Raw genomic sequence first — 56548 nt, 5'->3', positions numbered from 1 at the left:
CTGGCCGCTGTCCTGCCCAACCCACATGAATGGCGCGTCGATCCGCCCGGCAACTATGTCAGCGGCCGCGCAGGCACGCTGCAGTCACGCCTGCGCGTGGTTGCCAATGACGGTCTGGCGAACTGCGTTCTCTAGGGCGCCTAGCAGCTGTCTGCCGCGCTGGAGGCCAGCGACCCGGCCATCGCAGCAGCGCCCTGCAGGAATGGGCTGTCATTCTCCACCACCACATCCTTGATGACGCCGTCGGCGTCCGGGCACCATTTCTCGCGCACCGGCACATCCAGATCGGCCCATTCCTTCGGCCCAATCTGCGGCGTCTCGGCAAAACCCGGACGCGCGGCCACTTCGATCACATCACCGTCTGCGGTCTCGTCACACCATGCAGGCCTCTCCCGTCCCAGCCGCGCGCAGGCAAGCGCCTGCAGTGCGGTTTCGGCACGGGCGGCTGGCGGCGCGAAAACCGGAAGGTCCACTTCAGGCGCATCGCTCGCCCCTGTCCCTGTCATGGCATCTGCTTCCACCGCCTCACCGGCCCGCGCGATGACCGGGGACTGGACCGCGGTGCGCGGCGCAGCCTGCGGCAAGGGCGCAGCGCTCGGGGCAGGCGGCACCGGGTCTACGGCTTCAACCGCCGCCGGGGCGTCTGGAAGGGGTTTGGGCTCAGCTTCAACCAGCTCAGGCGGCAGCTCGACCAGCTCAACCGGAATGAAGTCTGGCGCACCATCATTGCCTTGAAATGTCCCGGTCGGAAAACTGAACAGCACGGCTATCAGCGCCGCATTGACGCCCACCGATGCCAGCACTGGCCAGCTGCGCCTTACCAGGTCTGACGGCAAGGCCCCCACGCCGTCACCTAACCTTCAGCGGAGAGGCGTCTGGCTTCGCGGATATCGCCCCGCAGGACCAGCGTGTTGATATTCTCCCTGTCCAGCAAAAGGGCGCGATTGATGTCGGCCTCCGCCGCATCATGATCGCCATTCTCTAGGAAAAGCTGCGCGCGCATCTGCAGCGCATCGACAGAGTTCGGCACCAGCGCCAGCGCCGCGTCCAGATCGGCCTGCGCCAGCTCATACTGGTCAGTGCCAAGATAGGCGGCTGCCCTGTCGGTCAGGACGCCGGGATCCTCAGGTTCGATCTTCAGCGAATTGGTCAGCGCCACAATGGCGGCGTCCGGATAGCCGGCGACCAGCCAGGCATTGCCCGACTGCGCAAGATACACCGCGCGATCACCCAGCCCGCCCGCGTCCGGCGCGTTGGCCAGCTCTTCAAGTCGGACTGCCGCATCGCGGTACTCGCCAAGGCCGAGCAGCGCCATGGCGTTGCAATAACGCGCCGCCGGGCGCGCGCCTTCGCCGATCCAGGCAAGGCTTTCTTCCAGCGCGAGCTCGGCGTCTTCATCGACGAGGTCCAGGCACTCATTCAGGCGTTCGCGTTCCGCGCGAACAATATCTGCGGTCGATGATTGCGCCACAGGAAGTGCGGCGATGAGAAGGGCAATGAAGGCTGACAATTGGAATATGGTCCCCGAACTCTAATCTGAGGCTCTTGAGTAATGGGCAGGAAGACAGGCCGCAAATGACAGTTGTTTCACGCAAGCTTTTCCTGATCGGGCCGGGCTATTCAGCGCGCGAACTCGCCGCAATCTGCAAGGCGAAGGGCGGCTGGACGGTCCTCGGCACGGCCCGCAGCGCCGACAAGGCCGATGCCCTGCGAGAAGAGGGCATAGAGCCGGTCATGACCGATGACGCCGATGCCATAGAGGCGGCCGCGCAGGGTGCGCACCTCCTCATTTCCACCCCGCCCGGCGATGAAGGCTGCCCCGGCTTTGATCTGGCAGGTGCGTATGCCCCAAGTGCCGCCTCCGTCACCTACCTCTCCACCACCGGCATCTATGGCGACCTTGATGGAGGATGGGCCTTTGAATGGCTGCCTGCCAATCCGGGCTCAAAGCGCGGTGAGCGAAGAGAACTCGCAGAACACCAGTGGCTCAGCGTGCGCTCTGACGCCCGCCTCATCCGCCTGCCGGGCATCTATGGGCCGGGCCGATCACCGATAGACCGCCTGCGCTCCGGCAAGCACGAACAGATGGTCAAACCCGGCCAGGTCTTCTCGCGCATCCATGTCGAGGACCTTGCAAGCGGCCTCTTGGCTCTCATCGAACGCCCGCACCTCACTGGCGTGTTCAACCTTTGCGATGACGAACCCGCTCCGCCTGAAACCGTCATGGATTATGCCGCAGATCTGATCGGCGTGGAGAGGCCAGAACACGTCACGCTGGATGAGGCCGATGCCAGCGCCATGGCCCGCAGCTTCTATTCCGAATGCAAGCGCGTGCCGAACGCAAAGCTGAAGGCGGCGACCGGCTGGCGCCCGCAATACCCGACGTATCGCGAAGGCCTGGCCGCCATTCTCAACGCTGAGAAAAGCTGAACAGTCCGATTACAATCGCGTGTTCAGATTGAATGCGCCTTGGCGCTCCTTACCTCCCTATGCGACAAGTTCGCGCAAAGCGAGGAAGGAAAAGCCAATGAGCGACAACACCTACACCCCCCCGAAAGTCTGGACCTGGGACAAGGAAAGCGGTGGGCGCTTCGCCAAGATCAACCGCCCGATTGCTGGCCCGACGCATGACAAGGATCTGCCTGTCGGCAAGCATCCGATCCAGCTCTACTCGCTTGGCACGCCGAATGGCGTCAAAGTCACCATCATGCTGGAAGAGCTTCTGGCCGCCGGTCACAAGGGCGCCGAATATGATGCCTGGCTGATCAATATCGGTGAGGGCGACCAGTTCAGCTCGGGCTATGTCGACCTCAATCCGAACTCCAAGATCCCGGTCATGGCGGACCATACGACAGACCCGGTCACTCGCGTCTTCGAAAGCGGCTCGATCCTGCTTTACCTCGCCAACAAGTTCGGCGCCTTCCTGCCGGAAGATCACCATAAGCGCACAGAGGCCATGAACTGGCTGTTCTGGCAGATGGGCTCAGCGCCTTATCTCGGCGGCGGCTTTGGCCACTTCTACGCCTATGCCCCGTTCAAGATCGAATACGCCATTGACCGTTTCGCCATGGAGGCAAAGCGCCAGATGGACGTGCTCGACCGCAACCTCGCGGACCGCGAATTCATGGCCGGCGACGAATACTCCATCGCCGATATGGCGATCTGGCCTTGGTATGGCGCGCTCGCCAAGGGCATCATCTATGAGGCTGGCGAATTCCTGCAGGTCCACGAATACAAGAACGTCATCCGCTGGACTGATCAGCTCGCTGAACGCGAAGCCGTCAAACGCGGCCGCATGGTCAACCGCACCTTCGGCGACCCAAGCTCACAACTGCGCGAACGCCACGACGCCAGCGACTTCGACACGAAGACGCAGGACAAGCTGGAAGGGTAGCGCAAGCCCCACCCTGACCCTCCCCGCACGCGGGGAGGGGACATGTCCCACATCATCCGCTCTGATCCACCCCATCCGACCTCATCCTTCGACAGGCTCAGGATGAGGTCATTGCCCATAGCCAGCGTCACGCGCCCCCTCCCCGCGTGCGGGGAGGGTCGGGGTGGGGCAAGGAGAGCCCCATCGCCAACGGCGCATCACCCAAGGCGATTGCGCACCGCGCAAACCTACCAGAACTTCCAGCGCGGTTTTCTGGTCGTCTCCGACGCGGTCGCACCACGGCCAGACTCTGAGCCCGCTGTCGGCTCCGCCATGGGCTGATCTTCAAGCAGGTCGGTATAGCCATAGCGGGAGGCCGTCTCTCCCATTTCCGACCAGACCCATTCTGCCTCTTCGCGACTAAGAACGTCGCGCCAGCCATCCAGAAGCAGGCCCGGATTGCGGCTTGGGTTCATGTCCTTGCTGACCGCCATCGGCATCTCTCGGACGACCTCCGGGGCGGGCCGATCGATGAGCTCACTGACGGGGTGGATCAGAAGACCGGGGTCATTGATCACATCCTCATAGCGCACCGTGACATTCGGCATGCCAGAGGCTTCCCAGCCATCATGCCAGTCATCATAGCGGCCACCGACATAAGCCCCATCGAGCACGAAGCGCAGCTCTTTCTCCGGCCAGAGTTTGCGGTAGGAGGCGGCCGCGCGCACCGGGTGGCGGGTCATGCAGACATAGGCTTCGCCCTCGATCGGGTCCTCGGGCGGAAGTTCGTGTGTTTTCACAAAGAAGATTTCACTGAGCGCGGCGCAGTCTCGGCGAAGCTGTGGATTGTCATTCAGTCGCGCCAGCGCGTTGTTCTGAAGGCCGATATAGGGCGGGCAACCATCCTGCTGATATCTGATGAAGTCGCCAAAATACTCTGGTCGCAGCTTCTCGGGCCTCTTCGCGTCTGCTTCATAGCCATTGGCGATCAGCAGGCGGAAATTGGTGAACAGCAGGCTGCGCGTAAGGGCGTTTCCGCACCTCGGCCAAGTGGCGACATAGACAAGCATTTCAGTTCCTTTGAAGGGAGTGTTTTCCTAGAACACCACGCGCGATGCGCCAACATCCGTAATGGAAACAACAGGTCGGGATCGTGATCGCTTTGGCATGGCGGCGCGCCTCGGAAGCTGCGGATAAATTCATTTCATCCGCCCCGTCTGGTCCAGCGCTAGGCTTGCACCATGATCAGCCGCGAGCAGATACGCCTCACGCACGCCCATGTGCCGCCAGTCTTCTGGCCGGTGCTATGGGTCTACATCTTGCGGCTCTGGCTAACGCTGGTTGAGGCCGCGCTCGAAGGGCGTGAGAGCGTGCTCTACACGGTCGGACGCACCGGCATCATCTATGTCAGGCATATGGCCGACAGCGAGGCAGAACGCCGCGCGCGTTGCCCGCTCGGAGAGGATTTCGACCGCACGCCGTGGACGCGGCTCCTCCCGATCGATCTTGGCGAGCTTGCAGAGCTCTTCCGGCCGCAGTTTCGCGAAACACCGCCGCTGCACCCTCCATGCACCGCCAGTACACCGTCACTGCACCATCTGGCTGCACCGCCCTAGGGCAGGGTGTTTCCCAAATCTGGATCACCGAACCGCTGAGCAACCGCTTCAGCGGCCGCACGCGCTGCCCCATCCATTCACCAGCACCGTCCAACCACCAACCTCAACCTGAGCCTGTCGAAGGATGCAGCATCAAGCGCCAGATCCTGTGGTTCGACTTCGCTCACCATGCGGGTTTTACGCTGACGGTAGAAAAGCCCGCAGGTGAGCGAAGTCGAACCACGCGGGCGATCGGTGAAGTTTTCTAAGGCTCTAAGCCGCCTCGTCCGTACTCACTGCGAAAGGATCGTAATTCAGGATCGGGGCCAGCCACCGTTCGGCAGTCCGCGTGTCCCAGCCCTTGCGGCGCGCATAGTCCTCGACCTGGTCTTTCTCAATTCGGCCAACGGCGAAATAGGCACTTTCCGGATGCGCGAAGTAGAGGCCCGAGACCGACGGCGCCGGGCTCATCGCAAAGCTGGTCGTCAGCGAAACGCCGATCCGCTGCTCAGCTTCCAGAAGCTTGAAGATCAGTTCTTTCTCGGTGTGGTCGGGCTGGGCCGGATAGCCAGGGGCAGGGCGGATGCCACGATACTTTTCCTTGATTAGCTCTTCATTCTCGAGCTTCTCATCGGCGGCATAGCCCCAGAGCTCCTTGCGGACCTTTTCGTGCATGTATTCGGCCATGGCTTCAGCGAAGCGGTCGGCCAGCGCCTGGACCATGATGGCGGAATAGTCGTCGCCCTTGTCCTTGAAATCCTTCGCCATTTTGTCAGCCTCCGGCCCGGAGGTGACGCAGAAGGCCCCGATATGGTCACCGTCGGGAGACAGGAAGTCAGACAGGGCGAGGTTCGGCCGGTCATTGGTCTTCTTCATTTGCTGGCGGAGGGTGTGAAGCCGCTCACCCGAAGCAAGCTCGATATCGTCGCCGACACGCTTTGCTTCCCAGAAGCCAATCGTGGCCTTGGGTTTGAACCAGCCCTCTCCCAGAAGGCGCTGGAGCATGACTTGCGTATCGCGCCAGAGGTCGGAGGCAGCTTCGCCGACTTTCTCGTCCTCAAGGATCTGCGGGAAATTGCCCGCCAGATCCCAGCTCATGAAATAGGGGGTCCAGTCGATATAGGCGGCGAGCTCAGAGAGGTCGACATCTTCAAAAGTCCGCACGCCCGTAAAGGTCGGAGCCGGAGCAGAGGCTTCGGTGGCGTTAAACGCCAGCTCGCGGGCCTCTCCGATCGGCAGGCGCGGGGTTGGCGGGCCGCCAGCACGGCTCTCGCGGATGCGGTCGTACCGCGCTTTGGTGGTGCCCCACATCGTCTCGCGCTCTTCAGCGTTCATCATGGCGCTGACAACACCAACCGCGCGGCTCGCATCGCTGACATGGATAACCGGCGCAGACGGGAAGGCCGGGTCGATCTTCACGGCCGTATGGGCCGGAGACGTCGTCGCGCCACCGATCAGCAGCGGCAGATGAATGCCCTGACGTTCCATCTCTGCAGCGACGAAGACCATCTCGTCGAGCGACGGCGTGATCAGGCCGGAAAGCCCGATCATGTCAGCCTTTTCCTCGATGGCCGTCTCAAGGATTTTCTCGGCCGGGACCATCACGCCAAGGTCGACAATGTCATAGCCGTTACAGCCCAGAACGACGCCGACGATGTTCTTGCCGATATCATGGACATCGCCCTTCACCGTCGCGAGGACGACCTTGCCGTTGGAGACCTTGTCGAGGCCGAGCTCTTTCTGCTCGGCTTCGATGAAGGGGGTCAGATGGGCCACGGCGGCTTTCATGACGCGGGCCGATTTCACCACTTGTGGCAGGAACATCTTGCCCGCACCAAACAGGTCGCCGACAACATTCATGCCGTCCATCAGCGGTCCTTCAATGACGTGAAGCGGGCGCTCTGCCTTCTGGCGGGCCTCTTCGGTGTCCTCGACGACGAATTCGGTAATCCCCTGGACGAGCGCATGTTCGAGACGTTTCTCGACTGGCTGCTCGCGCCAGCTCATATCCTTCTTCTGGACCTCGCCTTTCTGGCCGCGATACTTTTCGGCAAGCTCCAGAAGGCGTTCAGTGGCGTCATCGCGGCGATTGAGGATCACATCCTCAACGGCGTCGCGAAGCTCCGGGTCGATATTGTCGTAGATGTCGAGCTGACCGGCATTGACAATCGCCATGTCGAGGCCGGCTGGAATAGCATGATAGAGGAAGACCGAGTGCATCGCCCGGCGGACAATCTCATTGCCGCGGAACGAGAACGACACGTTCGAGAGCCCGCCAGAGATATGGCAGTGCGGCAGGGTCGAGCGGATCGCTTTGCACGCCTCGATGAAATCGACGGCGTAATTATTGTGCTCTTCGATGCCGGTTGCCACGGCAAAGATATTCGGGTCGAAGATGATGTCTTCTGGCGGAAAGCCGACTTCCTCGGTGAGGAGCTTATAGGCGCGGGTACAGATCTCGATCTTGCGCGCGGCCGTATCTGCCTGGCCTTCCTCGTCGAAAGCCATGACGACGGTTGCGGCGCCATAGGCGCGGATCTTGCGGGCATGCTCGAAGAACTGGGCCTCGCCTTCCTTGAGGGAGATGGAGTTCACCACAGCCTTGCCCTGAACGCATTTTAGGCCCGCCTCGATCACTTCCCATTTGGAGCTGTCGATCATCACCGGCACGCGCGCGATATCAGGCTCGGCAGCGATGAGGTTGAGGAAGGTCGTCATTGCCTCGACGCCGTCCAGCATCCCTTCATCCATGTTCACATCGATGATCTGTGCCCCATTCTCGACCTGCTGGCGCGCGACATCGACGGCGGCGTCATAGTCGCCCGCCTTGATAAGGTTGCGGAATTTTGCCGAGCCGGTGACGTTCGTGCGTTCACCAATATTGATGAAGGTTTGGGAGGCGGATGAATTTGTCATGATTGATCCTTCGAGGACCCTCTTCTCGTCGTCGTCTTGTCTGTTGGAAAACCGTCAGGCGGTTCGGGCTGTGCTCTTGCGGCCTGCCGACCAGAAGCCTGACCTTACCATGGGCCGGCCAGCGACTGGACGGTTGTAGACATAGGCCCAGGCCTTGGCGCAGGGGCGGCCAAAATCATCCACGATCGAGACCTTTTCGCGCCGGTAGAGCGCTTTCGAGGGTGCGTCGGTACGCACGCCTTCAAAGGCATCGAGTTTGCGGGCAATGCGCGGATGGTCGAGCCTGTAAAGCATGCCGTGGCAGATGCCTTTCTGGCGCACGACGCCCGGATAGGCGCCCATATCGAACATTGCACCAGTGAAGCGGCAAGGGCCCAGAAACTGGCCGTGACGTTCAAGGTCCACGCCTTTGGGGCCGCCCTGCATGCCTTGCTTGAGCAGGCCGTAGAAAACGAAGTGATCTCCGGCGGAAACGGGCGGTGCGATCATTGTGCCTTCTCCGCTTTGCGGGTCATGCCGGGCAGGCCGTCAATGCTGGTCGCATTCTTGGCGAGACGGCTCTCATGCCATTCCTCAACCGGCTTGTTCTCGATGTAGCGCTGGAGCTGATCACGCTGGCCCTTGAATTCATAGAAGGGGACGCCCCAGCCGCAGCTGTCGGAAACGCTGCTTATATCCACATAGATAATGTTGCGCGCGCGCTCATGGCCCGGCGGGAAGCGGCCAATCTCTGCCTCGAAATCCGGATGGTTGAACTGCAGGGTCCGGCCCTTGCCATAGATGCGGACGATATTGGCCGGGCCTTCAAAGGCGCAGAACATGATGGTGATGCGCGCATTCTCATTGACGTGGGCCAGCGTTTCAATGCCCGAACCGCCAAGGTCGGCATAGGCGACGGTGTTTTCATCGATGACGATGAAGCTGTCATAGCCCTTGGGCGAGACATTCACATGGCCGTCGCCGGACAGCGGAGCCGTCGCGACGAAGAACATCTTCTGCGCCTTGATGAAGGCGATCAGCTTGTCATCAAGTTTTTCGTACGTTTTGCCCATGGCTTTCCCCGTCAGCTTGCCAGCTGGAAGGGTTCTAGCCCGGAGAGGCGCATGGCGCGAGGTGGCTCCGGGATAATTCGGGGCGCTTTGCCTTCAACTGCCTTGGAAATGGCCGCAATATGCGGCGGAGTTGTGCCGCAGCAGCCACCGAGCACGTTGACGAGGCCAGATTTCGCCCATTCCTCAAGCTGCGAGGCGGTCTGTTCGGGCAGTTCGTCATACTCGCCGAACTCATTCGGCAGGCCGGCATTCGGATAGGCAATGACTTTCGTATCAGCGACCTTGGAAATGGCGGCGATGTGCGGGCGCATCATCTTGGCGCCGAGCGCGCAGTTGAGGCCGATGGCCCAGGGCTGGGCGTGACGGACCGAATGCCAGAAGGCTTCGGCTGTCTGACCCGACAGGGTGCGCCCGGATGCATCCGTGATCGTACCGGAAATGATGACAGGCGTGTCGTTACCGCTCTCGGCGCGGTAGTCCATGACGGCCTTTATCGCCGCTTTTGCGTTCAGCGTGTCGAACACCGTCTCGATCAGGAAGAAGTCGATATAGGGCGCCATGGCGCGGGCCTGTTCGAGATAGGCGTCGCGGACATCGTCAAAGGTGACTTCCCGGTAGCCCGGATTGTTCACATCAGGTGAGAGGGAAAGTGTCTTGTTCGTCGGGCCGATGGCGCCGAGCACACCGACCGGCTTGCCAGCCGCATCGGCTGCTTCACGGGCAAGGCGTGCACCGGCGGCGGCGATATCGGCCGCGATGTCCTGCATGTGATAGTCGCCCTGCGCGATCGTGGTCGCGCTGAACGTATTGGTTTCGATGAGGTCTGCGCCAGCTTCGATGAATTTGGTGTGGATGGCGCGAACCGCGTCCGGCTGGGTGAGGTTCAAGAGGTCGTTATTGCCCTGAACCGGGCTATTCCAGTCGGCGAACCGGTCCCCACGGAATTGCTCCTCGGAGAAGGAGTACTTCTGGAGCATGGTGCCCATTGCCCCATCAAGGATGAGAATGGCGCCCTGCGCCTTCTTTTCGAGATCTGCGATCAATGCTTCGCTTCTCATCAGGCTGCCTCCGCCGTTGCAGGTTTAAGGCCGAGCAGGTGGCAGGTGGAAAGTGCAAGGTTTGCCCTGTTCAGCGTGTAGAAGTGGAATTGCGTCACGCCGCCATCGGCCAGCTTGTGACAAAGCTCGGCAGCGATATTTGCGGTGATGAGATCGCGCGTGTCGGCGTCATCATCGAGACCTTCGTAAAGCTTGTGCAGCCAGTCAGGCACGCTCGCCCCGCAAAGGCCTGCAATACGCTTCAGGCCGTTGAAGTTCGGCTGGAGCATGATGCCCGGCACGATTGGCATGGTGATGCCTGCATTGCGGGCCCGGTCCAGAAACTCGAAATAGACGTCCGGTTCGAAGAAGAATTGCGTGATGGCCCGGTCTGCGCCCGCATCCTGCTTGGCCTTGAGGTGAGCAAGGTCAAACTCCCAGCCGCGCGTGTCGGGGTGGGGTTCGGGATAGCAGGCGACGGAAACTTCAAACACTTTGCCGAGGTCCGGGCGGTGCGCGCGAAGGCTCTCAATCAGCTCGATCACATTCTGGAAGCCGCCGGGCGCCTGCTTCCATTCGGCGCCCATGCCGTCCGGGGAGTCGCCGCGCAGGGCCACGATGTGGCGCACGCCGGCTTCCCAGTAATCCTCTGCGGTCTGCAACACGTCTTCCTTTGTCGCGCTGACGCAGGTGAGGTGGGCGGCAGGGATCAGCGAGGTCTCGCTGGCGATGCGCGCAACCGTGTCGTGGGTGCGCTCACGCGTGGAGCCGCCTGCGCCATAGGTCACAGAGACGAAGTCAGGCTGCATCGGCTCAAGCCGACGCACGCACTCCCACAGGCGCTCATCCATGGTTTCGTTCTTCGGCGGGAAGAATTCGAAGGAGACACGCGGCCTCTCCTCGGCCTGACGGGTGGCAACAGACAGATGGCTCATGCTGCGACGTCCTTTTTCTCTTCAGATTTACGTGCCGACCAGATGAGGACCGCAATCCCCTGGTCGAGATCTTTTGGCGGCTCGAACCGCATTACATCGTCGAGCTTGAGGCCCGACTGGCTGGTCCAGAAGCTCATCGCATCCTCGCGGATACCGAGACGGCGATGGCCGAAGGCCTCACGCATGAATTCATGATTGTGCGAGGCAAAGTCCACGATGATCAGCTTGCCGCCCGGTTTCAGGATGCGGCCAGCTTCGCGCACGACTTTCTCCGGCTCTTCAAGATAGTGAAGGACCTGATGCACGATGACGATGTCAGCGCTGGCCGTATCGAATGGCGTCGCGGTGACGTCGCCCTGGCGCACGCGGGCTTGTGTGATGCCGGCTTCAGACAGCTGAGAGCGGGCGAGGGTTAGCATCTGGTGCGAGAGATCAAGCCCTTCGGCCTCCCTCGCGCGGTCGCTCAGAAGCGCGAGCATGCGGCCTGTACCGGTGCCGAGGTCAACGATGCGCTGATAGGGGCCGGGGCCGACTGTGCGGAGGATGGCCGCCTCAATCAGTTCCTCGGGATAGTGCATGGCACGGATGCGGTCCCAGTCCGGCGCAATCGAGCTGAAATAAGTGTCGGCCGAGGCCTGCCGCGTGCGGCGCACCGCTTCGAGCCGGGCCCGGTCGTTCGGAAAGTCGCCGCTCGCCTCGTCGACCAGTTCGAACAGGCGATCCAGAAGGGCACGTGCCCAGTCTGTGCCAGGCAGGCGGTAGAAGACCCATGCGCCTTCGGGCAGGCGTTCAGTCAGGCCGGCAGAGGTGAGCGCCTTGAGGTGGTGGGAGAGACGCGGCTGGCTCTGGCCGAGAACGGTGACGAGTTCGCCAACCGACAGCTCGCCGTGCTGGAGCAGCGCAAGAATACGCAGGCGCGTCGGCTCGCCTGCCGCGCGCAAGGCTTCTACGATGGAGGACGCTGCCTGTTTCATATCAGCATATAAACATGTCTTTATATGTCTGACAATATGGGTGCGCGGCGTGCTCTTGGTGCAACGCTCCTGCAGCTCATGATTCAACTTACCCTAAGGCGGCGTTGAAAGCAGGCACCTTCCAACTCATATGCTGCGGCCATAACACGGAATAAATTCATGAAGACTGCAGCCCTCGCCTCCCTCGCGCTCCTCACCATGACCGCCTGCGCGTCGACCCAAACGGGGGCCGATGCGGCATCCGGGGTGAATGATCCGTTCGAGGGTGTGAACCGCAGTATTTACGGGTTCAACGAAGCGGTGGACAAGGCCGCCATTGAGCCTGTCGCGCGCGGCTACCGCGCTGCCGTGCCCCAGCCGGCGCGCAGCGGTGTACACAATGTGCTGACCAATCTTCGCCAGCCCATCGTTTTCACCAACTCGGTTCTACAGGGCAATGCGAATGCGTCGGGCGAGACGCTGAGCCGCTTCCTGATCAATTCGACTGTTGGCGTGGCAGGTATCTTTGATGTGGCCAGCACACTGGGCATTGAAGAGCATGATGAGGATTTCGGTCAGACGCTTGGTGTCTGGGGTGCAGAGCCCGGCCCATTCATTGTCCTGCCACTGATGGGGCCGAGCAATGTTCGCGACACGATCGGCATCGTGACGGACCGTGTGTTCGACCCGCTGACCTGGCTTGAGTTTGAAGATGCTGATCTTGACGATGACATCGCGGTGACCCGCACCGTTATCGGCATAATCGATACAAGATCGAGACTTATCGAGGTCGTTGAGACGCTTCGCTCCCAGCCTGAACCATATGTGGCACTGCGCCGGAACTATATGGCCCAGCGCCAGGCCGCGATCAGAAATGGGCAAACTGAGGCGGACCCGTACAAAGATTTGCCTGATTTCGATGTATACGATGATGATGGCGCCCAGGGGACGGGTGTCGAGGACGAACAGGACTAAACAAATGAAGTTTGCCAGACACGCAGTGGCTGCGCTGGTTATGGCGGCAGTCGCCAGCCCCGTATTTGCCGATGCAAAAACGGAAGCCTTCGTGGAAGAGAATGCCAATGAGGTGCTCGAAGCGCTCAATGATCCGTCGCTGAGCCGCGAGGAGAGAACCGAGCTCTTCAGCGAGTATATGGAAGAATTTGCTGACTTTGACGCGGTCAGCCGTTTCGTCATCGGTCGCTATGCGAACCGTTTCACGCCGCAGGAGCTTTCCCGCTTCCAGAGCGCGTTCAGGAACTATGCGCTGGCCGTCTATGAGAACGAGCTCGATGCGTATCGCGGGGAGCAGGTCGTGGTCGACCGCTCGATCGACCGCACGGCGAACGATTCGATCGTCGATACGCGTATTCCGCGCGCTGATGGTCAGGAAATGAACGTCCGCTGGCGCGTCCTGAAGCGGAATGGTGAGTACCAGGTCGTTGATGTTGCGCTGAATGTGAATGGCAATCTGATCTGGCTGGCTATTGAGCAGCAGGCGCAGTTCCTGTCCCTGCTCGACCGCACAAACGGGTCTGCTGATGCGCTGATCCGCAAGATCGAGCAGATGACCCGCGAAGTGAGAGCTGGCCGGCGCTAGGTCTTAACTCGTTTGCACGAATACAAAAAAGCCCTGCCAGTGATGGCAGGGCTTTTTCTTTGTGGGGTGTTTGACGATTAGCCGTTGTCGTTCATCGTGCCGTAGTCGTCTTCATCCGACGCGTCGTCCCACTCAGTGGAGCTTTCGCGTTCGGTGTTCATGTCCATATCATCCTGCTCATAGCGGAAGACAGGCATCATCTCGAGATCTTCGGAAGAGGCATTGATCATGATGGTGTCATTATTGTCGGCATCCTGCTCTACCATGATCATGTCAAAGCCAATCTGGCGGTCTTCGCCAAGGATCGGGTCACCGATGATCGCGTAGAGCGCTTCGCCGTCTTCAGACACGATCACATCATTGATGCGGGCCGAGTCGTCGGAATTGGTGAAGTCTGCCGTCGTGCCGATCATCTCGGAGACGAGACGGTAATCATTGAGGCCTTCCTGATCGAACTCGGCAACATTCTGGATGTCTTCTTCAGTCATCGAGATCGTGAAGGCAGGGTCGCCGTCCTCAACCATCGTCATGTCGAGATCGGAATATGGCAGCGAGCCCTTCATGCCGGCGAGGTCAATAAAGTCGCCGCTGCGGAAAATGACGGTCTCAACCTGGCCGTTTTCGCCGATCAGGAGGTCGTCGACGGTCGCGATGTCTTCGCCGTCCGCGCCAATGACCTTTGCCCCGACGATCTCTCCAGCGCTGAGATTGCCAGAGACCAGATAAACCGTCTCATAATCCGGCGCTTCAGTGTCCGCCTCGGCGTACTGGCCGTCGGTTTCTTCGGTTTGCGCCATTTCGGCGGTGTCTGTGTCATAAGCCGCCTCATTCATTTCTGTTTCATTCGAGCATGCGGCTGCCCCGAACATGAGGGCTGACGCTGCAGCAGTAATCATGAGCTTCTTCATGATAAAAGTCTCCTTCTGAACTAGTGGATGTAAAACGACAGGTGCACTCTCCTTGTTCCAAGGCGGCTATATTTCGATGTGTGGAGTCGAAGGGAAAATTCTGGGAAAGCCGACTTGTGCCAGACGACCTGTCTCGCCATTGTGCGCGCCAGTTCAAAGGAGTGCCCCATCATGAAAACCCGCGCTGCCGTCGCCTTCGAAGCCAAGAAGCCCCTCGAAATCGTGGAAGTCGACCTGGAAGGGCCGAAGGATGGCGAAGTCCTCGTCGAGATCATGGCCACGGGCATCTGCCACACGGACGCCTACACGCTGGATGGGCTTGATAGCGAAGGCCTTTTCCCGAGCATTCTCGGCCATGAGGGCGCAGGTGTCGTGCGCGAAGTCGGCAAGGGCGTCACCAGTGTGAAGCCGGGCGACCACGTCATTCCGCTCTACACGCCGGAATGCCGCCAGTGCAAAAGCTGCCTGTCTGGCAAGACCAATCTCTGCACCGCGATCCGCGCGACGCAGGGCAAAGGGGTGATGCCGGACGGCACTAGCCGTTTCTCCTACAAGGGCCAAAAGCTGCACCACTATATGGGCTGCTCGACCTTTTCGAACTTCACGGTTCTGCCTGAGATCGCGGTCGCGAAAATCGACCCGGAAGCTCCGTTCGACAAGACCTGCTATATCGGTTGCGGTGTGACGACGGGCGTCGGCGCAGTGACCAATACGGCCAAAGTGACGCCGGGCTCGAACGTCGTTGTTTTCGGCCTTGGTGGTATTGGCCTCAACGTCATTCAGGGCGCCAAGATGGTTGGTGCTGACATGATTGTCGGTGTCGACATCAATCCGGCGAAAGAGGAATGGGGCCGCCGCTTCGGGATGACCCATTTCGTCAACCCGAAAGACGTGAAGGACATTGTCGCCCACCTTGTTGAGCTCACCGGCGGCGGCGCCGACTATTCCTTTGACTGCACCGGCAATACTGACGTGATGCGCCAGGCGCTTGAGTGCTGCCATCGCGGCTGGGGTGAGAGCATCATTATCGGCGTCGCTGAAGCCGGTAAGGAAATCGCGACCCGTCCATTCCAGCTGGTCACCGGCCGCGTCTGGAAAGGCTCTGCCTTCGGCGGTGCGCGTGGCCGCACTGATGTGCCGAAGATTGTCGAATGGTACATGAAGGGCAAGATCGAGATCGACCCGATGATCACGCACGTCCTGAAACTGGAAGACATCAATAAGGGCTTCGACCTGATGCATTCCGGCGAGAGCATCCGGAGCGTGGTGGTCTTCTAGAACAGGGCGGATCTTACCGAACAGGTTTTCCAAAGGGAGGAAAAAGGGAAATATGTACAGTCACATGATGGTCGGATCGAATGATCTCGACAAAGCCAAGACGTTCTATGATGCGACCTTTCAGGCCATTGGCGGCAAGCCGGGCGTGATGGACCCGAAAGGGCGGCTTGTTTACCTGCACAATGGTGCGGTGTTCCTCGTCACCAAGCCAATCGACGGCGAACCAGCGACGCAGGGTAACGGCATGACGATTGGGTTTGCCATGAAGTCGACCGATGAGGCCGATGCCTGGCACAAGGCGGGTGCAGCAGCGGGCGGCAAGGAAATCGAGGACCCGCCAGGCTGGCGCGAAGGCGGCGGCCAGAAGCTGTACCTCGCCTATCTGCGTGACCCGGATGGCAATAAGCTCTGCGCGCTCTGCCGCGGCTAAAGGCTTTCTGACTGAGTAATTGAGCGCCGCTCTACCCAGCCTGGGTAGGGCGGCGTTTTTCTTTGCGGCGGGCTGACCCGTCTAATCAGGCCAGCACGACCTGGCAGTTCTCTCGCTTCAGGCGGCCAGGCAGCCGGAATGTTTTCAGGTCTCCGCCGCCGATGCGCGCAAGCAGCGTATCCGCCCGGGCGCGGTCCTCCGGGCTCATGGCATCGTAGACATCGAGTGCCGCCTGAAGACGCCAGAGCGGAAAGCTGCGTGCCTTGGCGGGGCCGCTGTGGCTTTCGATCTCAATGTCGATATCACCGAGCGCACGTGGGACGCGGTCGCCGCTGGCGGCGTCTGCTGACCAGCCGCTGAACAGGGCGGAGGTGGCCTTGATGGCAGGGAGTTGTTCTCGCATCTGCCGGCGCAGGATTGGCTCCAGCGTTTCAGGGAGTGCGTCGTCGCCTAGCAGTTCTCCGCTGCCACGCTCGCCGCCCGCCTTCATGCGCTCAACCCAGTCGGCCACTTTTGGCGCGAGCCGCCGCATGATCTCACCTGAGGCGGGGTCACGGTAGAGGTGGGCGTAAAGCGGCCCATAGAACGCAAAGTCAGCCAGTGAGGGCCGAGTGCCAAGAATGTAGGGGTGCTGATCCAGGTGCGCCGAGAATTCGGAGAGGAAGGCCTCATAGCTTTTCTCGATTCCGGGGACGGTATCCGCACTGATGCCGAGAATTGGAAGCGCGCCCTTGAACCTCGCACCATTCTTACGTCCGATTTCGTGCTGCTCCTCTGGCGTGAGGTCTGGGGCTGAGAGGGCGCCAAATTCGCCATAGGCCCAGTCTTCATTGTAATTCCAGCGATAGTGCATGGCTGGCAACATCAGCCATTCATCACCGTATAGTTGCAAAAGTTCGCTCACGAATCGCTGAAGTGGAGAGGCCGGCCAGGCGGGTGGATGGGCGTTTTCGCGTGCCTCAACCGCCTGCATGATATCCGCGGTGTCCTGAATGACAGTGCCATCCGGCATGGTCGCAACGGGTATGACCGGCCAACCAACATTGGGCATGATGACGTCGCGGTAGACGGCCTGGGTGGCCGGTTTTTCGATATAATCAGCGCCACGCCAGTCGAGATAAGCGCGCGCTTTCCCTGTGAAGTAGCTGACTTCGGCGCCGTATAATGTGTAGCTTGTCATATGATTTATGAATTCCCGTGCCTATCGTGAGCCTGAGGGACTGATAGGAAGGCGATCTGATGTCGGAGTTCAAGCATTTCTGCCTGGTGGCAGGGGGCGAGACCATGGAAGGTCACGCCATTCCCGACGGACGGGTCGGCCCGTCTGTCATGTCGCTGAAGGTCTGGGCCGCGTCTGTCGAAGAGGCCGTTGAGGTCATCATCTCCATCGGCAATGAGATCGGCTTCAAGATCGAGCAGAATGTCGAAGTCATCCGCTCAAAGGCGACGCAGATGGCGCGCGATGAGGCCTTCGCCTACGCCGTGCGGATCACCCCATGCGCGCATGACGAGCTGGCATTATGTGTGGCCGAAGAGGCTGAGCGTATCCAGAACGAATAGGCTGGCGGCGGGAACCGCATCTATCCACAGCCCGTTTCCTTTCTGTCCGCGCCCGGTGTTGAACGGCCGGTGCGCCTACCAGAACGGAAGGAAACGCACGATGAAAAACGTAACGATGATCGCAGGCGTGCTCGGCGCGCTTAGCATGGCGGCATGCGCCGCAAACCCACCACCAGGACCAGGTTCCGGCGGCCCAGGTTATTATGGCAATGCTGGCTATGACGATGGGTATCGCGGGCCGCCGCGCGCGGATCGCGGCTATGGCGACCCCCGCTACTCAGACCGCTACGGCAATGACCGGTATGACCGCTACGACCCTTATGACGCACGCTACCACGGCCAGCGTTATTATGATGATCGCGCCCGCCGCTATTACTATATCGACGCGCGTACCGGCGCGACGATCTGGGTCAATGGCGACCTCAGGGCCCGCTAGGTCGGTAAACCCGGGAAGAAAAATGAGGGCGTACCCTTTGGGGTGCGCCCTTTGTCTTGGCTGGCGTCCGGTAGGAAGTGCGCGCATCTGTGCTACATAAGGTAGGTAAGCAAACACAGGAGACACTCAGGTTTTGGAAACAGTATCAGACTGGACGAGTTTTGGCGGCGATCTCAGCGTTCATGACCATGAGAGCGAGACGCTTGGCTGCACGATGCGGTTTGCCGTATTTGAGCCGCCGCAGACCGATGAGGAGCCTGTCCCCGTTCTCTGGTACCTTTCGGGCCTGACCTGCAACTGGTCGAACGTGATGGAGAAGGGCGGCCTGCAGCGCAAAGCCGCCGAGCTTGGCGTGATGATCGTCGCGCCTGATACCAGCCCGCGCGGTAAGGACGTTGCCGATGACGAGGCCTATGACCTCGGGCAGGGCGCAGGCTTTTACCTGACGGCCACGCAGGACCCTTGGTCCAAGCACTACAAGATGGACCAGTACATCATGGAAGAGCTTCCTTCCGTGATCCGGTCAAACTTTGCAGCCGATATGCGCCGCCAGTCCATTTTCGGTCATTCCATGGGCGGGCATGGCGCGCTGGTTCTGGCGCTCCGCAATCCCGGTCACTTCCGCAGCGTGTCGGCATTCTCGCCGATCGTTGCACCGACGCAGGTGCCTTGGGGGGAGAAAGCCTTCTCGGCTTATCTCGGCGATGACAAGGAAGCCTGGAAGGAATGGGACGCATGTGAGCTGGTCAAGAAGACGCAGCTTGATACGACCATCCTGATCGATCAGGGCGAGGACGATCAGTTTCTGGAGGAGCAGCTGAAGCCGGGCCTGTTCGAGCAGGCGTGCCGCGAGGCCGGTCAGCCGCTCGCGATCCGTCTGCGGCCGGGCTATGATCATTCCTACTATTTCATTTCGACCTTCATGGACGATCACATCATGCACCATGCCAAGGCGCTCTACGGCTAGCGCGCTGGCATTCGGGAAATGAAAAGCCCGCCTGGAGAGATCCGGGCGGGCTTTTCGCCTATGAGTGGTCGCCTGCATCCTCCAAGGGACTTTGTCTGATCTCCTTGCGGGTGGCTGGACGAGACAGAATGAGCCCTATGAAGAATGGAACTGCAATTCCAGGAAAACCCTCGTAGATTCCGCCATGCCAGCCCAGAATGTAGCGCCATATCAACGTGATGAGTACGCCAAGGAACATCAATTCCACTGCCTGAACTTCAGTAATCCGACGCCCCATGACGTAGAGCAATAGTAATGGGGCGAAGGCGGCCGCTAGCGCGGACCAAGCCAGAATTACGAGTTCAAACACATTCTGATTATCATAAAGGGCCAAGCCTAGTGCAGCAAAAGTGACGGCCGCCGTTGCTGCCTTTAGCAACCACGGGTGCTCAAGTCGTTGCGGGACCAAGTCGTGCGTGATCGCTGCAGAACAAGAGAGTACAACAGAGTCGGCTGTCGACATGGTCGCTGCGAATATCCCAGCCAAAATCAGCCCAACCAGAATATCAGGCAACAGTTCAGTAGCCATTGTTGGAAGGGCGAGCTCTTCGTTTGCAATGCCATTCTCCCCCAGATAAATGCGAGACAGAAGACCTAGTCCCGCAGCCAGAATGTAGAAAAGTACAAAGAATGAGTAGTACCAAGCTCGGGTGCGCTGCATGTTCTTCTCGTCATCCAACGCCATAAAGCGGACCATGACATGCGGCTGGCCAACGACTGAAAAGCCTGCAAATAGCCACCCCAAAATAAACGCACCGACTGCGAGTCCGCCGGTGCCAACCGTTTCGTCGGGCTCAGGCATCAGGTTTAAGTATCTGCCGTCATCCAGTTGCTGCATCGCCTCAATCGCTCCGCCGAGTCCTCCTTGATCCGCAAAGGCGACAAAGAAAAGAATTGTAAGGGCAACCAACATCGACAGTGACTGCACAGCGTCAGTCCAAATTGAGGCGCGAATGCCCCCTGCTATCGAATAGGCGACAATCATCACTGCGACTGCGACAGCTCCAATTCGAGCGTCCAGTCCGAGCACCCCTTCTAGTGCGGTTCCTCCAGCTTTGATTTGAGCTGCAGCATAAACGCCAAGAAACAACACCATTATGATGGCGGCTCGGCGCTTCCAAAAGTCAAAAGAATCGTCAAACCAATTTGAAAGTACGGAGGCAAAGGAAGCCTCATTCGTCGCTTCCGTTGCGCTCCGTAATTTCCGGTGGATCAGCAGAGATCCGAAGTAATCGCCGATTATCCAGCCAAACATCAACCAAATGGCAGACAGCCCGGTTAGGTAAGTATACCCGATGACACCGATGAAGAGATAGCCGGAATTGTTGGTTGCGACCGCTGAGAGACCCGCCAGCCAGGGGGAAACCGTCTGACCGGCAATGTAATAGTCTTTTCGTTCGCCCGTCGCTTGCCGGGCAGAGGCAAGCCCCACGCCAAGGAAGATGATCAGGATAACGATGAAGCTCGCAAGTATCATTCTGGGTCTGTCTCTTGTGATGCCATCCAGGCGAGAAACAGATCGAACTGTTCATTCGTCGCTTCGCCACGTGGGTCGATTTCAGAAATCGCAAGGCTGGTTGCCTGCGTTGCGTTGAAGGGTTCCTTCTCTTCGCCGGTGACTTCGGGCGTACGCACCATCCGTGTGAACATAAGCGCCGCCATGATTGCAAGGGCGAGGGCAGAGAAAGCAAAGAGGCCGCCTGGCCCGATTGCCGACATGGACACGCCTGCGATCAGTGGCCCGATGATGGATCCGATGCCCCAGATGATCAGGATGCCCGCCATCATGGAGGTGGCCTGTTCGGGCTTGGCGCGGTCGGCTGCATGCGCAACGGCGACGGCATAGTAGGATAGTGCCCCCATGCCGAACAGGAAGGCGAGGGCGAGGATGATGGCTTCGGCTGCGAATGTGCTGAATGCAGTTAGCGCGACAGCTGCGACCGCGCCAATTATGCCTGCTGCGGCGATGACGAGGCGTCTGTCGATCCGGTCAGAAATGTAACCGGCTGGCCAGAGGCCGAGCATGGCGCCGGCAAGAAGCGCCCCGTTGAAGCGCGCAGAAAAGGCCGCTGCACTTTCGGGTGAAACGGCCTGTGCGAAGATCGGATAAAGCTGGGCAACGGAATTGTTGACGGCCCCTGCGCAGAACGCGGCAAAGGCCGCCGCGGGGGCGAATTTCAGGATCTTGCGCGGCCCGAACGGGGACCCGGTATGTATTTCTGGCTGTATCTGCCGTGTTGCCGTGATTGGCATGATGGTGACGGCGAACAGGGCCGCGACCATGAGGAAGCCCATGATGCCATTGGCGCCCGCCATGACGGCGAAGGGGCCACCGATTGCGCCAAGCTTGGCGACGACATGGTAAAAGCCGAGAATGGCGCCGCGTTTTTCAGGCGGGGAGGCGTCGGCAATCCAGCTCTCGCCCGCCGTGAACAGAGCGGCCGTGCTCGCCCCGATCACCGCCTGGACGATGGCCCAGAAGAAAACGCTCGGCCCGAGGGTCAGGCTGAGCGAAGCTATGATGGCGATGGCTGCGAAGAAGGAGAAAGAGCGGATGTGCCCTATCCGGGCGATCTGGATAGGCGACAGAATCGCGCCTGTCAGGAACCCGCCAGCGTAGAACGCCGCAACCAGACCAAGGGCAGCATTCGATGTGCCGGCGGCCTGAAGGCCCAGAGCGATCATCACGGATAGGGCAGCCGCTGCACCCTGCAAGAGGGTGAGGGAGAGCACGATGGCGAGAACGTTGCGGTACTGACCGAACGCGTCTCGCCATCCTGCTTTTTGCGATTCAGGCGAAGCTGAATAGGGCATCAGGCGGCGGTGCGGATTTCCGCTGGATCGCCATCGCGATGCGCCGACTCGTCCTCGACGAGCGCCTTGTGCAGGACGCGCACCGCTTCGTCATAGTCCTCTTTAGCCACGAAGAGCTGGAGGTCCGTGCTGCGTGTCAGCTTCTGAAGGCCGAGCATGTTGATGCCAGCGTCGAAGAGCGCGGAGGTGGCCTTGGCAGTCATGCCTGGCACGTCGAGGTTTGCGCCGATCACCGACACGATTGCGAGCTCGCGCGTCGTGACCTCTGCATTTTCATACAGGGCTTCAAGGTCAGCTGCCGCGCGGTTCAGCGACTCGCGCGTGCAGTCGACATAGTGTGTGATCGTGTTGGCGTTTGAGCTTTTCGACACGATCCAGACCTTGTGACGGGTGAGCGCTTTCAGCGCCTCGGCGTCATAACCTTTTACGCCGACCATGTCCTGTTCGAACAGTTCGAACGCGTAGAGGTTCTTGATGCCTGTCACGATCTCGGCGCGCGCTTCCTCAGGGTGGAAGTCATCGGTGATGATCGTGCCCGCATCGCTCGGGTCGAACGTGTTCTTCACGCGAAGCGGCACGCCAGCCTGGCGGAGGCCTTTCGCGGCCTTTGGGTGCACCGCTTCCATGCCCATGTTCGAGAGCTGGTCGGCGACATCGTAATTGGTCTTGCCAATCTTCAGCACCTTGTCGTTGCCGACCAGTTTCGGGTCAGCGCTGGAAAGGTGGAATTCCTTATGGATGATGGCTTCGGACGCATTGGTTAGCGCACCGATACGCGAGAAGGTAACTTCCGTGTAGCCGCGGTCATAAAGCTTCACCATGCCCTCGACGCAACCGGCATAACCGGTGCAGATCGGCAGTTCCTTGGAGAAGTCGATGCCCTTAAGCGCGGTGCGAATACGCTCATCGAGGGAGAGCTTTTCGTCATCGCGCCAGCCGGTCAGGTCGACAAAGACTGAGTTGATATCGCGCTGGCGAAGCAGCAGCGTCGTATTGTGAGCAGAGTGCGCCTCACCAAGTGCAGCGAGCATTTCGCGCACAGTCATCAGGTGTTCGTCGAGGCGGAACTGGCCGTAGGAACACAGGCGGTGCAGGTCGATCAGGCAGTTTCGTACGCCTTCGACGCGCTCAAGCACGAAGTTGTCAGCAACCTTGCGATCTGGGTGATCGCCGAAGATTTCCTGGTTCTTCTCGCGCATGGCTTCAGAAAGCTCGGTCAGTGCCTCGCTCCATTGCCACTTGTTCTCGGCTTTGGCGAAGAGCGCGTAGACGCCCGGCTTGCCGGACTTCTTGTGTTCCAGAAGGAGGTTGGTCATGCCAGCATAGGCCGAAACGACGAATATGCGGTTGTAGAGGTCGGCGCCTTCGCGGCCGTTAATCAGGACATTGTCCAGGATAACGGGTGTGTTCGCGATGGATGTGCCACCAATTTTTTCAACAGTATGGGTCATGGGATTTTGCCCCGGAGTTTTTGGTCTGGTCTGGTTTGTTGGCTGACAGCCCGGCTATGAACCGGGCTGTCAACTGATATTCGGAACAGGCGCTTAGCCTGCGTCTTCGAGATCTTCCGCGGCGGCGTAGGAGCCGTCTGGAAGGTGCACTTCCTTGCCCGTCACCGGTGGATTGAAGCAGCATGCCATGTGCAGCTCTTCTTCGGCGCGCAGGGTGTGCTTGTCATGAAGGTTCAGGCCGTACATCACGCCCGGCTTGATTTCATGGGTCTCACCGGTCGCGTGATCGGTGATCGAACCCTTGCCCTTCATGCAGTACACGCTCTCGAAGTGGTTCTTGTAGTGAAAGGTGTGCTCCGAGCCTGCTTCCAGCACGGTGATGTGGAAGCTGAAGCCCATCTTGTCGTCGGCAAGAAGCATCCGGTAGGACGTCCATTGCGCGTCGGACACGGCACGGTCAGTGCCTTTCATCTCATTCATATCGCGTACGATCATTGTATTTTACTCCGCTGCGATCTTGTGGCTGGCGACGGTTTCTTCCGCTGCCTCGAACAGGATATCGAGACCCTTCTGGAGCATCTCTTCGGAGATGGTCAGGGCTGCGAGAACCTTCACGACTTCGTCGTCGGCGCCGGACGTTTCGATGATGAGACCCTTCTCGAATGCGCGGCTGCACATGTCAGATGCAATGTCACCGGAGGTAACGTCGACACCTTTCATCATGCCGCGGCCTTTCAGCTTCGCGCCCGGGATGAGGTCAGCAATCTTCTGCAGACCGGCCTCAAGGATGTCAGCTTTCTTGCGGACGTCCTTCATGAAGGCGTCGTCCTTCCAGAATTTGTCGAGGGCGACTTTCGCCGTGACAAATGCGTGGTTGTTGCCGCGGAAGGTACCGTTGTGTTCGGCTGGCTTCCAGATGTCGTGTTCCTTCTTGAGAAGGACACAGGCAAACGGAAGGCCCATACCCGAAAGCGACTTTGCCTGGGTAATGATGTCTGGCTTGATGCCCGCAATCTCGAAGCCGAAATAGTCACCCGAACGGCCACAACCGGCCTGGATGTCATCGACGATGAGGAGGGCGCCGGTCTTCTTGGCGAGATCGGCAATGCCTTTCATCCACTTCGCGGACGCGGCATTAAGGCCACCTTCGCCCTGAATTGGCTCAAAGATGAAAGCTGCGGGTGCGTCGACACCGGACGAGCTGTTCTCGATCATCATTTCGATCTGCTCGAGCGTATCAACGTCCTCACCAAACGCATTGGCGTAAGGAAGGTGGGTCGTGCCGCAGATGCCATTGCAGCCTGCGCCAGCACCGGCGCGCTTGCCAGCATTACCCGTCAGCGCGAGTGCGCCAAGCGTCATGCCATGGAAGCCATTGGTGAATGCAATCACATTGCTGCGGCCAGTGACCTTGCGGGCAAGTTTGACAGCGGCTTCAACGGCGTTGGTGCCAGTTGGGCCGGTCATCATGATCTTGTAGTCGCCCATGCCGCGCGGCTCGAGGATGTTGTCCTCGAACGCTTTCAGCCATTCGGCCTTTGCGTCGGTGTACATGTCGAGGCCGTGGGCGATGCCATCGCGTTCGATATGTTTGATGAGAGCTTTCTTCATGTCCGGATCATTGTGCCCGTAATTGAGCGTCGAGCACCCGGCGAGAAAGTCGATATATGTCTTGCCATTGGCGTCGGTCATTTCCGAGCCCTTGGCGCTTACGAAGAGCGTATCGAAGTTGCGGCAATAGCTGCGCACAACTGACTCGCGTCTTTCGAAAATGTCTTCTTGAATGTCTGTGAACGGCATGCGTCCTGCTCCTGTTTTGGTCTGGTTTGAGCGTCTAGGCGCGAGAGGGGCGGCTCAGCTTGCGGCCGGCCGACCGAAAGGCCCGATTGTCACGAGAATCTCGCTGTCGTGACGGCCCTTGAAGTGTTTGTCTTCGTCGAAGAAGGGGCTTTCCTGCAGCGGGGCATCGAGCCAGCGCGCAAGACTTTTGAAGAGGCCCCAGGACGCCTCATTATCAGGCGTGATCGTCGTCTTCAGATAGCGCACATCCTTGCAGGACGGGCGCGAGAAGATGTCGGCGACGAGACGCTTGGGAATGCGCTTCCCGCGTGCCTTTTCACCGATCGCGACCTGCCAGAGGAAGAATACCTCCGGCTCTTCGGGTGGAATATGACCGCTGACCCAACCGATGACTTCGCCGTCCTCGCGCGCGAGTGCGCACGTATTAGCAAAATGCGTCGTCTGGATCAGGTTCATGTAAAGCGAGTTGGTATCCAGAGGCGGACACGCGGCAATGAGATCGTGAACGGCGGCGCCGTCCTCGCTCTTTGGTGCTTCGATTGTCACTGCGTCTGTCGTCATGTCTCCAAGCCCGCTTCCGTTTTTATAATGGCTAACTGCGCAACGGGTTCCGTTGATATGCTTGCCAAATAAATATTGTTTGACTATCTATATATGTGTGACGGAGATGGGGTCAACCCATGCAGGCATAACTTTGAGAATAGGAGATAAAACAATTTTTGGGAGCTAATTCCGGGAAACTTATCCCCTAAATTCGTTTGATATAATAATAATTTTGCAAACAAAGGATATTTGATAATATGGCGCAACTTTCTGAAGGATTTGAGTCGGTGCGTCTGTCTGCGGCGCATGCCGATACCTGGAGCGAAGACATGCAGGATCAGGCTGAAACAGCGCTTGTTGCGCTCCGGCGCGTATTGAAGGCGACCGCCAGCAACGTCAAAGCGGTGGCCACAAAGACGGGGCTGACGGCCTCGCAGCTTCTGGTGCTGCAAGTGCTGCGCACCCAGGGCGAAACGCTGACGGGTGACCTCGCCCGCGCGGTCGACCTGAAGCAGGCAACGATTTCCATTCTGATAGACAAGCTGCAGGAGCAGGAACTTGTCGTGCGCCGACGCGGAGAGACTGACCGCCGCCGCGTATGGGTGAAGCTGACCGAGAAAGGCCTCGCCGCTCTCGATGGCGCTCCGGACCTCCTGCAGGACACATTCCGCACGCGCTTTGGTCAGCTGGCTGAGTGGGAGCAGGCGAGCATCACCGCTGCGCTTCTGCGCGTTGTTTCGCTTCTCGACGCTGAGAAGATCGAAGCTTCACCTATTCTCGATGTTGCCGGCGTGAACGATCCGCTGGTCGGAAACGGACAATAGCTGACGATCCCGGACAATAGGCGGATTTCTTTTCGGTTTGCGTCTCATTTTCTTTTGCAAGCCGTGAGCGCTGGCCTAGTGTTAGGCGGTGATAACTGACCAGGTTGATGGGAGAGACACCATGACACTACGCACAAGCATGATTGCCATTCTTCTTGCGGCGGGCCTCAGCGCCTGCGGCGGAAGTGAAGAGCCAGCCGCTCCGGACGCATCTACGCCGCCGGCTGAAATGGATGCGGATACCGCAGAAACGCCTGCCGAGACCGCGCCGGAAGAGGTTGAGACCGCTTCGGGCCCAGCCGAAGAAGGTACTCAGTTTGCTGGCTTTCCTGAGCCATACGCATCCGCAGATTACGCTACGGGCAAGCGCCTTTTCATGCAGTGTTCGTCCTGCCACTCGCTGACCGAAGGTGGCCCGACGCTGCTTGGTCCAAACCTCTATGGCATGTTTGACCGCAAGGTCGGTGAGCATGAAGGCTTCGATTACTCAAAAGCTCTGCAGGACGCCGATTTCGAATGGACGCCTGAGCAGCTCGACCAGTGGCTTGCCAGCCCGCGCAACTTCCTGCCGGGCAACCGCATGAGTTTTGCGGGTGTGCCGCGCGAGGACCAGCGCGCCGCCATCATCGCCTATGTGATGAGCGAGACGGGCTACACCCCGGAATAAGGACGCAGCCATTTGAGGCTTTAAAGGCGCGGCAGGCTGGTCAGGATGATGTCCTCCAGCTCGCCGCGCTTTTTTTCTGGCGCGTTCGGGAGGCGCCGCAGGAGCGCGGCGCTCGTGACGAAAGGTTTGATCAGCGAACTGTCCTGATCGGGCGCCGGATCGACGCTCAAACCGCCATCAACGGTGAAAGCCGCGAAGGCGCGCATATAGTGCTCCCGTGGTCCGTTAGCTTCTAGGTCGCAGGCAAGGCTCGCCTTGATGAGGCTGTGGCGTTGGCCGGTGATCAGCGGCTTCAGGAAAAGCTGCGCGCAGACCAGTGCAGAAGCCGGGTTACCAGGCAGGCCGAGCACGCGGGTGTCGCCGCGCGTTGAAAACCAGGTCGGCTTGCCGGGGCGCACCGCTATCTTCTCGAAAACAGGCGTGAAGTCAGCCGCGGCAAAGGCAGGGCGCATAAGGTCATGATCGCCGACGGAAGCGCCGCCGACGGGTAGGAAGATGTCGATGTCGCCCGCGCTTTCGATCCGCTCAGAGATCGCGTCCAGCGTGTCTTCTGCGATGCCGAGATCTACGGGGTCTCCGCCCCAGGATCGGACAAGTTCTGCGAGCGCGACGGGGTTTGAATTCACGATCTCACCGCGCTTCAGTTCGCTACCCGGGGGCTTCAGCTCATTGCCGTTCGCAAGGATGCCGACGCGAAGGCGGCGGCGCACTTTCACTTCGGCTATGTTGCCAGCTGCGAGCAGCCCGAGTTCGCCTGCGCCGAGTATGGCGCCGTCTTCCAGAAGCGTGTCGCCTTCGTGAAAATCGCGGCCGGCCTTCCGGATGAATTGGGGCGCGTCGTAGGCCTCATGACAGGTGATCTCATCGCCTGATCGGGAGGTGTCCTCTTGGATGACGATGTGATCAGCGCCTACAGGGATTTCGCCGCCCGTGAAGATTCGGACAGCCTGCCCCTTTCCGAGCGTTTGCACAAACGGGGCGCCCGCTGGCGCTTCGCCGATAACACTCAGGCGAGCCCCGGCCTTGCGGACATCCTCAAGGCGAACGGCATAGCCGTCCATGGCGGACATATCGGCAGGTGGGCGGCTGACGCGCGCCGTGACGGCTTCGGCCAGCTGGCGGCCATGCGCCTGCTCAATGGCGACAGTCTCAGCGCACATGGGCAGGGCATTCTGCGCGAGTGCATCCAGCGCGTCAGCAACACTGATAAGGCCGCTCATGTGCCTGCTTTCCGGTAGTCGCCAGACTTGCCGCCTGTCTTTTCCAGAAGTTCGACCGCGTCGATCCGCATCGCCTTGTCGACTGCTTTCAGCATGTCATAGAGGGTGAGGCAGGCAGCTGAAACAGCTGTCAGCGCCTCCATCTCGACGCCGGTGCGCCCGCTGGTCTTCACCTTCGCCGTGACGAGGAGTGCGTTCGCCTCTGTGTCCGGTTCGATCTCTACCTTTACCGAGGAGAGGGGCAACGGATGGCACAGCGGGATCAGGTCTGAAGTACGTTTGGCCGCCATGATGCCGGCAAGTTCAGCGATGGCGATCGGGTCGCCTTTCTTGGTGTCGCGGCCAATGGCGAGTTCTAGCGTTTCGGGCTGCATGTGAACGCGGCCATGGGCGAGGGCGACGCGTTCGGTGACGTCCTTGTCGCCGACATCGACCATGCGGGCGCGCCCGTCAGGCCCGATATGTGTGAGGCCGCTCAATGTGAATGCCCCATATGCTCCATCAGGCGGGGCATCAGTTCAACGAGGTTGCAAGGCTTGTGACGGCTGTCGAGCTGGTGCGAGATAACCTTGTCCCAGCCATCCTTCACCGCACCGTTCGAGCCCGGCAGGCAGAACACGAAGGTGCCGCTAGCGAGGCCCGCAATCGCGCGCGACTGCAGCGTCGAGAGGCCAACACTCTGATAGCTCACCTGATGGAAGATGACCGAGAAGCCATCGATGATCTTGTCGAAGAGGGGCGTGACGGCTTCAGGCGTGACGTCCCGGCCCGTCAGACCCGTACCGCCGGATGTGATCACGACGTCGACCTCAGGATCGGCGATCCAGGCCGAAACCTGCGCGCGAATTGCAGCCTTGTCGTCTGGAACGATCTTGCGGTCAGCGAGGATGTGACCGGCGTCCTCGATGCGTCTCGCGAGGGTGAGGCCGGACGTGTCGGTCTCAAGGGTTCTTGTGTCGCTCATCACCAGTACGGCGATGCGTACCGGATGGAAGTCGAGGCTTTCATTTATGCCGTGCATTGCGGTCAGTCTCCGTATCAGTCTGCGTCCAGCGGGTGCTGTCGCTATAGTCTTCGGCGCGCGGTTCGATCCAGCGGCTGCCAGTTTCAGTAAGTTCTTTTTTCCAGAAGACGGCTTCTGTCTTGAGGTAATCCATCAGGAAGTCTGCCGCCTCGAATGCGGCTCGCCTGTGCGCAGAGGCGGTGGCAACAAAGACGATGGGCTCAAACGGGCCCATGTCGCCAATGCGGTGGATGATGCGCAGCGCCGTCAGCGGCCAGCGCTGGCGGGCATCTGCGGCGGCTTTCTCGATGCCGTTCTCCGTCATTGGCGAATAGGCCTGAAGGTGCAGGCCTTCGACGTCCGCGTCGCCCGCCCGGTCACGGACAAGGCCGGTAAAGCTTACGATCGCGCCAGCGCCGCGTGCCTCTTTCTCAAAGGTGGCGAGCGCCTTTGATGGGCTGAAAGGGGAAGGCGTGAGCGTGATCATCGCTGGCAGGTCAGCCGCCACCGACAGGCGGCATGAAGGCGATCTCATCGGACGGGGAAATGGGGTGAGGATCGACGACGATTTCGCTGTTCACGGCGAGCCGGACGCTCGCTTCCAGAAAGGCGCCGCCCGCTGATTTTTCAGCGTCGAGCCAGCGGCGGAGTGCGGCTGTGTCTGTAATGGCGGCGGGTATGTCGAGCTTTTCAGCCCCTGTGCCAGCGACGTCTCCAAGGCGTCCAAAGTAGAGGATGTCGGCCATCGCCTCAGCCCCCTGTCACGGACATGTGACGGTCGAGCGCCGGGCCCTGACCGCGCTTGTTGATCTCGAAATCATGGCGCTCCGGTTTCGCGATGAGCGCCCGGTCCAGCGCTTCGTCGAGCGCGGCCTGCGGGTCGCTGCTTTCGCGCAGCGCGGCACGAAGATCGACATGATCGTCCTGGCCAAGGCACATATAGATGCGGCCCGTACAGGTGACCCGAACGCGGTTGCAGCCTGCGCAGAAATTGTTGGTCAGCGGCGTGATGAAGCCAAGCCGACCGCCGGTTTCCGCGACGCGCACATAGCGGGACGGGCCGCCATTCGTGTCGCGGGCATCTTCGGGCGTGAGGGTCCAGCGCCGCTCCAACTCATCACGGATGTCGAAGAGGGGAATGTACTGGTCATACCGGTCTTCGCCGGTAATCCCGAGGGGCATGACCTCGATCAGCGTCATGTCATAGCCATGGGCGTGCGCCCATTCGACCATGTGCGGAATCTCGCCCGCGTTCTGGTGGCGGAGGGCGACCGTGTTGATCTTGATCTTGAGGCCTGCTGCCGCGCCAGCTTCAATGCCGCGCATGACCTTCTCATAGTCGCCGCGGCGCGTGATCTCGCGAAACATGTCCGGGTCGAGCGTGTCGAGCGAGATGTTCACGCGTTTCACCCCGGCCTTAACCAGGGCTTCGGCGTGGGTTTCGAGCTGCGTCGCGTTCGTCGTCAGCGTCAGCTCATCAAGGCCGGATCCCAGCCTGTCGCCGAGCCCTTCGAACAGGCCCATAATGTCCTTGCGCACGAGGGGTTCGCCGCCCGTGATGCGGATCTTGCGGACACCGCGCCGGATGAACGCGTCCGCAACGGTCTGCAGCTCTTCCAGGCTGAGCAGATCCTTCTTCGGCAGGAAGGTCATGTGTTCTGCCATGCAATAGGTGCATCGAAGGTCGCAGCGGTCTGTGACCGAGAGACGCAGATAGCTGATCTCCCGGCCGAAGCGGTCGGTCAGCGGTGCAGGCTTCAGGGCGGTATGTCCGTCAGGCATGCGTCAGTCCTTTCGCGCGTTCGAGATCGGCTAGCGTGTCGATATCGAGCGCTTTGTCGGGTGAGAGGTCGACCAGGGCGGTATTGGGCAGCTTGGCGAACAGCGACTTTGCGCCTGCATCACCAGAGAGCGCCATCAGGTCGTCGAAGGCCGTTTCGTGGAAGAGCGCGGGAGGACAGAGGATGTCGCCCGTCTGGCTCATGACGGCCCGGCGGCCTCGGGCGAGTCCCGTCTGCAACGCGAGAAGGTGGGGCTCACCGATGTGGGGCATGTCGCCCAGCAGGATGAGCGCCGATTTTGCGCCCGAAGCCTTCGCGGCGCGGATGCCAGTGCTGAGTGAGGTCGCCTGTCCATCAGCGGCGTCGGGGTTCTCAATCACCTCCCAGCCTTGCTCTTTGAGCGCGGCTGCGCGGGCGTTATCGTTTGGCCCGGTCACGGCAATCCGGGCAGCCACTTCCTGATCCGCGAGCAATCCGGCAACGTGTCCAAGGATGGGTTTCCCCTCAAGCTCGGCCAGCAGTTTGTCTCCGCGCTCAAAACGCTTCGACTGGCCTGCTGCGAGCAGGATGATGGCCGTTTCGGCGAAGGGCTGGCGAAGCGTATCGTGATAGCTCGCAACGACTTCTGCGAGGACCGAGATCGCGAGCATGGATGCGTCGCGCATGGAGGGGATAAGGCCGATGGGGCCGTGGATGCGGGCGATCGCTACCTCGTCGATACCGTCTGCTTTGAGCGCCTCAGTGCGCCGGGCATGCGTTTTCCGGCTGCCGACAGCGCCGACATAGAAAGCAGGGCCTTCGAGCGCTTGCTTCAGAAGCGGGCCTTCCCAATGCGTGTCGTGAAACATGAGGATGAAGGCGGTCCATTCATCGTCATGCGCGGCGGAAATATCTGAAGGGGTCTCAAGCGCCGTCACGTCGGCAAAGCCTTGCGCAGCCGCTGCAGCCACGTCTTCGCCGTCGCGCAGTTGTAGCCGGACATCCAGTCCAGCGGCGCTTGCAACGCGGGCAAGGGCAAGGCAGTCGGCTCCGCGCCCGGCAATACGAAGACGAGGCTTGGGAACGTAGTGAGGCTTGAAGTCACCAAGTGCCTCAAGGCTTAGCTGCGCGGCCTTTCGCGCGCTTAGCTGATCGCGAACCGTCATGATCTCATGCAGGTCTGCATCCGGGATAATGGTGACTTCGATTGCCCCGCCGCAGGGCAGAGGAAGGTCTGTGAATGGGGAGCCTGCGCCATAGCGGAGCTGTTTGGCCTTCCCCGCGCGCAATGCGTTCTGCGCCTGCAGCGCGACATCGGAGTCGATACAGCCGCCAGAGATGTAGCCCGCCAAGGCGCCGTCTTCGCGGACCGCCATCAGGGCGCCCGGTGCGCGCACTGCGCCGCCCTCGATCCCGGTGACAACAACGAGCGCCACAGGACCCGCCTCATGCCAGTCCAGCCATTGGCTGAGCACGTCTTCAGGATGTTCTGGATAAGTCTGCTGCATCGTCACGATACCTGCCGTTCTAAATCATCATTTAGAACGATGCCAGCAAACTTCTATTCCTGCAGGCTGCAAAGCTTGCCTATAGCTGAAGATGACGCTGTGCTGGCGGCGTCCGTTATCTCGGCATAGAGCCCGAGGACGTTTTCGCCGGTCGGCGTGAGTTCGGAGCCACCACCGCTGGCGCCGCCATGGGTGGATGCGATGAGCGGCGCGGCGAAGTCGCCATTCATCTCATCAATCAGCTTGAGCGCGCGTGGGTAGGACATGCCCAAAGCGGCTGCGGCTTTGCGTATGGAGCCATGCTCTGCGATGGCGCGCAGGAGGGTGGCCTTACCGGGGCCAAAGCGCCCGCCATTGGGCAGGTCGATACGAACGCTGAGCTTTGCTTTACCGCTCATCGGCGGACCCCGGGGGTTTCGATCGCAAGGCCTTCGGCGCGCTTTGCGAGATAGAGTTCGACGGCGAGATAATCGTCCGACCCGTATGGTCGCGGCTCTGCCCGAACACCTGCATCGCAGTCGCGCAGGCGCCGGTGGAGTGAGCCGAGCGACTGCCATTCAAGCCGGTAGGCGGGAAATCCCGTTCCGTGCCCCTGACTAATCGTATCGCCGCGCAGTTTCTTTCCCCAATTGTCATCATGGCACTGGGTGCAGGAGAGATTGAACTGGCCGCGCCGTGTTTCGAAATAGTCGCGTCCGCGCGCATACCAGTCTGCGGCGGTGCCTTCGATGTCGACAGAAACGGGCGTGCCGCGCGACAGGTAGGCGACATAGGCCGTCAGCGAGAGAAGCTCATCGCTCTCATATTCGAGCGGCGCCTCGTCCTGATGACGCGTTCGGCAGAGGTTTATTCGCCCCTCCAGATTGATGAGGTCGCCGCTTTCGGCGTCGATCTTGGGGTAGTGGGCAGCAGCGCCTGCTAACGACAATGACGTGTCGGTGTGGCAATCGCTACAGGCCTCCGCAGGAGCGGCAGCTTCAGTGAACAAGGCTTCGCCCCGGTCGATCCAGAGAAAGCCCGGATTGGCAAAATCATCATCCTGCAAGGCCTGCGTCTGCGGCTGCAGGAATTCATATCCAGATTGCAGGGGCCGAGGCGGAGCCGGGGGCGATTTCGTATCGGCCACGACATCTCCGCAGGCAGTCAGGCAAAACGCCGAAAGGAGTGCGAGCCCCGCCCTCATTCCACGGTAAGGTCGTGGGTCTCTGACCAGCTTTCGCCGTCCTGGTCTGTCCACTTGAAGACAATCGGGCCTGAGGCGGTTGCGCGGGTGTAGAAGGTGAAGATCGGGTTGGCGGCGATGCCGGGTTGGAGGTCTGCCTCGAAGACAGTTTCGCCGTCATAGGTGACTTCGAATTTATCGATGATGTCACGCTCGATCCGTTTGCCGTCGGGGCCGCTACGATAGCCTGTCTCCATCGGATGCTGGATGAGGGCTTTCAGTTCGATGACTTCGCCAGCGCTCGCCGTGTCCGGAGCTGCAATACGTATGGTCGCCATGGGTCTGCCCTCCTATCCGATCAGGCAGGCGGCCAGCGTGACCACCGTGCTTGCTGAGCCATGCCAGAGTGTGCCGTCGCTCATCTCGGCGACAGCGCGGATGCGCTGCGTTCCAGCCATGCGGATGCGGGTGGAAATCTCTGCCTTGCCAGCACGCGGGCCGAGCTTGAACACGGCAACCTCGGCGATCGGGTTGCGAGGCGAAATGATCGCGATGCGGCGGACATAATCGTCCGGCGACATCAGGCTTTCGGCAGCCACAGTAATCGCGACCGAGTTTCCATTTTCGGCGATCGGCGGAAGCTTCACGCTGACCCGCCCTTCATTGAGCGGCTTGTCGCCAAAGATTTCGCGGATGGCTGCATCTGCGTCTGCGGCGTCGGCAGCCGCTTGCAAGGGCACTGCGGTTGCCACGAGGCCTGCGGCCCCAAGCCGGAGAAAGCTGCGCCTTGCGAGGGCTGTGTGTCTGCTAGGGGTCTTCATGTGCGTTCACCGTCGAGTTGTCCGAGGTAGGCAACGAGGTCCTCGATCTGTTGGGCCGTCAGTGCAGGCTCACCCGCATAGGCGGGGGCAACCTGGTTCAGCCCGCCTGTTCGATAATATGATGGCATAAGCGTATCTGGCCAGAGGGACTGGATGTCGGCGATACGAAGCCTGATCTGACCTTCGCTCAGCCGGGCGCCAACGCTGGTGAGCGCGGGGCCGACATTGCCCTGGAATTCAGCGTCCAGGCCTTCAACAGCGTGGCAGAGCACGCAGTGACCTTGCTCACGTTCTGCGAACACCGCTTCACCGCGCGCCGCGTCGCCTTGCAGGCCGAGAAGTGGGGCCGTGATCTCGTCACCTATTATCTCGACGGGTGTTGCAAGCCGCGATGCTGTTTCGCCGCTGCATCCGGCGAGGAGCGTGATCGCGAGGACAGGAAGCGCCGTTCTCATCCAAAGGTCTGCTGCGTGATCTGCTCAAACCAGGCTTCGGCTTCGGCGGCCTCTGCAGCGCGGACGCCGGCAGCCGGGCCGGCAGGGCTGAGGCCGCCAGAGCCTTCAATGCTGGAAAGCTGTCCGCTTTCATTGCTGTAGACGCCCGTGATCGAGACCGCCGCATCCGGCGTGACATAAGAATAGCAGGTATTGGCAAGGATGGTCGGCGCGGGCGTTTCGCCCTTCAGTTCCCGCCTAATCTGCAGGGCGCAAAGCTTGGCTTGGAGATTGGCTGAGAAGGCTGATTTCGGCATTGGCGCGGCGATTGTCGCGTCCCCGATCACGTAGATGTCGGGTTGGAGTGTGGAGGAGAAGTCGACCGGGTTGATTGGGCACCAGCCCGTCTGATCGGCGACGCCCGCGCGAGCGGCAATCTCACCTGCCTTCTGAGGTGGAATGACATTGGCGACATCGGCCTCATAGGTGTCGAAATCGGTTGAAAGCGTCATGGCGCCCGGATCAACCGAGATCACACGCCCGAAGTCGCTCGCGCCGATCCATTCAAGGTGGTCGGGATAATGTTCGGCCCATGCCTCAAGGAAGAGTGGCTGTTTTGAAAACTCATCCTTGGCGTCGAGGATGATCAGCTTCGAGGCTGGTTTCTGCGTCTTGAGGTAATGCGCAATCAGGCTGGCGCGCTCATAGGGTCCGGGCGGGCAGCGATAGGGCGCGGTGGGGACCGACATGATGACTGTGCCGCCATCGGGCATGGCTTCCAACTGCTCGCGCAGAAGCGAGGTCTGCGGCCCGGCCTTCCAGGCATGCGGCATGATGCTCGCCGCCGCTTCGTCATAGCCTTCAAGGGCGCCCCAGCGAATGTCTATGCCGGGCGACAGGATCAGCTTGTCATAGGAGAGCGTGTCGCCGGAGCCGAGCGTGACCGTCCGGCCCGCCGCGTCCACATCATCCGCCCTGTCACCAATGACCTTGATGCCGAGGGCCTTGAGGCCTTCATAGCCAAACTGCTGCGCCTCCAGACTCCGAAGCCCTGCGATGACGAGGTTGCTGAACGGGCAGGCAGTGTAGCGCGCCTGCGGCTCGATCAGCGAGACTGAGGCACCGGGCACATAGGTCTTCACAAAGCGCGCGGCGGCTGCCCCGCCAAAGCCGCCACCCACAATAACGACCTTTGGTTGGGCCTGCGCAATTGCTGGCGACGCGAGAAGCGGCAGTGACGCTGTTCCTGCAAGACCAGCAAGCACATCTCGTCGTTTTGGGGACCAGGCCATCACCCCTCCTCCGGCGTAGTCAGATAGGCGGCGACGGCGGCAATGTCGGCTTCGTCATAGCCACGCATCAGACGGTGCATGACTGTCGTGCCATCTTCCTCCGTCTTGTAAGCAAGGAGGCGCGCCTCAAGCGTTGCGCGGTCGAGGTCATCATAGTCTGGAATCGCATCACCCGACCCGCCATGGCAGCCAGAACAAGTCAGGGCGAGCGTCTGGCCTCTCAACATGTCGCCATTGGCTATGGAGGTCTCAGCCGCCTGTGCTGGCGTTTCAGCGGGGGTGTCTCCAGCGCTGCATCCGGCGAAAGTAAAAGCCATCGCCGCACTGGTGGCGGCGATGGAGATTGATTTCAGAGCTTTCGGGCTCACGCGTCCCTCAGGCTCTGATCCTTGATCGGCAGGTTGCGGATCCGCTTGCCGGTGGCTGCATAGATCGCATTCAGCACGGCTGGCGCGGCCACGGCGATGGTCGGCTCACCGACACCGCCCCAGAAGCCGCCCGATGGCATGACAATCGTTTCGACTTCCGGCATGTCCCGAAGGCGCATGGAGTTATAGGTGTCGAAGTTGCGCTCCTGCACCTCACCATTCTCGAAGGTGATCTCCTCGAACAGTGCTGCCGAGAGACCGTAGACGAAGGAGCCAGCGACCTGCGCATCGACCTGCTGCGGATTGACGGCGTAGCCCGGGTCGGTCGCGGCAACGATGCGGTGGATCTTCAGCTGGCCCGCATCGTCCACCGTCACTTCGGCGCATGCGGCGGTGTAGGCGCCGAACGAGTAGAAGGCGCAAAGACCGCGTGACTTGCCATCGTCGTTGCCCCAGCCAGACCCTTCCGCAGCGGCGCGCAGGACGGCGGCCAGCTCTGGCGCGTCACCCATATAGGCGAGGCGGAACTCCAGAGGGTCCTTTCCGGCTGCATGGGCAAGCTCGTCCATGAAGCATTCAAGGTAGACCGCGTTCTGGTTCGCGTTCACGCCGCGCCAGAAGCCCGGACGCACAGGCGGGTTCCGCATGGCATGGTCGAACTTGAGGGCCGGGAAGGTGTATTTCAGCGTCTGGTCCTCGACGCGCTCATCGAGGCCACTTGGCAGGAGGCCCTGGAAGGCAAACGGGTCCATGCCGTTCTGCAGTGCCTGTGGCATCAGACCCGCAAGGATGGACTGGCCCGCAATGCGGATCTTGATGGCGGTGAGATTGCCATCGGCGTCCAGTGCGCCTTCACACCGTGCCCGCGTGGTCGGGTGATAGAAGCCATGCTGCATGTCTTCTTCGCGCGTCCAGAGAAGTTTGATCGGCGTACCGGGCATCTCCTTGGCGATTTTCACGACCTGGCTCACATAGTCGCTCATGCCGCGGCGGCCGAAGCCGCCACCGAGCAGGAGCTTATAGACGTCGCACTGCTCAATCGGCAGGCCTGCCGCTTCAGAGGCGGCACCAAGCGCGGCCTCGCCATTCTGTGTCGGGCACCAGACTTCGCACTTGTCCTCAGTCCAGATGGCCGTCGCGTTCATCGGCTCCATACAGGCGTGGTTCTGATGCGGGACGCGATAGGTGGCTTCGACGGTCTGGGCCGCGTTGGCGAAGGCTGCGTCGACTTCGCCGCTCATATTGGCGACGGACGCGTCATCTGCGGTCAGCGCGTTTTCAAGCTCTGTTTCAAAGGCGGCGCTTGAATAGTCAGCGCCTTCGCCGTCCGTCCATTCGACGGGGAGGGCGTCGAGCGCGGTCTTCGCTTGCCACCATCTGTCGGCGACAACGGCGACGGATGTATCGTCGACCTGCACCACCTTGCGAACGCCCGGCATCGACATGACGGCATCAGCATCGAAGGAGGCGAGCGTGCCGCCGCGCTTCGGAGCCTGTTTGATGGCCGCATTCAGCATGCCCTCCATCTGGAGGTCAGCGCCATACTTCTGGGCGCCGGTGACCTTGTCGGCGGTATCGAGACGTTTGACCGGCTGGCCGATAATTTTCCACTCGGACGGGTCTTTCACCTGCACGCCGGTTGGCGGGGTGAGGGCGCTGGCGGCCTCTGCCACTTCGCCATAGCGCAGCGTATTGCCGCTCGGCCCGTGAGTGATGACACCCTTCTCGACAGAGCATTCGCCGACAGGCACTTCCCACTGGTTCGCAGCGGCCTGGATCAGCATGGCACGCGCAACGGCGCCGCCTTCGCGGACATAGTCGACGCTGCCACGGATGCCGCGAGAGCCGCCGGTGGAGAAGTCGCGCCAGACGCGGTCACGGGCGAGGTTTTCGCCGGGTGTCGGATATTCTGTGGTGACCTTGTCCCAGTCGCAGTCGAGTTCGTCGGCGACAAGCTGGGCGAGACCGGTCAGCGTGCCCTGGCCCATTTCAGAGCGGGCAATTCGGATCGTGACCGTATCATCGGGGGCGATATGCACCCACGCATTCACTTCGGGGTTTGGTTCGGCATTTGCGGCCTGGTCTGCTTCGCCGCCGTCTTCGTTGTTGTTCGAGCAGGAGGCCAGAATGCCGATGGTCAGACCGGCAGCGCCGGTGCCGATGATGAAATTGCGGCGTGAGAGCTTGATCGTATCAGCCATGTGTCAGCCCTCCCTCAGGCTTTTTTCGTCTTGGCGAGGTGGATGCCCTTGCGCACCCGTGCGAGCGTCCCGCAGCGGCAGATATTCGTGACCTGCGCGTCGATGTCCTCATCGGTCGGGTCCGGCGTGTTATTGAGGAGGCCTGCGACCGCCATGATCATGCCGGGCTGGCAGTAACCGCACTGAGGAATGTCCAATTCGACCCATGCCTGCTGCACAGGGTGGCTGCCATCTTCGGACAGGCCCTCAATCGTGGTGATTTCTTCTTCGCCCGAGAGCGCCCCGACCGGGTAGGTACAGGAGCGGACAGGCTGGCCATCAATGTGGATCGTGCAGGTGCCGCACTGGGCGATACCGCATCCATATTTGGCGCCAGTCAGCCCCAGATGTTCACGCAGCACCCAGAGAAGCGGTGTGTTCTCTTCTGCGTCGACGCTTACGGTTTGCCCGTTGACCTTGAGTTCTGCCATGCGCTGATCCTCCTCTCGCACTGCGAAAGACACCGGTTCGAAGCGATGGACGCTTGCTGGGCGCGCGAGCCGACACGTCAGGCTTGGCCTGTGCCACGATGACTGCGGCCCCCCTCATCCGGGCCTTAACATGGGTTAGACTAGTCCGCTTGGCGGTAGCCTGCCAGAGAGTTGACCAAAAAAATCGATCAATTCTGCTTGAGGCGGCCAAAGCCGCCGCCGCCCGGTGTCTCGATCGTGATCGTATCGCCGGCGTGCATGTCTTCAGTGACGATGCCATCAATAGGCTCGCGCCGACCGTCGGCCCGCACGATCCATTGGCGTCCGCAGCTTGCATCCCCGCCCCCTTCGAGGCCGAAAGGCGCGGTCTGGCGCGACGAAGAGACGAGCGTGCAGACTGTCTCCGACAGCGCGCGAATGGTACGCACGACGCCGTCGCCGCCAGTGCGTTCGCCATTTCCGCCGGAGCCGCGACGCAACGAAAAGCGCTCAAGGCGCAGCGGGTAGGTCATCTCCATGATTTCCGGATCGGTGATGCGGGTATTCGTCATGTGCGTATGCACGCCGGATGTGCCGTCAAAGCCGGGGCCTGCACCGCTGCCGCCGCAGATCGTCTCGTAATATTGGTAGTCATCATTGCCGAAGAGCAGATTGTTCATCGTGCCTTGCGCCGCCGCGCTGACGCCCATGGCGCCGAACAATACATTGCAGACCGCCTGGCTGACTTCAGTATTGCCTGCCACGACGGCCGCGCCATGCGAGGGAGACAGGAAAGACCCTTCCGGTATCACCAGCTCCAGCGGCCGCATGCAGCCCTCATTGAGCGGCAATTCATCTGCCACGAGACAGCGGAACGCGTAGAGCACGGCAGAGCGGCAAACCACGGGCGGGGCGTTGAAGTTGCCAGGACGTTGCGGGCCTGTGCCTGTAAAATCGATTCTCGCTGACCGGGCCTGCCTGTTGACTTTGATCGAGACGCAGAGCGGCAGGCCATCATCCATCGTGATCTGCATCTCGCCATCGCTCAGCCGGTCGATAACCCGGCGCACGCTCTCCTCGGCATTGTCGAGAACGTGTCCCGCATAAGAGGCGACGCCTTCGCGGCCATACCGCTCGATCATGGCGAGCAGGTCCTTCGCGCCAGCGATATTGGCGGCCATCTGGGCGCGGAGGTCGGCGACATTCTGATCCGGTTTGCGGGCGGGCCACGGCGCATCACTGAGCATCTGGCGCAGGGCATCTTCGCGGAACTCGCCTTCGCTCAGCAGCAGGAAATCGTCGATGACGACGCCTTCTTCCTCCAGTTTCGTAGCGCGTGCCGGGGTCGAGCCGGGGGTCAGCCCGCCAATGTCAGCGTGATGTCCGCGATTGGCGACAAAGAAGCGAATGTCCTGTCCACCCTTGTCGAACACGGGCGCGATGACGGTAATGTCGGGCAGGTGCGTGCCGCCATTGAACGGATTGTTGAGGCAAATCATGTCGCCCGGCTTCAAACTCGCGCCGCGGCTTTTGAGGACGGTCCGGACGCTTTCGCCCATCGCGCCCAGGTGAACCGGCATATGAGGCGCGTTGGCGAGGAGGCGGCCCTGCTCGTCAAAGACCGCGCATGAGAAGTCCAGCCGCTCCTTGATGTTCACGCTGGTCGCTGTGTCGCGCAGCACCGCGCCCATCCGCTCTGCAATCGCCATGAACATGTTGTTGAACAAGGACAGGAGCACCGGGTCCGGCGTGTCCGTGGCCTCAACCAGCTCTCGCCGTGCGGCGCCGCTCCGCTGCATGATGATTTCGCCGCCCGATGCGACAGTTGCCGACCAGCCAGCGTCGATGACAGTCGTGCCGGTTTCTTCAGTGATGAGGGCAGGGCCTTGGATCTCCCGGCCGGGTGACAGGGCGGCACGCGCGATCATCGGCGCCTCCACCTCCTCGCCGCGGCTCCAGAGTTTGACTGTGTTCGACTTGTCGGGCGCGCCACTCGCTGCTGGCGGCGCGTTTTCAAATGCGGGGGCGGGGCGGCGCGCTTCGCAGGTGAGGGATTCAAGGACCATTTCGCGCCTAGCGGTCCGAAACCCGAAGCGTGTCTCGTGAAGCGTCTCGAACGCCTCTCTCATCGCGCCCAACTCGCCAAACTCAACAGGCAGGCTCGTATCGGTTCCGGCATAGCGGATCGCTGCGCTGACGGTCCATGAAAGCTTGCCAGAGCCAAGTCTTACGCGCTGCTGGTCTTTTAGGCTATCGATCCGCGAATGGGCGCGCTTGAGCGACTGGTCATTGAGCGCTTCTTCGACTGAGGCCCGCGCAATATCAATTTCATCGGACAGGCCGATGCCAAGCGCCGACAGAACACCTGCCAGCGGGTGGATGATGACAGTCTGTATGTCGAGCTCATCAGCAACGAGACAGGCGTGCTGGCCGCCAGCCCCGCCGAAAGCCTGCAGCGCGAAGTCGGCTGGGTCGCGGCCTTTTTCCAGCGTTACCTTGCGAATGGCGCGAGCCATGTTTGCGACCGCGATCTGGAGGAAACCGGCTGCGAGTTCTTCCGCGGACCGGGAGAGCCCCGTCTCAGCCTCAACCTCACGCGCCATCTGATCGAAGCCGGTGCGCACCGCATCGAGGTCGAGCGGCTGATCCTGCTCTGGCCCGAAGACGGGCGGAAATGCGCTTGGCTGGATCCGGCCAAGCAGGATGTTTGCATCGGTGACGGTCAGCGGGCCGCCGCGCCTGTAGGCGGCAGGCCCAGGATTTGCGCCAGCGCTTTGCGGGCCTGCCTGCAGCTGGCCCTGATCGAAGCGAAGGACCGATCCACCACCTGCGGCAACGGTGTGAATGTCCATCATGGGAACGCGCAGCGGCGCACCGGCAACTTCGGTTTCGGTGACGCGCTCAAACTGCCCATCATAGACAGAGATATCGGTCGAAGTGCCGCCCATATCGAAGCCGATGATCCGGTCATGGCCGAGCAGAGCGGCGGTCTTTGCCGCGCCAACGACGCCGCCAGCGGGGCCTGAGAGGACCGCATCGCGCCCCCGGAAGCGGCTCGCTTCCATCAGGCCGCCATTCGACTGCATGAAGTGAAGCGATGTGTCGCCAAGACGGCTGGCGACCTGATCGACATAACGCTGCAGGACCGGGGTGAGGTAAGCGTCAGCCACGGCGGTGGCAGAGCGCGCGACATAGCCCGCCAGCGGGTCGGCTTCATGGCTGAGCGTCACCGTCTCGAAGCCGGCCTGCCGGGCGAGCGCGCCGACCTGCTTTTCAAGCTCTGGGTGTTTCCACGCATGGAGCAGAGAAATCGCGCAGGTTTCGAGGCCGCGCTGGCGTGCGTCCAACAGGGCTTTTGCGACGCTCTTTTCATCCAGAGGCTGCAGGAGTTCTCCATCGAGGTCGATGCGAGCGGCAACTTCAAGGACGCCGTCATTGAGCGGGGCAGGGCGCTGGATATCGAGGTCGAACAGACGCGGTCTCGACTGGCGCCCGATGATCAGCAGGTCGCCGAAGCCTTCATTCACGACAAAGAGGGTCGGCGCGCCTTTCCGCTCTAGCAGAGCATTGGTGGCAACCGTGGTGCCCATGCGCACCTGATCGATCTCATGGAAGGGCAGCGGCTGTCCTTCCGGCGCATTGAGGGACCGCCGGATGCCCTCGATGGCCGCATCTTCATAGGCGCCGGGGTTCTCGCTGAGCAGCTTCAGAAGCTCATAGCGCCCCTCGGGTGTGCGGGCGACGATGTCGGTAAACGTGCCGCCCCGATCAATCCAGAACTGCCAGCCACTCATGCGCCAAGCACCGTGCTGAGGGCTCTCCAGATACCGCGAAGGCCGATCATGAGCGTGATCAGGATGACCAGTCCGCCCGCAATATTGGCGGCGAGCCCGTTCACGCTGTCGCCAAGCAGGGCCTTGCGGTTCATCACATAGAGGAGAAAGACTGCGATAATCGGCAGGAGTAGCCCGTTGGCTGCCTGCGCGGTGACAATAAGGGAAACCGCATCGATCCCAAGCAGCGAGATGGCCGCGCCGATTGCGACGATGGTGAGGGCGATGGCGCGGAAGCGTCCGGTTTGTCCGCTTTCCGATTTGGCCGGAAACATCTCAGTGATCGCATAGGCGGTCGCCATTGGCGCGGTGATGGCTGAGGTAAGGCCCGCTGCGAAGAGACCGATGCCGACAAGATAGCGCGCTGCGGGCCCAAAGGCCGGTTCCAGCGCGATCGCCATATCACGCGCATTGCTGACCTCCATGCCCGCCACGAAGAGGCTGCCCGCGGCCGTCGACAGGATCAGGATGGAGACAAGCCCGCCGAGCCCGATAGAGATGGCAGAATCGCGCCGCGCTTCGCTGAGCTTGCTGGCATCCGTCCAGTGGTTTCGCGCCGCCGCAGCATGCAGGAACAGATTGTAAGGCACGATCGTCGTGCCGATCAGCGCGACGGCTGTGAGCTGCGCACCGTTAGGTATTGATGGCACGAGACCTGCCGCAAATGTCGATAAATCCGGGCGCACGAGAATGGCAGAGATGATGAAGGCGAGACTCATCACGAGGACGAGCCCGATCAGGATGCGCTCGATCGGCTTGTAGGCACCGATCAGCAGAACCCCCGCCGCGATGATGGCGAGACCTGCCACCAGAAGCCGCCGCGTGCCCTCACCAAGCAGCGCTTCCAGCCCCATGACGCCGCCAGCAAGGTTGCCGCCTTCATAGGCCGCATTGCCGACACCGATTGCGAGCAGGACCAGAATCGCCGCGCCCGCCTTGCCGATGGGGCCGCTAACGCTGGCCATCAGCGCTTCGCCAAGACCACGCCGTGCGCCCGCGCCAAGCCGCGCCGCCATGTCCTGCAGCACAATGGTCGCAAGCGTCGCAAAGACCAGCGCCCAGACAAGCGCGTGCCCAAAACTCGCCCCGGCCACAGTGCAGGCAGTGACCGTGCCCGGCCCGATAAAGGCGGCGGCGACAAGTGCGCCAGGTCCGAAGGATAGTTTCATGTCGTGCCCCGCAGCGTCATGGCGCGGAGCCTGCACGGAGCAGCCTGATTTGTCGATATGGGCTGGGGTGCCGGCCTGTCCTAGCTGCCGCCGTCGACGCGCAGGATCGTCCCCGTCGTGAAGCTCGACGCATCGCTTGCCAGGCAAAGCGCGGCGGTGACGATCTCTTCCGGCTCGCCGGGACGGCCAAGCGCATTGTCAGCCGACTGGCGCATCTCTTCGGGCCACGCCTTCGAAATGTCGGTCAGGAACGGGCCGGCAGAGATTGTATTCACGCGCACCTTCGGCCCGTATTCGCGGGCAAAGGAGACCGTCATCGCGTTCAGCGCGGCCTTCGCCCCGCTATAGGGGACAACTTGCGGCAGCGGCATGAGCGCGCCGGTCGAGGAGATGTTGATGATTGAACCGCCATCGCCGTCCGCCATGCGCTTTCCGATCTTCGCGCCGATCCGGAACGGGCCCTTGAAGTTGAGGTTCAGCACGCTGTCGAACAGGCTTTCCTCGACCTCGTGGCTCGGCACGCGCGGGCTCATGCCCGCATTGTTGATGAGGATGTCAATTTTGCCGAATGCCTCATAGGCCTTTTCGATCATGGGATCGATCTCTTCCCATTTGCCGCAATGGGCGCTCAGGGCCAGAGCCTTGCGTCCGAGACCGCGGACCTCCTCGGCGACCTTTTCACACGCATCGAGCTTGCGGCTGACGATGATCGTATCGGCGCCCTGTTCGGCAAACGCTTTCACCATCTGGTAGCCAAGCCCGCGGCTGCCGCCGGTCACCAGAACCGTTTTGCCGGTAAAATCGAATAACCTGCTTGCGAGGTCTGCCATCTGCTCTGTCTCCCTGTATCTGGCGGCAAGTTCGCAGGAAGCCTCCCGCCTGACAATCTGCCGGGGCGCTTTCCCGCGCGGCAGGCGCTCGACATCGCAACGTCAATGACCTTAGGGTCTGGCGGCCAGCCAGAAGGAGACCGCCCGTTGCGCCAGATTTTGACCGGATTACTCGCAGTTCTCATACTTGCTATCTCGCCGCCCGCTGGGGCGCAGCCAGGCGGCGGCAACGGCTTCTTCGACGTGGCGATCAATGATGAGAACAAGGTCATCGCGACTCTTCCTGCGCCCGGCGACGACGGCGTCATGCTGCGGATGATCCACGCTGTGCGTCTGAAGGCTGGCCTGGGCTCAAACCCTGTCGGTCTCGACCGGGGGTGGGGATCCAGCGGCGAAATCCTCGTCTTCCGCAACATCGGCAACCGGGTCGTTCTGGAGGTCGAAAACCAGACTTATCGGGCAAACCCTGACAATCCGCTGGAAGCGCGAGCCGTGGCGGAGAGCTTTGCAAACTCCTTTGTCGCTGCTGCAGACATCACGTCTCAAGATGCGGGTTCGGTGTCCTTCGACATGACCGGCTTTCTGACCGGTGACCGGCTGAACCTTGTCCAGCACCTCAAGGATGCCGGCCAAGGCACATTCAGCCTGAAAGAAGACCGCTCCATGGTCGATCCAGACAGCATTCTCACGTTTCCGGACAATGTCGAAATCGACGTGTTCCTGACGCTGTCGAGCAGCGATCCCGGGCGCGAGGTCGCAACCACGGCAGCGAACGGGAACGACATGACGCTGGTCCAGCATCACTCTTTCGTGCGCCTTCCTGAAGAGGGCTACACACCGATCGAGTCCGACCCGCGCGCGGGCGTGATCGATCAGGTTCATTTCGATTATAGCGCAGGCCTAGCAGAGCCGGTCGTGACGCGTCTTGCCCGGCGCTACCGCCTGCAGAAGAACGAGGCTGGCGAGGTGATCAATCCGATTGTCTTCTATATCGATAGCGGCGCGCCGCCCCAGATACAGGACGCGCTTCTGGACGGCGCAAGCTGGTGGGGTGATGCGTTTGCAGCCGCGGGCTACCCGGATGGCTACCGCGTCGAAGTTCTGCCCGAAGACGCGCACCCCCTCGATATCCGCTACAATGTCGTCCAGTGGGTCCACCGCCAGACGCGCGGCTGGTCCTATGGCGGAGGCATTTCCGACCCGCGCACAGGTGAGATGCTGAAGGGCCATGTCATTCTTGGTTCGCTGCGCGTGCGGCAGGACCGGATGATCTTCGAGGGCCTGACGGGGACTGGGGAGACCGGCACGGGATCTGAAACTGACCCTGTCGAGCTCGCCCTTGCACGCATCCGACAGCTCTCGGCCCATGAGATCGGCCATGCGCTCGGCTTCCAGCATAATTTTGCGGCCAGTACCTACGGCAAAGGCTCTGTCATGGACTATCCGGCGCCCGACGTTCGGGTCCGACAAGGCGCACTCGACTTCAGCAATGTCTACGGTGTCGGCATTGGCAGCTGGGACAAGTTCACGGCGACGTGGCTATATGGCGACCTGACCGATGAGGAGCGCGATGACCTCGTCCTGGAGGCGCGGTCTAATGGCCTCATCTATGTTGCCGACCAGGATGCGCGCAGCGCGTCGACGGGCCATCCCCTCGGCAATATCTGGGACAACGGACCAGACCCGGTCGCCGCGCTCCGCGAGACGCTTGAAATCAGGCGCATCGCACTGGAGAATTTCGGCGAGGATCGTGTGCAGCAAGGCCAGCCCCTGTCTGACCTCAACGATGTCATCGTGCCCATCTACCTTTATCATCGTTATCAGACGGCTGCTGCAGCCAAGCTCGTCGGCGGTATGAGCTTCAATTATGGAGAGCGCGGTGATGGACAGCCTCCGGCAGAGATCGTCTCGCCGGAACGCCAGCTTGAGGCGCTCGATGTGCTTCTGGAAACAGTGGCACCCTCGCGTCTTGATCTCAGCGACGAGGTTCTGAACCTGCTGACACCGGGCATGGCGAATTATGCGCTGGCCGATTGGGACCGCGAACGATTCGCCGGATCGGCGAGCCCGGCCTTCGACCTTATCGCCGCTGCCGATACCGCCGCCGCGACGACATTCGGCATCCTTCTTGAGCCGCAGCGCGTCGCGCGCCTGATCGAGTTCAATCGCCGCGATCCTGCAAATCCGGGGGCAAGCGACGTGTTCGCGCGCATCCAGCAGGCGGTGATCGCAACACCCAACTCGGCGCGAACGCGGCCCATCGCTGAAGCCGTTCGGGCGCGCTACGCCTTCGCCCTGATGGACCTTGCAGGTGCCGACACGACAGCGGCCGTGAAGGCGTCTGCTTCTGCTGGTCTGGAGGATCTGCTAGGAGCGCTTGAAAGCAAGCGTGACAGTCATGCGGTATGGCTCAGTGGCCGCATTGAGGATTTCCTCGACGCCCCGGCTGATATCGACCCGCCAGCCGTGACCGCAAAGGCGCTGCCACCGGGCGGGCCAATCGGCTACACGCCATATGAGACCTGCTGGCACTGCGACTAGGGCTCAGCCCGCCGCAAAGAAGGCCTGCCAGCTCTTCTGGCCCGCCTCATTATACCGGCGCATGGTCTCGACCATGTTGAGGAACCCCTTCTGGTCCCCAAGTTCTGGCGGCAGAAGCGGGTCATAGTTGATGAGGCGGATGACAGCCTGCCCGATGAGTAGGGACTCACGAGCAGCGTCCGGCACCGGAAGAGTGCCAAGCCGCTTGAGGCTGCCTTCCATGGCGCGTGTCGCCTCGACATAGGTTGCGGCGAGCTCGTCAGCTGACCAGAGATCTGGCCAGGCTGACCTATCGGGCATTTCAATCGCGTCGGCATGGAGTAGCAGGATGTCTTCATCCGCGCCGATATCGATCAGTTCTCGTCGGTGCTCATCCAGCGGCTGTGACAGGTTGGCCGGGCGCGCCCAGACCCCTTCGGGCGTGCGTCTATAGCCGGAAAGGCCCAATGCGCGCTCGCGGGCGGTCAGCTGCTTGCGGTCAGTCCGTCCAAGATGCTGCGTCAGCGCGATAAGCCAGCCGCCATCCCAGCGCACAATCTTGCTGTCCACATTCTGCCAGTCCTGCAACCGGCGCACGAGCGAGCGCGATTTCGGCCCGGGCTGATAGAGGCCGCGCGACGGGCTTTCGAGCAGGCCGTCCTTGATGAGCCGGGTGACCGCGACGCGCAGGGTGGAGGCTTCAATATCGAAAAGGCTCGCCGCTTGTATGAGACGCGAAATTGTCTCCGGTTCGCTGCGCCGGCTGGAGAGCAGGGATAGCACCATGGCGCGGGCCGTCATGCTGCTTCTGTCGAGAGGTTTAAAATAATACGACATTTGACAGAAGCTGCTCATATATGTAATAAACAAGAAAGGCTAGGTATCAGGAGTCCGCTCATGCAACAGGGAATGAAGCTTTCGCAAGCGCTGTCAAAGAGTGAGCTGCGTGCCTTTCAGAAGAAATCGAATTTGCGGGCCCTCGGCGGCGTTGCCTTCAATTGGGGCCTGATCGTCTTTGCCTTCGCGATTGCGATTATCTGGCCGAACCCGCTGACGATCCTTGCTGGTATTGTCCTTCTTGGTGGACGCCAGCTTGGCCTAGGTGTCATGAACCATGACTGCGCCCACCACGCCTTCTTCAAAAGTCCGAAAGTAGATGAGTTTGTCGGCCACTGGCTTGCTGGTGCGCCGATGAATACGTCGCTCAAGGCGTACCGTGCCTACCATTTGAAACACCACAAGTTCGCGGGCACGCCGAACGATCCTGACATCGGCTTCGTGAAGAATTACCCTGTCTCGAAGTCGAGCCTGAAGCGCAAATTCATCCGTGATTTCACCGGCCAGACCGGCTTTCGGGATACGATGAATGACCTCAAAAAGTTCAAGCTTTCGCGCAATTACCCCTGGCTGATGTTTCATATTACGCTGCTCGGAACGCTGACGCTGGTTGGTGCGCCTTGGGCGTATCCGATGTGGTGGGCGGCGCGCCTTTTTGTTTTCCCGGCTATCGTACGCCTTCGCCAGATTGGGGAGCACGGCACCGCGCTGGACCGCACCAGTCTTGATGCGCGGCTGAATACCGGCACGACGGTCGCGCCGCTCTGGCAGCGCGTGATCGTGGCCCCGAACGATGTGAACTATCACCTCGAGCATCACCTGCTGGCCAGCGTACCGCCCTACAGGCTCGGCCGCCTGCACAGGCTGCTCAGCGAGCGTGGCTATTACGATGGCTATGACTGCATCTCGAAGGATTATTTCGATGTGATCCGCCGGGCGGTCCGGCCAGATGAGCCACGCATGGTCGCTGCCGAATAGACAGGCCTAGGCCGCGCCTTCGATCTCGACCGCGCGGCCCTCGACCTTCGCCTTAACGCCGAACACCTCTGCCATGCGCTCTGCGCTCAGCGTGTCCTCGACCGGGCCGTTGGCGACGATGCGGGTGTCCTTCATCCAGATCATGCGGCTCGCATAGCGGGCAGCCAGCGATATGTCGTGCAGAACGACAAGCGCGCCGCCGCCTGCAGCGACGTATTGCTGGATGATATCCATGATCCGAAACTGGTGACGCGGGTCGAGCGCAGCGACCGGTTCGTCGGCGACAAGAAGTCCGGCCTCTGACGCCAGCGCGCGGGCGAAGTGCACGCGCGCCAGTTCCCCGCCGGATAGGGTGTCCGTCTGGCGGGAAGCCAGCGTCTCAAGCCCGCATTTCATCAGCGCGCGTTCTACCGCGTCTGCATCTTGATCGCCGAGCCGTCCGGGAGCTGCGCCATAGGCAAAACGGCCCAGCGCGACAACATCGCGGACGGTGTTCGGCCATGCGAGGGGGCGCTGCTGGGGAAGGTAGGCGACGCGCCGGGCGCGCTCCATTGGGGCAAGCTCTGGGCTGCCATCGCCATCTATGCTCGCACTGCCGCCACTGGCTTTTTCGAGTCCAAGAGAGGCGCGCAGAAGGCTTGTCTTGCCTGCGCCATTCGGCCCAATCAGCGCGATGAATTCGCCTGCGCCAACGCGGAAACTGGCCTCAGTGACGAGCGCGGTCTTGCTTGCGTGGACGCTCAGTTTTTCGGCGACGAGTTCAGTCATGGATCGCGCGCCTTCCCATCGCAATCCATATAAAGGCGGGCGCGCCAATAAGGGCAGCGACGACGCCGAGCTTCAGCTCATTCACGGTCGGCAGGATGCGCACACCGATGTCGGCGAGCACCAGAATCAGACCGGCCAACAGGGCGGAAGGGATAAGAGACCGGGCCGGATCATGGCCGACGAACGGCCGGATGATATGCGGCGCGACGATGCCGACAAAGCCGATGGCGCCGGCAAGTGCGACCGACCCTCCTGTCGCGATGCCAGCCCCAAGCACCGTCAGGATACGCTGATTGCGCAGGTTCAGGCCGATACCGCTTGCCGCTTCCTCGCCGAGTGTCAGGGCAGAGAGACCGCGGCGCGAGGCCAGCAGGATGGCCCCGCCGCCAAGGATGAAAGGCGCTGCAAAGCCAAGCTCGCGGAAGCTGCGATTGGCCACAGATCCGAGCATCCAGTTGATCATGTCTGACAGTGTAAAGGGCGTCGGAGCGAGGTTCATGAGAAGGCTCATCGCCGCGCCTGCAAAGGCAGAAATCCCAACACCGACAAGGATCAAGGTCACCACCGACCGGGTCTTGATCGCTGCCAGCGCGATAAGCGCTGTCGCTGCGAGCGCACCGAGCATTGCGGCGACCGGCAAGACCCAGAGCGATAGCGCAACCAGCCCATAATAGAGCGAGAACGTCGCAAACAGCGATGCCGATGCCGACACGCCGAGCACGCCCGGCTCAGCCAGCGGGTTGCGCAACAACCCTTGCAGCGCCGCACCGCTGATGCCGAGAGCGGCTCCGGTTGCGAAGGCGGCCAGGGCTCTGGGGAGGCGGATTTGCCAGATGACGATGCGGTCTCCCGCTTCACCGCCGCCGAACATTGCGATCAAAACGCGATCAATTGGCATGGGCGTCGACCCCAAGAGGCAGGCCGCGAAAACGGCGAGAATACAGGCAATTAGGAGAGCCGGGATGAGGGCGCGGTTCGGGGTCATGAGGCGTCACTATCGGCCAGGGCTTCGATGGCGTCCATGAGGAACCAGCCCCCGCAAGCGGTCCAGGAACCCGGTACAGTGACGGTGTTTCCACGGTGTATCTGACGGTGTGCGATTGGGTGGCTGGAAGCGCTCCAATAGTCAGGCGTGAAACCGCCTTGCTCAGAGAATTGCGCAGGCACGGTGACGTCCGGCCGTTCGCGCGTCAGCCGTTCAAGCGGGATCGGATTCCAGCCGGGCGTTTCCTGAAAATTGCGGAGACCTGCCGCCTCGATCATTTCGTGAACCAGAGACCCGGGGCCGGAGGTCACACCGCCTGACGCCATATAGAGCGCCGTCTTGTTGTCGCTGCGAGCCTGAACACTTTCGAGCCGCTGGTGAAACTCCGCGATGAGCGCTTCGCCGCGCTCGCTATGTCCGAGGCCGTCTGCCATGTGCTGGATGACGCCCGGTATGGAGGTGGAGCCCTCGCCGTCGATGGTGGAGGTCCAGCCGACATTGAGAACCGGAACACCTGCCTGCTCAAAGAAGGCTTCTGCGTTCGGCCCGCCGCCATAGGAGCGGACGATTAGGTCAGGTTTCAGCACGAGGACGCTTTCTGCATCCGCGCGGACCGTCGGGAAGTCTTTGGCGGCTTCGCGCATATAGGAAAAGCTGCCTGTCCCGCCGGGGGAGATGGCGAGTATCTGCTCCGGGTCGGCAAGTTTCAGGACATACTGATCAGCGCAATAGTCGAGGCTGACGATCCGCATTGGCCGCTCACCAGACTGCGTGCCGGGCGCCTCAACGGGCGCGCTGCACGCAGCGGCGAGACATGCCAGAAAGGGGATCGCCAACCTCATCATTGCTATCTCAGCTTCAGTCCGATGAAGGCACCTGCGCCCGGCCCGCGATAGCCATAGACGTCGGTGACCTGCTCATCGAAGAGGTTGCTGCCGCGCAGGGTGATGGCGAGGCGTTCGGTGACCGGTATCTCTGCTGTGAGGGAAGCCAGCGTATAGGCGTCCAGGGTCACGCGCCGGGATGGGAAGGCGCCGAAGTCGAAATCATCCTGCTCACCAACATAGTCGAGCGCTGCGCCGATGCGCAGGCCCTTATCATTGACCCGCCAGTTGGCGGCGATGCTGGCCGTGTCTGCAGGGACGCGGATTTCATCGCTGCCATCATCGGCTTCGCTGTCGATGGAGGTGAACTGGCCAGTGATGTCGAGACGATCGGTGGGCGACCATTTGGCTCCGATTTCAACGCCGGAGCGCTTGCTGTCACCCGCCCGGTTGGCTGCGGTCGACATGAAGGTCGGGGTGAAAGCGGTATAGATCTCGTCTTCGAGTTCAGCCTCAAAATAGGTGATCGAGGCGCTGAACTGGTCCCATGTCTGGTCCCAGCCGATTTCCCAGCTTGTCGACTTTTCAGGTTCGAGGTTTGGATTGCCGATAAAGCTGCCCGGGTAGAAGCCGAAGAGCTCGGTGAAGGTCGGATTCTTCACGCCGCTGCCAGCCGAGGCGCGCAGGCGACCGCCAAAGTCAAAGCTGTAGGCTGCGCCGGCGCGCCATGTGACGGCATCTTCGAACTGGCCATCATTGTCATCGAAGCGGGCCGATGCGTTCACCTGCAGCGCGTTGAGCGTGAGGCGGTACTCGCCTGCGATGCCGAAGGTTTCGAAGCTCTGGCTCTGGTTCGGGTCACCGAAGGCAAGGTCGGTCGAGCGGCGCTCATAGTCCTCGCTTTCATGGTCGACGAGGGCACTGAAGGTCTGGACGAGGCTACCTTCTCCAACCGTGATGGATGGGCTCCAGGAGAGTTTGGTGCGTTCGCCAGATGTGGAGTCCGTATAGGTCCCGTCGGCGCGATTGGTGCGGTCGACCTCATTGAGATTGGCGCGGAAGACGTGATCGATCCGGCCGGTCTTGCCTGTCAGAGCCGCGCCGACAATGGTCTGCTCGCTGTCTGTCGTGCGGTCGACATTGTTGAGGAGCCCGTCGAAATCGGTGTCGCTGTCGAACTGGGATTCAGCTTCGCGATAGGTGGCGAGAAGCGACAGGTTCCAGCCGGTGCCAAGCTCCACGCCGCCGCGCGCGAGGACGGCGAGGCTGTCAGAGCCATCCTTTTCACCGCCGAGGCCCGAACTATCGACGCCTTCTGTCGTGAAGCCGGACACGGCGCCGCCAAAATTGAAGCGCTCAGAGGCTGTGTTGAAGCCAGCCGAGCCATTCACAGTCTCGCGCGAGCCAGCCTCAATCTCGGCATTGAAGCCGGGCTGGTCGGAGGTCTCGATGGAGAGGACCCCACCAATCGCATCAGAGCCATAGAGCGAGGACTGCTCACCGCGCAGCACTTCGATACGGGCGATATCGAGACCAGAGAGAAGGCCGAAATCGGTCTCGCCGGTGACCGGGTCCGAGAATTCGATACCGTCGAGGAAGACGAGCGTGTGGTTGGCCTCTGCGCCGCGAATGCGGACCTGCGTCAGCCCGCCGAGCGAGCCTGAGCGCGAGATGGCGACACCCGGAACGGCACGCAGCTGGTCCGCGACGAAAGGCGTGTCGCGCACGGCAAGGTCATCTTCGGTCAGGATGGCGACGTCTTCGGTCAACGTGGCCAGATCAACAGGCTGAAGGCCGGACACGGTGACGGTGTCGAGGCGGCGCTCATCAGGTGTCTGGGCAAAGGAAAGGGGGGCGATAGCAAGTGTGGCGACAGTCGCCAGCAGGATTGGTCGACGCATAGATACGACTCCGATGGCGCGCCGCAGCGCGCATACAATACGAAACCACGTGCATTGCGCGCGCGGCAGACGGATTGTCGAAAAACGGAGATACTCCGCGCCCGCTGGCTTTTCCCGGCCTTGGGCAAACGACAGGCGATGGCAGGTTTCCTGGCTTGCCGATCACAGCGTCTGGCCGCCTTCCCAAAGCATTGCGCCTCAGTGGCTTGGTGGCCATCAGCTCCTGGCTGACAGTTGCGGGTACAGCACCGGATTTACACCGGCTTCCCTCTTAGCCCCCTGTTAGAGGGGCACCATCTGGGCGCGGTGATGTGCCAGGCAGGCAGGCAAGTCAATACTTTGAATAATCGCCGCCCACTCACCCGTTCGGGTGATGCACGCCCCGTTCCGGGCCTCTAGCCTCGCGCTCGGGACCAGACTGGGTGGGGGGACGCACATGGCTATGGTGAAGAAGACGATTAACTGGATTGGCCGCGTGACCCGGCTTGCAGCGCTATCAAGCGTGGTCTGGATTGCTGGCGCCGCTCATGCGGTCGGGACGTCGCCCGGTTTTTCGCTTCAGGTCGTAGACGAAAGCGGAAATCCAGTCAGCAATGTGCAGACAGGACAGACAGTCACCCTGATCCACACCATCGATAACTCTAGTAATGGCTTCGTCGTCAGCAATCTGGCTTTCACCCATAATCTACCGACCAATCTGCGTCTGACGACGCCGGAAGTGGCCACGACCACCTGCAACACTACTGGGTCTTCCAGTATTAACTTGAGCGGCGGATTTACTTCCTCGTACAGCGTCAGTGGATATGAGGTGCCGGCAGGCGCTAGCTGTATCTTCGAAATAGATGTGGTGCCATTCGGCCCCAACACTTACAACATGACATCGAGCGCCCTGAGCAGTTCTGTAGGAACTGGCACAACTTCTTCAGCGACCCTTGTCGCCCAAACTCCAGCACCGCTTTTCACCATGTCCTTCGAGGACAGTGCAGGCTCGCCGAAAACGACATTCGTGTCCGGTGAAACAGCGACAATTGTATACACCGTCGATGCAACAGCTAATTTTTCATCTGTTAATGGCTTTGAATTCAGCCACAGTTGGTCGACGCCCCTGACCACGGCGAGCCCCTCGAATAAGTCCACAACCTGTCAGAACAACGACAAGGCAGATACTTCCAGTGGCCCCACATCTTTTTCGGCAAGGGGTTGGACGGTTGGCGCCGGAGATACGTGCGAATTTAAGGTTGATGTGACCTCCAGTTCTGCTGGTGAGTTTGTACTTGCGACGGGCTTGCTCTCTAGCAATGCGGAAACGGCTTCCCCAGCAACCGGGACGCTCACTTTTGTAGCTCCGCCGCCGACCTTCAGCATGACGTTCAATCCCGGCTCGACAGACAATACTGACAGCGCGGAGATCACCTATACGATCGCCAATGTGCTTGACGGGGCGAGCGAGGCGACTTCGCTGGCTTTTACGCATAATCTGAGCGCAGGACTGGAAGTGCATGACACGCCCAACGCGTCTACCACGTGTACAGGCGGTACGCTAAGCGCGGCGGCGGGCAGCAGCTCCATTTCCTATTCTGGCGGCACCGTCGCGGCGGGCGCTTCCTGTACGATCAAGGTGCTGGTGAGTTCGGACCAGGCCGGTACATTCAATGAAACGACCGGCGACCTCACCTCGTCTGCTGGCAATAGCGGCGCAGCATCCGCTTCCCTGACCGTGACCGATGTAATTGCGCCGCGCATTCAGTCGATCACCCGATTTTCACCCTCTGCGATCAACACCGATGCCGACAGCCTGACCTGGCGCGTCGAGTTCAATGAGCCGATGGATGTTTCGACGATATCAGCGGCTGATTTCACCGTATCGGGCACGACCGGAACATTATCGGTGAACAGCTTCAGTTCTACCGTTTTCGAGGTGACTGTGTCGGGCGGTGATCTGGCTGATCTCGACGGAACGGTAGTTCTAAGTTTCAACAGTGAGCGGCAAATCGCCGACGTTGCAGGAAATGCACTCGTCAACAATACGCCGCTTGGCCTGGAGGACATCACCTACTTCGTCCAGAACGATTCCACCCCGCCAATGGTGACGGCTTTCGAGCGCTACACACCGCTGGACGAAAACACCAATGCCGATGAGCTGGTCTTCAAGATCACGTTCAGTGAGCCTGTACGCGGTGTCGGGACGAGCAGCTTCCAGGTGACGGGTACCACGGCGACGGGCACGGAAATGGCGGCCCTTGGAGGCGAGCGAGACCTCGGCGATATGGGCATGAAGGTCCAGGTACAGCAGCCTCGCAAAGGGGCTCGCGGATTCAGCGGCGAGGCCTTTCTGCTGACAGTTTCAGGTGGCGACCTTGCATCCTATAATGGCATTGTTGGTCTGGATCTGGCAGTCGGCGGCGATATCGGCGCACACCAGCAGTTGCCACCACCGCCAGTCCTGATGTTCGGGATTACTGATTTTGCCGGCAATCGGCTCCTTGCCGGAGAGCCAGCCACTGACC

57 protein-coding genes and 1 riboswitch (2 of these 58 only partly in view) are annotated in these 56548 nt (G+C 61.0%); of the genes, 16 read left to right on the top strand and 41 right to left on the bottom strand.

Translation table 11 applies throughout. The annotated features are described in order from the left end of the window. On the top strand, positions 1-135 hold the final stretch of the coding sequence (gene mtgA, locus KUV46_03530) for a monofunctional biosynthetic peptidoglycan transglycosylase (GenBank protein QYJ01476.1). Its footprint begins 582 nt before the window's first position; the window shows 135 of its 717 coding nt (coding positions 583-717); its start codon lies off the left edge, out of view; it ends in the stop codon at positions 133-135. A gap of 5 nt (positions 136-140) precedes the next feature. Here the strand turns inward: mtgA and KUV46_03525 are convergent, their stop codons facing one another. Together KUV46_03525 and KUV46_03520 are read right to left on the bottom strand one after the other, a co-directional pair. After that, on the bottom strand, positions 141-803 hold the full coding sequence (locus KUV46_03525) for a hypothetical protein (protein QYJ01475.1): 663 nt from the start codon (positions 801-803) through the stop codon (positions 141-143). A gap of 50 nt (positions 804-853) precedes the next feature. Further along, positions 854-1510 (bottom strand): hypothetical protein, encoded by a 657-nt coding sequence (locus KUV46_03520; protein ID QYJ01474.1) that lies wholly within the window; start codon positions 1508-1510, stop codon positions 854-856. A gap of 65 nt (positions 1511-1575) precedes the next feature. On the opposite strand from KUV46_03520, the gene KUV46_03515 reads away from it, so the two are divergent. Together KUV46_03515 and yghU are read left to right on the top strand one after the other, a co-directional pair. Next, positions 1576-2430 carry an SDR family NAD(P)-dependent oxidoreductase gene (locus KUV46_03515; protein QYJ01473.1) on the top strand — a complete coding sequence of 285 codons (855 nt, stop codon included), beginning with the start codon at positions 1576-1578 and terminating at the stop codon, positions 2428-2430. Positions 2431-2527: 97 nt separating this feature from the next. Then, positions 2528-3394 carry a glutathione-dependent disulfide-bond oxidoreductase gene (gene yghU, locus KUV46_03510; GenBank protein QYJ01472.1) on the top strand — a complete coding sequence of 289 codons (867 nt, stop codon included), beginning with the start codon at positions 2528-2530 and terminating at the stop codon, positions 3392-3394. A 227-nt stretch (positions 3395-3621) separates the two neighbouring features. On the opposite strand, the gene KUV46_03505 is transcribed toward yghU, so the two are convergent. Continuing rightward, the gene (locus KUV46_03505; protein QYJ01471.1) at positions 3622-4443 is read right to left on the bottom strand and encodes a sulfotransferase domain-containing protein; all 822 of its coding nucleotides are present in this window, start codon (positions 4441-4443) and stop codon (positions 3622-3624) included. Between the two features lie 171 nt (positions 4444-4614). Here KUV46_03505 and KUV46_03500 point away from each other — a divergent pair, with 171 nt between their 5' ends. Next, complete coding sequence (locus KUV46_03500) at positions 4615-4989, top strand: hypothetical protein (protein ID QYJ01470.1); 375 nt, start codon at positions 4615-4617, stop codon at positions 4987-4989. 252 nt (positions 4990-5241) lie between these two features. Here the strand turns inward: KUV46_03500 and metH are convergent, their stop codons facing one another. From metH to KUV46_03470, 6 genes are read right to left on the bottom strand one after another with little or no spacing between them, the layout of a single operon-like run. Then, positions 5242-7884: a methionine synthase gene (gene metH / locus KUV46_03495; protein QYJ01469.1), complete on the bottom strand. Its 2643-nt coding sequence runs from the start codon at positions 7882-7884 to the stop codon at positions 5242-5244. A 54-nt stretch (positions 7885-7938) separates the two neighbouring features. Continuing rightward, positions 7939-8373 (bottom strand): gamma-glutamylcyclotransferase, encoded by a 435-nt coding sequence (locus KUV46_03490; protein QYJ01468.1) that lies wholly within the window; start codon positions 8371-8373, stop codon positions 7939-7941. Continuing rightward, a complete protein-coding gene (locus tag KUV46_03485; protein QYJ01467.1) occupies positions 8370-8936 on the bottom strand; it encodes a pyridoxamine 5'-phosphate oxidase family protein in 567 nt (188 codons plus the stop codon). The genes KUV46_03490 and KUV46_03485 overlap by 4 nt, the downstream gene beginning before the upstream one ends. Before the next feature lie 11 nt (positions 8937-8947). After that, positions 8948-9994, bottom strand: a complete 1047-nt coding sequence (locus KUV46_03480) for a homocysteine S-methyltransferase family protein (protein QYJ01466.1) — start codon at positions 9992-9994, stop codon at positions 8948-8950. Continuing rightward, positions 9994-10908 (bottom strand): methylenetetrahydrofolate reductase [NAD(P)H], encoded by a 915-nt coding sequence (gene metF / locus KUV46_03475; protein ID QYJ01465.1) that lies wholly within the window; start codon positions 10906-10908, stop codon positions 9994-9996. Before metF ends, KUV46_03480 begins: the two co-directional genes overlap by 1 nt. Further along, entirely contained in the window at positions 10905-11882 is a 978-nt protein-coding gene (locus KUV46_03470; protein QYJ01464.1) for a metalloregulator ArsR/SmtB family transcription factor, read from the bottom strand. Before KUV46_03470 ends, metF begins: the two co-directional genes overlap by 4 nt. Positions 11883-12041: 159 nt before the next feature. Here KUV46_03470 and KUV46_03465 point away from each other — a divergent pair, with 159 nt between their 5' ends. Beyond that, positions 12042-12836 carry a VacJ family lipoprotein gene (locus KUV46_03465; GenBank protein ID QYJ01463.1) on the top strand — a complete coding sequence of 265 codons (795 nt, stop codon included), beginning with the start codon at positions 12042-12044 and terminating at the stop codon, positions 12834-12836. 4 nt (positions 12837-12840) lie between these two features. Beyond that, complete coding sequence (locus tag KUV46_03460) at positions 12841-13461, top strand: ABC transporter substrate-binding protein (protein QYJ01462.1); 621 nt, start codon at positions 12841-12843, stop codon at positions 13459-13461. 77 nt (positions 13462-13538) lie between these two features. Here KUV46_03460 and KUV46_03455 read toward each other — a convergent pair whose 3' ends face one another. Continuing rightward, entirely contained in the window at positions 13539-14369 is an 831-nt protein-coding gene (locus KUV46_03455) for a PRC-barrel domain-containing protein (protein QYJ01461.1), read from the bottom strand. Positions 14370-14540: 171 nt separating this feature from the next. On the opposite strand from KUV46_03455, the gene KUV46_03450 reads away from it, so the two are divergent. Both KUV46_03450 and KUV46_03445 read left to right on the top strand, forming a co-directional pair. After that, a complete protein-coding gene (locus tag KUV46_03450; protein QYJ01460.1) occupies positions 14541-15647 on the top strand; it encodes an S-(hydroxymethyl)glutathione dehydrogenase/class III alcohol dehydrogenase in 1107 nt (368 codons plus the stop codon). A gap of 52 nt (positions 15648-15699) precedes the next feature. Continuing rightward, positions 15700-16077, top strand: coding sequence for a VOC family protein (locus tag KUV46_03445; GenBank protein QYJ01459.1), 378 nt, complete (start codon positions 15700-15702; stop codon positions 16075-16077). An 85-nt stretch (positions 16078-16162) separates the two neighbouring features. Here KUV46_03445 and KUV46_03440 read toward each other — a convergent pair whose 3' ends face one another. Continuing rightward, positions 16163-17257, bottom strand: a complete 1095-nt coding sequence (locus KUV46_03440) for a glutathione S-transferase C-terminal domain-containing protein (GenBank protein QYJ01458.1) — start codon at positions 17255-17257, stop codon at positions 16163-16165. Between the two features lie 59 nt (positions 17258-17316). On the opposite strand from KUV46_03440, the gene KUV46_03435 reads away from it, so the two are divergent. From KUV46_03435 to fghA, 3 genes are all read left to right on the top strand, one after another. After that, a complete protein-coding gene (locus KUV46_03435; protein QYJ01457.1) occupies positions 17317-17637 on the top strand; it encodes a hypothetical protein in 321 nt (106 codons plus the stop codon). A 100-nt stretch (positions 17638-17737) separates the two neighbouring features. Then, positions 17738-18073: a hypothetical protein gene (locus KUV46_03430; protein QYJ01456.1), complete on the top strand. Its 336-nt coding sequence runs from the start codon at positions 17738-17740 to the stop codon at positions 18071-18073. Positions 18074-18206: 133 nt separating this feature from the next. Beyond that, complete coding sequence (fghA, locus tag KUV46_03425) at positions 18207-19040, top strand: S-formylglutathione hydrolase (GenBank protein QYJ01455.1); 834 nt, start codon at positions 18207-18209, stop codon at positions 19038-19040. Between the two features lie 58 nt (positions 19041-19098). On the opposite strand, the gene KUV46_03420 is transcribed toward fghA, so the two are convergent. From KUV46_03420 to ectA, 6 genes are all read right to left on the bottom strand, one after another. After that, the gene (locus tag KUV46_03420; GenBank protein ID QYJ01454.1) at positions 19099-20556 is read right to left on the bottom strand and encodes a sodium/proline symporter; all 1458 of its coding nucleotides are present in this window, start codon (positions 20554-20556) and stop codon (positions 19099-19101) included. Next, positions 20553-21893 (bottom strand): MFS transporter, encoded by a 1341-nt coding sequence (locus tag KUV46_03415; protein ID QYJ01453.1) that lies wholly within the window; start codon positions 21891-21893, stop codon positions 20553-20555. The genes KUV46_03420 and KUV46_03415 overlap by 4 nt, the downstream gene beginning before the upstream one ends. Then, positions 21893-23344: an aspartate kinase gene (locus tag KUV46_03410; GenBank protein QYJ01452.1), complete on the bottom strand. Its 1452-nt coding sequence runs from the start codon at positions 23342-23344 to the stop codon at positions 21893-21895. Before KUV46_03410 ends, KUV46_03415 begins: the two co-directional genes overlap by 1 nt. A 93-nt stretch (positions 23345-23437) precedes the next feature. After that, a complete protein-coding gene (locus KUV46_03405; GenBank protein ID QYJ01451.1) occupies positions 23438-23839 on the bottom strand; it encodes an ectoine synthase in 402 nt (133 codons plus the stop codon). 6 nt (positions 23840-23845) lie between these two features. Next, positions 23846-25144, bottom strand: a complete 1299-nt coding sequence (ectB, locus tag KUV46_03400) for a diaminobutyrate--2-oxoglutarate transaminase (GenBank protein QYJ01450.1) — start codon at positions 25142-25144, stop codon at positions 23846-23848. 54 nt (positions 25145-25198) lie between these two features. Continuing rightward, positions 25199-25705: a diaminobutyrate acetyltransferase gene (ectA, locus tag KUV46_03395; GenBank protein ID QYJ01449.1), complete on the bottom strand. Its 507-nt coding sequence runs from the start codon at positions 25703-25705 to the stop codon at positions 25199-25201. A gap of 239 nt (positions 25706-25944) precedes the next feature. Here ectA and KUV46_03390 point away from each other — a divergent pair, with 239 nt between their 5' ends. After that, the gene (locus tag KUV46_03390) at positions 25945-26511 is read left to right on the top strand and encodes a MarR family winged helix-turn-helix transcriptional regulator (GenBank protein ID QYJ01448.1); all 567 of its coding nucleotides are present in this window, start codon (positions 25945-25947) and stop codon (positions 26509-26511) included. Between the two features lie 121 nt (positions 26512-26632). Then, positions 26633-27178: a cytochrome c family protein gene (locus tag KUV46_03385; protein QYJ01447.1), complete on the top strand. Its 546-nt coding sequence runs from the start codon at positions 26633-26635 to the stop codon at positions 27176-27178. A 20-nt stretch (positions 27179-27198) separates the two neighbouring features. On the opposite strand, the gene KUV46_03380 is transcribed toward KUV46_03385, so the two are convergent. From KUV46_03380 to KUV46_03290, 19 genes are all read right to left on the bottom strand, one after another. Beyond that, positions 27199-28398, bottom strand: coding sequence for a molybdopterin molybdotransferase MoeA (locus KUV46_03380; protein ID QYJ01446.1), 1200 nt, complete (start codon positions 28396-28398; stop codon positions 27199-27201). Further along, complete coding sequence (moaC, locus tag KUV46_03375; protein QYJ01445.1) at positions 28395-28877, bottom strand: cyclic pyranopterin monophosphate synthase MoaC; 483 nt, start codon at positions 28875-28877, stop codon at positions 28395-28397. The genes KUV46_03380 and moaC overlap by 4 nt, the downstream gene beginning before the upstream one ends. Next, positions 28874-29419 carry a molybdenum cofactor biosynthesis protein B gene (moaB, locus tag KUV46_03370; GenBank protein ID QYJ01444.1) on the bottom strand — a complete coding sequence of 182 codons (546 nt, stop codon included), beginning with the start codon at positions 29417-29419 and terminating at the stop codon, positions 28874-28876. The genes moaC and moaB overlap by 4 nt, the downstream gene beginning before the upstream one ends. After that, positions 29403-29888 carry a molybdenum cofactor biosynthesis protein MoaE gene (locus tag KUV46_03365; protein ID QYJ01443.1) on the bottom strand — a complete coding sequence of 162 codons (486 nt, stop codon included), beginning with the start codon at positions 29886-29888 and terminating at the stop codon, positions 29403-29405. Before KUV46_03365 ends, moaB begins: the two co-directional genes overlap by 17 nt. Positions 29889-29898: 10 nt before the next feature. Next, entirely contained in the window at positions 29899-30147 is a 249-nt protein-coding gene (moaD, locus tag KUV46_03360; protein QYJ01442.1) for a molybdopterin converting factor subunit 1, read from the bottom strand. Between the two features lie 4 nt (positions 30148-30151). Next, a complete protein-coding gene (gene moaA, locus KUV46_03355; protein QYJ01441.1) occupies positions 30152-31183 on the bottom strand; it encodes a GTP 3',8-cyclase MoaA in 1032 nt (343 codons plus the stop codon). After that, a complete protein-coding gene (locus KUV46_03350; GenBank protein ID QYJ01440.1) occupies positions 31176-32669 on the bottom strand; it encodes an NTP transferase domain-containing protein in 1494 nt (497 codons plus the stop codon). The genes moaA and KUV46_03350 overlap by 8 nt, the downstream gene beginning before the upstream one ends. A 53-nt stretch (positions 32670-32722) precedes the next feature. Next, positions 32723-33067, bottom strand: a complete 345-nt coding sequence (locus KUV46_03345; protein QYJ01439.1) for a LysR family transcriptional regulator — start codon at positions 33065-33067, stop codon at positions 32723-32725. Continuing rightward, positions 33064-33852, bottom strand: coding sequence for a sulfur oxidation c-type cytochrome SoxA (gene soxA, locus KUV46_03340; protein ID QYJ01438.1), 789 nt, complete (start codon positions 33850-33852; stop codon positions 33064-33066). The genes KUV46_03345 and soxA overlap by 4 nt, the downstream gene beginning before the upstream one ends. After that, positions 33849-34169, bottom strand: coding sequence for a thiosulfate oxidation carrier complex protein SoxZ (soxZ, locus tag KUV46_03335; protein QYJ01437.1), 321 nt, complete (start codon positions 34167-34169; stop codon positions 33849-33851). Before soxZ ends, soxA begins: the two co-directional genes overlap by 4 nt. Positions 34170-34181: 12 nt before the next feature. After that, on the bottom strand, positions 34182-34583 hold the full coding sequence (locus KUV46_03330) for a thiosulfate oxidation carrier protein SoxY (GenBank protein QYJ01436.1): 402 nt from the start codon (positions 34581-34583) through the stop codon (positions 34182-34184). A gap of 65 nt (positions 34584-34648) precedes the next feature. Continuing rightward, positions 34649-35107: a sulfur oxidation c-type cytochrome SoxX gene (gene soxX / locus KUV46_03325; protein QYJ01435.1), complete on the bottom strand. Its 459-nt coding sequence runs from the start codon at positions 35105-35107 to the stop codon at positions 34649-34651. Next, on the bottom strand, positions 35104-36378 hold the full coding sequence (locus KUV46_03320; protein ID QYJ01434.1) for an NAD(P)/FAD-dependent oxidoreductase: 1275 nt from the start codon (positions 36376-36378) through the stop codon (positions 35104-35106). The genes soxX and KUV46_03320 overlap by 4 nt, the downstream gene beginning before the upstream one ends. Next, positions 36378-36746: a hypothetical protein gene (locus tag KUV46_03315; protein QYJ01433.1), complete on the bottom strand. Its 369-nt coding sequence runs from the start codon at positions 36744-36746 to the stop codon at positions 36378-36380. Before KUV46_03315 ends, KUV46_03320 begins: the two co-directional genes overlap by 1 nt. Beyond that, positions 36743-38947 carry a molybdopterin-dependent oxidoreductase gene (locus KUV46_03310; GenBank protein ID QYJ01432.1) on the bottom strand — a complete coding sequence of 735 codons (2205 nt, stop codon included), beginning with the start codon at positions 38945-38947 and terminating at the stop codon, positions 36743-36745. Before KUV46_03310 ends, KUV46_03315 begins: the two co-directional genes overlap by 4 nt. Before the next feature lie 14 nt (positions 38948-38961). Beyond that, on the bottom strand, positions 38962-39417 hold the full coding sequence (locus tag KUV46_03305) for a (2Fe-2S)-binding protein (protein ID QYJ01431.1): 456 nt from the start codon (positions 39415-39417) through the stop codon (positions 38962-38964). Positions 39418-39605: 188 nt separating this feature from the next. Beyond that, positions 39606-43190 carry a hydantoinase B/oxoprolinase family protein gene (locus KUV46_03300; protein ID QYJ01430.1) on the bottom strand — a complete coding sequence of 1195 codons (3585 nt, stop codon included), beginning with the start codon at positions 43188-43190 and terminating at the stop codon, positions 39606-39608. Continuing rightward, the gene (locus KUV46_03295; protein QYJ01429.1) at positions 43187-44398 is read right to left on the bottom strand and encodes a divalent metal cation transporter; all 1212 of its coding nucleotides are present in this window, start codon (positions 44396-44398) and stop codon (positions 43187-43189) included. Before KUV46_03295 ends, KUV46_03300 begins: the two co-directional genes overlap by 4 nt. A gap of 80 nt (positions 44399-44478) precedes the next feature. Next, positions 44479-45228: an SDR family oxidoreductase gene (locus KUV46_03290; protein ID QYJ01428.1), complete on the bottom strand. Its 750-nt coding sequence runs from the start codon at positions 45226-45228 to the stop codon at positions 44479-44481. Between the two features lie 147 nt (positions 45229-45375). Between KUV46_03290 and KUV46_03285 the strand changes: the two genes are divergently transcribed. Then, positions 45376-47769, top strand: a complete 2394-nt coding sequence (locus tag KUV46_03285) for a zinc-dependent metalloprotease (GenBank protein ID QYJ01427.1) — start codon at positions 45376-45378, stop codon at positions 47767-47769. A 3-nt stretch (positions 47770-47772) separates the two neighbouring features. Here the strand turns inward: KUV46_03285 and KUV46_03280 are convergent, their stop codons facing one another. After that, entirely contained in the window at positions 47773-48585 is an 813-nt protein-coding gene (locus KUV46_03280; protein ID QYJ01426.1) for a hypothetical protein, read from the bottom strand. A gap of 60 nt (positions 48586-48645) precedes the next feature. Between KUV46_03280 and KUV46_03275 the strand changes: the two genes are divergently transcribed. After that, complete coding sequence (locus KUV46_03275) at positions 48646-49563, top strand: fatty acid desaturase family protein (protein ID QYJ01425.1); 918 nt, start codon at positions 48646-48648, stop codon at positions 49561-49563. 6 nt (positions 49564-49569) lie between these two features. Here the strand turns inward: KUV46_03275 and KUV46_03270 are convergent, their stop codons facing one another. Genes KUV46_03270 through KUV46_03255 form a run of 4 tightly spaced genes read right to left on the bottom strand, consistent with a single transcriptional unit; the run spans position 49570 to position 54041 of the window. Next, positions 49570-50331: an ABC transporter ATP-binding protein gene (locus KUV46_03270; protein ID QYJ01424.1), complete on the bottom strand. Its 762-nt coding sequence runs from the start codon at positions 50329-50331 to the stop codon at positions 49570-49572. After that, positions 50324-51316, bottom strand: coding sequence for an iron ABC transporter permease (locus tag KUV46_03265; protein QYJ01423.1), 993 nt, complete (start codon positions 51314-51316; stop codon positions 50324-50326). Before KUV46_03265 ends, KUV46_03270 begins: the two co-directional genes overlap by 8 nt. Continuing rightward, positions 51313-52161, bottom strand: coding sequence for an ABC transporter substrate-binding protein (locus KUV46_03260; protein QYJ01422.1), 849 nt, complete (start codon positions 52159-52161; stop codon positions 51313-51315). Before KUV46_03260 ends, KUV46_03265 begins: the two co-directional genes overlap by 4 nt. A 2-nt stretch (positions 52162-52163) precedes the next feature. Then, positions 52164-54041 carry a TonB-dependent receptor gene (locus KUV46_03255; protein ID QYJ01421.1) on the bottom strand — a complete coding sequence of 626 codons (1878 nt, stop codon included), beginning with the start codon at positions 54039-54041 and terminating at the stop codon, positions 52164-52166. 122 nt (positions 54042-54163) lie between these two features. Next, positions 54164-54354, bottom strand: a riboswitch (cobalamin riboswitch). A 1050-nt stretch (positions 54355-55404) separates the two neighbouring features. Between KUV46_03255 and KUV46_03250 the strand changes: the two genes are divergently transcribed. Continuing rightward, positions 55405-56548, top strand: partial view of an autotransporter domain-containing protein gene (locus KUV46_03250; GenBank protein ID QYJ01420.1) — the beginning only. 3203 nt of this gene lie beyond the right edge of the window; the window shows 1144 of its 4347 coding nt (coding positions 1-1144); its start codon is at positions 55405-55407; its stop codon lies off the right edge, out of view.

Source organism: Thalassovita mediterranea, from assembly GCA_019448215.1.
Classification (GTDB): domain Bacteria; phylum Pseudomonadota; class Alphaproteobacteria; order Caulobacterales; family Hyphomonadaceae; genus Henriciella.
Note: the sequence above shows the minus strand (reverse complement) of the source record. Positions and strands in the feature narration are given on the sequence as shown.

Bases quoted from the DNA above. Each gene is read 5' to 3' on its own strand.
- KUV46_03415 (QYJ01453.1), bottom strand. From the start codon at position 21,893: ATGCCCTATTCAGCTTCGCCTGAATCGCAAAAAGCAGGATGGCGAGAC.
- moaD (QYJ01442.1), bottom strand. From the start codon at position 30,147: ATGGCCGACATCCTCTACTTTGGACGCCTTGGAGACGTCGCTGGCACA.
- KUV46_03300 (QYJ01430.1), bottom strand. From the start codon at position 43,190: ATGAGTGGCTGGCAGTTCTGGATTGATCGGGGCGGCACGTTTACCGAC.
- KUV46_03260 (QYJ01422.1), bottom strand. From the start codon at position 52,161: ATGATGAGGTTGGCGATCCCCTTTCTGGCATGTCTCGCCGCTGCGTGC.
- ectA (QYJ01449.1), bottom strand. From the start codon at position 25,705: ATGACGACAGACGCAGTGACAATCGAAGCACCAAAGAGCGAGGACGGC.
- KUV46_03350 (QYJ01440.1), bottom strand. From the start codon at position 32,669: ATGCAGCAGACTTATCCAGAACATCCTGAAGACGTGCTCAGCCAATGG.
- KUV46_03460 (QYJ01462.1), top strand. From the start codon at position 12,841: ATGAAGTTTGCCAGACACGCAGTGGCTGCGCTGGTTATGGCGGCAGTC.
- moaB (QYJ01444.1), bottom strand. From the start codon at position 29,419: ATGCACGGCATAAATGAAAGCCTCGACTTCCATCCGGTACGCATCGCC.
- KUV46_03465 (QYJ01463.1), top strand. From the start codon at position 12,042: ATGAAGACTGCAGCCCTCGCCTCCCTCGCGCTCCTCACCATGACCGCC.
- KUV46_03485 (QYJ01467.1), bottom strand. From the start codon at position 8,936: ATGGGCAAAACGTACGAAAAACTTGATGACAAGCTGATCGCCTTCATC.
- KUV46_03505 (QYJ01471.1), bottom strand. From the start codon at position 4,443: ATGCTTGTCTATGTCGCCACTTGGCCGAGGTGCGGAAACGCCCTTACG.
- soxA (QYJ01438.1), bottom strand. From the start codon at position 33,852: ATGAGGGCGGGGCTCGCACTCCTTTCGGCGTTTTGCCTGACTGCCTGC.
- KUV46_03410 (QYJ01452.1), bottom strand. From the start codon at position 23,344: ATGACCCATACTGTTGAAAAAATTGGTGGCACATCCATCGCGAACACA.
- ectB (QYJ01450.1), bottom strand. From the start codon at position 25,144: ATGCCGTTCACAGACATTCAAGAAGACATTTTCGAAAGACGCGAGTCA.
- KUV46_03380 (QYJ01446.1), bottom strand. From the start codon at position 28,398: ATGAGCGGCCTTATCAGTGTTGCTGACGCGCTGGATGCACTCGCGCAG.
- soxX (QYJ01435.1), bottom strand. From the start codon at position 35,107: ATGAGAACGGCGCTTCCTGTCCTCGCGATCACGCTCCTCGCCGGATGC.
- KUV46_03440 (QYJ01458.1), bottom strand. From the start codon at position 17,257: ATGACAAGCTACACATTATACGGCGCCGAAGTCAGCTACTTCACAGGG.
- KUV46_03515 (QYJ01473.1), top strand. From the start codon at position 1,576: ATGACAGTTGTTTCACGCAAGCTTTTCCTGATCGGGCCGGGCTATTCA.
- KUV46_03365 (QYJ01443.1), bottom strand. From the start codon at position 29,888: ATGATCACGCTCACGCCTTCCCCTTTCAGCCCATCAAAGGCGCTCGCC.
- KUV46_03255 (QYJ01421.1), bottom strand. From the start codon at position 54,041: ATGCGTCGACCAATCCTGCTGGCGACTGTCGCCACACTTGCTATCGCC.
- metF (QYJ01465.1), bottom strand. From the start codon at position 10,908: ATGAGCCATCTGTCTGTTGCCACCCGTCAGGCCGAGGAGAGGCCGCGT.
- yghU (QYJ01472.1), top strand. From the start codon at position 2,528: ATGAGCGACAACACCTACACCCCCCCGAAAGTCTGGACCTGGGACAAG.
- KUV46_03405 (QYJ01451.1), bottom strand. From the start codon at position 23,839: ATGATCGTACGCGATATGAATGAGATGAAAGGCACTGACCGTGCCGTG.
- KUV46_03275 (QYJ01425.1), top strand. From the start codon at position 48,646: ATGCAACAGGGAATGAAGCTTTCGCAAGCGCTGTCAAAGAGTGAGCTG.
- KUV46_03420 (QYJ01454.1), bottom strand. From the start codon at position 20,556: ATGATACTTGCGAGCTTCATCGTTATCCTGATCATCTTCCTTGGCGTG.
- KUV46_03445 (QYJ01459.1), top strand. From the start codon at position 15,700: ATGTACAGTCACATGATGGTCGGATCGAATGATCTCGACAAAGCCAAG.
- KUV46_03470 (QYJ01464.1), bottom strand. From the start codon at position 11,882: ATGAAACAGGCAGCGTCCTCCATCGTAGAAGCCTTGCGCGCGGCAGGC.
- KUV46_03310 (QYJ01432.1), bottom strand. From the start codon at position 38,947: ATGGCTGATACGATCAAGCTCTCACGCCGCAATTTCATCATCGGCACC.
- KUV46_03385 (QYJ01447.1), top strand. From the start codon at position 26,633: ATGACACTACGCACAAGCATGATTGCCATTCTTCTTGCGGCGGGCCTC.
- KUV46_03500 (QYJ01470.1), top strand. From the start codon at position 4,615: ATGATCAGCCGCGAGCAGATACGCCTCACGCACGCCCATGTGCCGCCA.
- KUV46_03265 (QYJ01423.1), bottom strand. From the start codon at position 51,316: ATGACCCCGAACCGCGCCCTCATCCCGGCTCTCCTAATTGCCTGTATT.
- moaA (QYJ01441.1), bottom strand. From the start codon at position 31,183: ATGCCTGACGGACATACCGCCCTGAAGCCTGCACCGCTGACCGACCGC.
- KUV46_03295 (QYJ01429.1), bottom strand. From the start codon at position 44,398: ATGAAACTATCCTTCGGACCTGGCGCACTTGTCGCCGCCGCCTTTATC.
- KUV46_03280 (QYJ01426.1), bottom strand. From the start codon at position 48,585: ATGTCGTATTATTTTAAACCTCTCGACAGAAGCAGCATGACGGCCCGC.
- soxZ (QYJ01437.1), bottom strand. From the start codon at position 34,169: ATGGCGACCATACGTATTGCAGCTCCGGACACGGCGAGCGCTGGCGAA.
- KUV46_03430 (QYJ01456.1), top strand. From the start codon at position 17,738: ATGAAAAACGTAACGATGATCGCAGGCGTGCTCGGCGCGCTTAGCATG.
- KUV46_03455 (QYJ01461.1), bottom strand. From the start codon at position 14,369: ATGAAGAAGCTCATGATTACTGCTGCAGCGTCAGCCCTCATGTTCGGG.
- KUV46_03290 (QYJ01428.1), bottom strand. From the start codon at position 45,228: ATGGCAGACCTCGCAAGCAGGTTATTCGATTTTACCGGCAAAACGGTT.
- KUV46_03435 (QYJ01457.1), top strand. From the start codon at position 17,317: ATGTCGGAGTTCAAGCATTTCTGCCTGGTGGCAGGGGGCGAGACCATG.
- KUV46_03390 (QYJ01448.1), top strand. From the start codon at position 25,945: ATGGCGCAACTTTCTGAAGGATTTGAGTCGGTGCGTCTGTCTGCGGCG.
- KUV46_03345 (QYJ01439.1), bottom strand. From the start codon at position 33,067: ATGAGCGGTAAAGCAAAGCTCAGCGTTCGTATCGACCTGCCCAATGGC.
- KUV46_03320 (QYJ01434.1), bottom strand. From the start codon at position 36,378: ATGGCCTGGTCCCCAAAACGACGAGATGTGCTTGCTGGTCTTGCAGGA.
- KUV46_03450 (QYJ01460.1), top strand. From the start codon at position 14,541: ATGAAAACCCGCGCTGCCGTCGCCTTCGAAGCCAAGAAGCCCCTCGAA.
- KUV46_03305 (QYJ01431.1), bottom strand. From the start codon at position 39,417: ATGGCAGAACTCAAGGTCAACGGGCAAACCGTAAGCGTCGACGCAGAA.
- metH (QYJ01469.1), bottom strand. From the start codon at position 7,884: ATGACAAATTCATCCGCCTCCCAAACCTTCATCAATATTGGTGAACGC.
- KUV46_03490 (QYJ01468.1), bottom strand. From the start codon at position 8,373: ATGATCGCACCGCCCGTTTCCGCCGGAGATCACTTCGTTTTCTACGGC.
- KUV46_03270 (QYJ01424.1), bottom strand. From the start codon at position 50,331: ATGACTGAACTCGTCGCCGAAAAACTGAGCGTCCACGCAAGCAAGACC.
- KUV46_03480 (QYJ01466.1), bottom strand. From the start codon at position 9,994: ATGAGAAGCGAAGCATTGATCGCAGATCTCGAAAAGAAGGCGCAGGGC.